The sequence below is a fragment of the Methylobacterium thuringiense genome, from assembly GCF_022179645.1.
Lineage (GTDB): Bacteria > Pseudomonadota > Alphaproteobacteria > Rhizobiales > Beijerinckiaceae > Methylobacterium > Methylobacterium thuringiense.
This window is the reverse complement of sequence record NZ_BPRA01000011.1, coordinates 1-57,671: the sequence shown is the minus strand read 5'-3', so window position 1 is coordinate 57,671 and position 57,671 is coordinate 1. Positions and strand designations below refer to the sequence as shown.

47 protein-coding genes (1 of these 47 running past the window's edge) are annotated in these 57,671 nt (G+C 69.6%); 27 read left to right on the top strand and 20 right to left on the bottom strand.

The annotated features are described in order from the left end of the window. The 3 genes from MFF07_RS13155 to MFF07_RS13145 all read left to right on the top strand — a co-directional run. Window positions 1-168: the final stretch of a DUF1007 family protein gene (locus MFF07_RS13155; RefSeq protein WP_147821740.1), read on the top strand. The gene continues 492 nt to the left of window position 1, outside the view; only the last 168 of its 660 coding nucleotides appear in the window; the start codon falls outside the window, past its left edge; its stop codon occupies window positions 166-168. Then, window positions 159-1,175: a nickel/cobalt transporter gene (locus tag MFF07_RS13150; protein WP_238232165.1), complete on the top strand. Its 1,017-nt coding sequence runs from the start codon at window positions 159-161 to the stop codon at window positions 1,173-1,175. Before MFF07_RS13155 ends, MFF07_RS13150 begins: the two co-directional genes overlap by 10 nt. 69 nt (window positions 1,176-1,244) lie before the next feature. After that, a complete protein-coding gene (locus tag MFF07_RS13145; RefSeq protein ID WP_238232163.1) occupies window positions 1,245-1,967 on the top strand; it encodes a hypothetical protein in 723 nt (240 codons plus the stop codon). On the opposite strand, the gene MFF07_RS13140 is transcribed toward MFF07_RS13145, so the two are convergent. The 3 genes from MFF07_RS13140 to MFF07_RS13130 form a co-directional block, all read right to left on the bottom strand. Then, window positions 1,958-2,551 (bottom strand): histidine phosphatase family protein, encoded by a 594-nt coding sequence (locus MFF07_RS13140; RefSeq protein ID WP_147821795.1) that lies wholly within the window; start codon window positions 2,549-2,551, stop codon window positions 1,958-1,960. The genes MFF07_RS13145 and MFF07_RS13140 overlap by 10 nt on opposite strands. 73 nt (window positions 2,552-2,624) lie before the next feature. After that, window positions 2,625-4,796: a penicillin-binding protein 1C gene (gene pbpC, locus MFF07_RS13135; protein ID WP_238232161.1), complete on the bottom strand. Its 2,172-nt coding sequence runs from the start codon at window positions 4,794-4,796 to the stop codon at window positions 2,625-2,627. Between the two features lie 159 nt (window positions 4,797-4,955). Further along, a complete protein-coding gene (locus tag MFF07_RS13130) occupies window positions 4,956-10,265 on the bottom strand; it encodes an alpha-2-macroglobulin family protein (RefSeq protein WP_147819260.1) in 5,310 nt (1,769 codons plus the stop codon). 208 nt (window positions 10,266-10,473) lie between these two features. On the opposite strand from MFF07_RS13130, the gene MFF07_RS13125 reads away from it, so the two are divergent. Next, a complete protein-coding gene (locus MFF07_RS13125; protein ID WP_147819250.1) occupies window positions 10,474-11,970 on the top strand; it encodes a serine protease in 1,497 nt (498 codons plus the stop codon). Between the two features lie 38 nt (window positions 11,971-12,008). Then, the gene (locus MFF07_RS13120; protein ID WP_238232159.1) at window positions 12,009-12,935 is read left to right on the top strand and encodes an oxidoreductase; all 927 of its coding nucleotides are present in this window, start codon (window positions 12,009-12,011) and stop codon (window positions 12,933-12,935) included. Window positions 12,936-13,193: 258 nt separating this feature from the next. On the opposite strand, the gene MFF07_RS13115 is transcribed toward MFF07_RS13120, so the two are convergent. The 3 genes from MFF07_RS13115 to MFF07_RS13105 all read right to left on the bottom strand — a co-directional run bounded on the left by MFF07_RS13115 (window position 13,194) and on the right by MFF07_RS13105 (window position 15,280). After that, entirely contained in the window at window positions 13,194-13,595 is a 402-nt protein-coding gene (locus MFF07_RS13115; protein WP_147819262.1) for a hypothetical protein, read from the bottom strand. A 146-nt stretch (window positions 13,596-13,741) separates the two neighbouring features. After that, window positions 13,742-14,401, bottom strand: coding sequence for a 3-oxoacid CoA-transferase subunit B (locus MFF07_RS13110; protein WP_147819254.1), 660 nt, complete (start codon window positions 14,399-14,401; stop codon window positions 13,742-13,744). 141 nt (window positions 14,402-14,542) lie between these two features. Further along, window positions 14,543-15,280, bottom strand: a complete 738-nt coding sequence (locus MFF07_RS13105; RefSeq protein WP_147819256.1) for a CoA transferase subunit A — start codon at window positions 15,278-15,280, stop codon at window positions 14,543-14,545. A gap of 294 nt (window positions 15,281-15,574) precedes the next feature. Between MFF07_RS13105 and MFF07_RS13100 the strand changes: the two genes are divergently transcribed. Next, window positions 15,575-17,458, top strand: a complete 1,884-nt coding sequence (locus MFF07_RS13100; RefSeq protein WP_238232157.1) for an AsmA family protein — start codon at window positions 15,575-15,577, stop codon at window positions 17,456-17,458. Window positions 17,459-17,610: 152 nt separating this feature from the next. Further along, entirely contained in the window at window positions 17,611-19,746 is a 2,136-nt protein-coding gene (locus MFF07_RS13095; RefSeq protein WP_238232155.1) for a protein-disulfide reductase DsbD family protein, read from the top strand. A 174-nt stretch (window positions 19,747-19,920) separates the two neighbouring features. Here the strand turns inward: MFF07_RS13095 and MFF07_RS13090 are convergent, their stop codons facing one another. The 3 genes from MFF07_RS13090 to MFF07_RS13080 all read right to left on the bottom strand — a co-directional run bounded on the left by MFF07_RS13090 (window position 19,921) and on the right by MFF07_RS13080 (window position 23,168). Continuing rightward, window positions 19,921-20,820: an MBL fold metallo-hydrolase gene (locus MFF07_RS13090; RefSeq protein WP_147818720.1), complete on the bottom strand. Its 900-nt coding sequence runs from the start codon at window positions 20,818-20,820 to the stop codon at window positions 19,921-19,923. 190 nt (window positions 20,821-21,010) lie between these two features. Next, a complete protein-coding gene (locus MFF07_RS13085; RefSeq protein ID WP_238232153.1) occupies window positions 21,011-22,219 on the bottom strand; it encodes a L,D-transpeptidase family protein in 1,209 nt (402 codons plus the stop codon). 181 nt (window positions 22,220-22,400) lie between these two features. After that, window positions 22,401-23,168 (bottom strand): trypsin-like peptidase domain-containing protein, encoded by a 768-nt coding sequence (locus MFF07_RS13080; RefSeq protein WP_238232189.1) that lies wholly within the window; start codon window positions 23,166-23,168, stop codon window positions 22,401-22,403. Window positions 23,169-23,745: 577 nt separating this feature from the next. Between MFF07_RS13080 and MFF07_RS13075 the strand changes: the two genes are divergently transcribed. From MFF07_RS13075 to MFF07_RS13010, 14 genes are all read left to right on the top strand, one after another. Next, window positions 23,746-25,623 (top strand): methanol/ethanol family PQQ-dependent dehydrogenase, encoded by a 1,878-nt coding sequence (locus MFF07_RS13075; protein WP_147818724.1) that lies wholly within the window; start codon window positions 23,746-23,748, stop codon window positions 25,621-25,623. A gap of 151 nt (window positions 25,624-25,774) precedes the next feature. Further along, complete coding sequence (gene moxJ, locus MFF07_RS13070; RefSeq protein WP_147818726.1) at window positions 25,775-26,698, top strand: methanol oxidation system protein MoxJ; 924 nt, start codon at window positions 25,775-25,777, stop codon at window positions 26,696-26,698. Window positions 26,699-26,798: 100 nt separating this feature from the next. Continuing rightward, window positions 26,799-27,389, top strand: coding sequence for a cytochrome c(L), periplasmic (gene moxG, locus MFF07_RS13065; RefSeq protein ID WP_147818728.1), 591 nt, complete (start codon window positions 26,799-26,801; stop codon window positions 27,387-27,389). Window positions 27,390-27,476: 87 nt separating this feature from the next. Beyond that, on the top strand, window positions 27,477-27,770 hold the full coding sequence (locus tag MFF07_RS13060) for a methanol dehydrogenase [cytochrome c] subunit (RefSeq protein ID WP_147818730.1): 294 nt from the start codon (window positions 27,477-27,479) through the stop codon (window positions 27,768-27,770). 247 nt (window positions 27,771-28,017) lie between these two features. Next, window positions 28,018-29,049 (top strand): AAA family ATPase, encoded by a 1,032-nt coding sequence (locus tag MFF07_RS13055; RefSeq protein ID WP_147818732.1) that lies wholly within the window; start codon window positions 28,018-28,020, stop codon window positions 29,047-29,049. Further along, window positions 29,046-29,891 (top strand): DUF58 domain-containing protein, encoded by an 846-nt coding sequence (locus MFF07_RS13050; protein WP_238232151.1) that lies wholly within the window; start codon window positions 29,046-29,048, stop codon window positions 29,889-29,891. The genes MFF07_RS13055 and MFF07_RS13050 overlap by 4 nt, the downstream gene beginning before the upstream one ends. Window positions 29,892-29,898: 7 nt before the next feature. Beyond that, entirely contained in the window at window positions 29,899-30,828 is a 930-nt protein-coding gene (locus tag MFF07_RS13045; RefSeq protein WP_238232187.1) for a nonribosomal peptide synthetase MxaA, read from the top strand. Between the two features lie 3 nt (window positions 30,829-30,831). Next, on the top strand, window positions 30,832-31,893 hold the full coding sequence (locus MFF07_RS13040) for a vWA domain-containing protein (RefSeq protein WP_147818738.1): 1,062 nt from the start codon (window positions 30,832-30,834) through the stop codon (window positions 31,891-31,893). Continuing rightward, entirely contained in the window at window positions 31,890-32,516 is a 627-nt protein-coding gene (locus MFF07_RS13035; RefSeq protein WP_147818740.1) for an MxaK protein, read from the top strand. Before MFF07_RS13040 ends, MFF07_RS13035 begins: the two co-directional genes overlap by 4 nt. After that, window positions 32,513-33,514, top strand: coding sequence for a vWA domain-containing protein (locus tag MFF07_RS13030; protein ID WP_147818741.1), 1,002 nt, complete (start codon window positions 32,513-32,515; stop codon window positions 33,512-33,514). The genes MFF07_RS13035 and MFF07_RS13030 overlap by 4 nt, the downstream gene beginning before the upstream one ends. A gap of 3 nt (window positions 33,515-33,517) precedes the next feature. Beyond that, window positions 33,518-34,051: an SRPBCC family protein gene (locus MFF07_RS13025; RefSeq protein ID WP_147818743.1), complete on the top strand. Its 534-nt coding sequence runs from the start codon at window positions 33,518-33,520 to the stop codon at window positions 34,049-34,051. A 287-nt stretch (window positions 34,052-34,338) separates the two neighbouring features. Next, complete coding sequence (locus tag MFF07_RS13020; RefSeq protein WP_238232149.1) at window positions 34,339-35,295, top strand: YVTN family beta-propeller repeat protein; 957 nt, start codon at window positions 34,339-34,341, stop codon at window positions 35,293-35,295. Continuing rightward, window positions 35,292-35,813, top strand: coding sequence for a hypothetical protein (locus tag MFF07_RS13015; RefSeq protein WP_147820444.1), 522 nt, complete (start codon window positions 35,292-35,294; stop codon window positions 35,811-35,813). The genes MFF07_RS13020 and MFF07_RS13015 overlap by 4 nt, the downstream gene beginning before the upstream one ends. After that, a complete protein-coding gene (locus tag MFF07_RS13010; protein WP_147820456.1) occupies window positions 35,813-36,523 on the top strand; it encodes a response regulator transcription factor in 711 nt (236 codons plus the stop codon). The genes MFF07_RS13015 and MFF07_RS13010 overlap by 1 nt, the downstream gene beginning before the upstream one ends. A gap of 340 nt (window positions 36,524-36,863) precedes the next feature. On the opposite strand, the gene hisN is transcribed toward MFF07_RS13010, so the two are convergent. The 4 genes from hisN to zwf form a co-directional block, all read right to left on the bottom strand. Then, a complete protein-coding gene (gene hisN / locus MFF07_RS13005) occupies window positions 36,864-37,655 on the bottom strand; it encodes a histidinol-phosphatase (protein ID WP_147820446.1) in 792 nt (263 codons plus the stop codon). A 101-nt stretch (window positions 37,656-37,756) separates the two neighbouring features. Next, the gene (locus tag MFF07_RS13000) at window positions 37,757-38,182 is read right to left on the bottom strand and encodes a SufE family protein (protein WP_147820448.1); all 426 of its coding nucleotides are present in this window, start codon (window positions 38,180-38,182) and stop codon (window positions 37,757-37,759) included. A gap of 88 nt (window positions 38,183-38,270) precedes the next feature. After that, window positions 38,271-39,320, bottom strand: coding sequence for a sensor histidine kinase (locus MFF07_RS12995; protein WP_147820450.1), 1,050 nt, complete (start codon window positions 39,318-39,320; stop codon window positions 38,271-38,273). A gap of 203 nt (window positions 39,321-39,523) precedes the next feature. After that, on the bottom strand, window positions 39,524-41,002 hold the full coding sequence (gene zwf / locus MFF07_RS12990; RefSeq protein WP_147820452.1) for a glucose-6-phosphate dehydrogenase: 1,479 nt from the start codon (window positions 41,000-41,002) through the stop codon (window positions 39,524-39,526). Between the two features lie 398 nt (window positions 41,003-41,400). On the opposite strand from zwf, the gene MFF07_RS12985 reads away from it, so the two are divergent. After that, complete coding sequence (locus tag MFF07_RS12985; protein WP_238232147.1) at window positions 41,401-42,993, top strand: L,D-transpeptidase family protein; 1,593 nt, start codon at window positions 41,401-41,403, stop codon at window positions 42,991-42,993. A 275-nt stretch (window positions 42,994-43,268) separates the two neighbouring features. Beyond that, window positions 43,269-44,192, top strand: coding sequence for a peptidylprolyl isomerase (locus MFF07_RS12980; protein WP_147818440.1), 924 nt, complete (start codon window positions 43,269-43,271; stop codon window positions 44,190-44,192). Between the two features lie 31 nt (window positions 44,193-44,223). Here MFF07_RS12980 and MFF07_RS12975 read toward each other — a convergent pair whose 3' ends face one another. From MFF07_RS12975 to MFF07_RS12960, 4 genes are all read right to left on the bottom strand, one after another. After that, window positions 44,224-44,910, bottom strand: a complete 687-nt coding sequence (locus MFF07_RS12975; RefSeq protein WP_238232146.1) for a DsbA family protein — start codon at window positions 44,908-44,910, stop codon at window positions 44,224-44,226. 43 nt (window positions 44,911-44,953) lie between these two features. Further along, window positions 44,954-46,264, bottom strand: coding sequence for an AmpG family muropeptide MFS transporter (locus MFF07_RS12970; protein ID WP_147818442.1), 1,311 nt, complete (start codon window positions 46,262-46,264; stop codon window positions 44,954-44,956). A gap of 171 nt (window positions 46,265-46,435) precedes the next feature. After that, the gene (locus MFF07_RS12965) at window positions 46,436-47,014 is read right to left on the bottom strand and encodes a PadR family transcriptional regulator (protein WP_147818443.1); all 579 of its coding nucleotides are present in this window, start codon (window positions 47,012-47,014) and stop codon (window positions 46,436-46,438) included. A gap of 145 nt (window positions 47,015-47,159) precedes the next feature. Beyond that, window positions 47,160-50,579 (bottom strand): acyl-[ACP]--phospholipid O-acyltransferase, encoded by a 3,420-nt coding sequence (locus MFF07_RS12960; RefSeq protein WP_147818444.1) that lies wholly within the window; start codon window positions 50,577-50,579, stop codon window positions 47,160-47,162. A gap of 336 nt (window positions 50,580-50,915) precedes the next feature. Here MFF07_RS12960 and MFF07_RS12955 point away from each other — a divergent pair, with 336 nt between their 5' ends. Next, complete coding sequence (locus MFF07_RS12955; protein WP_238232143.1) at window positions 50,916-51,536, top strand: TetR/AcrR family transcriptional regulator; 621 nt, start codon at window positions 50,916-50,918, stop codon at window positions 51,534-51,536. Between the two features lie 175 nt (window positions 51,537-51,711). Here the strand turns inward: MFF07_RS12955 and MFF07_RS12950 are convergent, their stop codons facing one another. After that, the gene (locus MFF07_RS12950; RefSeq protein ID WP_147818446.1) at window positions 51,712-52,734 is read right to left on the bottom strand and encodes a gamma carbonic anhydrase family protein; all 1,023 of its coding nucleotides are present in this window, start codon (window positions 52,732-52,734) and stop codon (window positions 51,712-51,714) included. A 108-nt stretch (window positions 52,735-52,842) separates the two neighbouring features. On the opposite strand from MFF07_RS12950, the gene MFF07_RS12945 reads away from it, so the two are divergent. Together MFF07_RS12945 and MFF07_RS12940 are read left to right on the top strand one after the other, a co-directional pair. Next, a complete protein-coding gene (locus tag MFF07_RS12945) occupies window positions 52,843-53,316 on the top strand; it encodes a molybdenum cofactor biosynthesis protein MoaE (protein ID WP_147818447.1) in 474 nt (157 codons plus the stop codon). Window positions 53,317-53,385: 69 nt separating this feature from the next. After that, window positions 53,386-54,549: an AI-2E family transporter gene (locus MFF07_RS12940; protein ID WP_238232141.1), complete on the top strand. Its 1,164-nt coding sequence runs from the start codon at window positions 53,386-53,388 to the stop codon at window positions 54,547-54,549. A gap of 268 nt (window positions 54,550-54,817) precedes the next feature. On the opposite strand, the gene MFF07_RS12935 is transcribed toward MFF07_RS12940, so the two are convergent. Beyond that, the gene (locus MFF07_RS12935) at window positions 54,818-56,038 is read right to left on the bottom strand and encodes an LL-diaminopimelate aminotransferase (RefSeq protein ID WP_147818456.1); all 1,221 of its coding nucleotides are present in this window, start codon (window positions 56,036-56,038) and stop codon (window positions 54,818-54,820) included. A gap of 161 nt (window positions 56,039-56,199) precedes the next feature. Next, complete coding sequence (locus MFF07_RS12930; RefSeq protein WP_147818449.1) at window positions 56,200-56,559, bottom strand: hypothetical protein; 360 nt, start codon at window positions 56,557-56,559, stop codon at window positions 56,200-56,202. A 134-nt stretch (window positions 56,560-56,693) separates the two neighbouring features. On the opposite strand from MFF07_RS12930, the gene MFF07_RS12925 reads away from it, so the two are divergent. Continuing rightward, the coding region (locus MFF07_RS12925) for a PHA/PHB synthase family protein (RefSeq protein WP_373322337.1) at window positions 56,694-57,671 on the top strand (978 nt) is incomplete at its 3' end.

Genomic DNA, 57,671 nt, shown 5'->3' with positions numbered 1-57,671 from the left:
AAGGACGCGCCGGCCGGCTGTGCCGTGACCATCAGCCGGCCCAAGACCACCGAGGCCAAGACGGCGGAGGCCGGCAAGTCGATGACCGAGGCGATGTTCGAGGCGCTCACCGCCGCCGCCAATTTCGGCGTCCAATACGCCAACCGGGCGCTGGTCGCATGTCCGTAGGCGTCGCGCTGGGAGAGTCGCCGGCACCGCGGAACCGGCTCGCGCGGCGGCTCGCATTCGCGGCCTGCGCCATCGCGCTGGCTGCCGCCGTGCTGGCGCTGCTGGCGTGGCTCGTCATGCCCGGCATCGCAGCCCCGCCCGCGCGCTCGCCCTTCGGCCTCGGGTTTCGCGAGGCGGCGCCCTCCGCGACCGGGTTCGGCGGCTGGCTGCTCGCTGTCCAGTCGAACTTCTCGCGCAACCTGCAGGCGGCGGTCGCGGCGCTGAAGCAGGGCGGCGCCTGGGGGCCGCTGGTGCTGTTCGGCTTCAGCTACGGCGTGTTCCACGCGGCCGGGCCGGGCCACGGCAAGGCGGTGATCGCCGGCTACATCGTCGCCGGCGAGCGCACGCTTCGGCGCGGATTCGGGCTCAGCTTCGCCGCGGCGATGCTGCAGGCGCTGGTCGCCATCGCGATCGTCGGCGTCGGCGTGCTGCTGCTAAACGCCACCGCCGCCGGCGTGACGCGGGCCGGGACGCTGATCGAAACCGTCAGCTTCGCCCTCGTCGCCCTCGTCGGCGCCGCCGTGACCTGGCGCAAGGCCGGCCGGCTCGCGGCGCTCGCCGCCGCCGAACAGCCCGAGGCCTGCGGGCCGGGCTGCGGCCACGCCCACATCTCGGACGCCGAGACCGTGGCCCGCCTGGAGACATGGCGCGAGCGGGCGGGCGTCGTGCTCGCCGCGGGCACGCGGCCCTGCGCCGGGGCCGTCCTGATCCTGGTCTTCTCCGCCTCGCAGGGGCTGCTGGCCGCGGGCATCGCCGCGACGTTCGCCATGGCGCTCGGCACGGCACTCACCACCGGCGCGCTGGCGAGCCTCGCGGTGTTCGCCAAGGCGCTCGCCCTGCGGCTGGCGGGCGGACGCGGCCGAGCCGGGGCGCTCGCCGTCGGCGGGCTCGAACTCGCGGCCGCGGCCTTCGTGCTGGTGCTGGGGCTTGCGATGCTGGCGGGCCTCGCGGCCGGCGTCAGCGGCTGACGACACCGCAGCACTCGCCAAAGCCCGTCTCTGCTGTCAGTCTCCCCTCGGATCCCGAGAGGAACGCCCGTGACCGCAGGCCCCTTCGACCATATCCTGAACTGGCGGCTGCTCGCCGGCTCGCACGCCTTCCCCGGCCCGGATGGCGGCACCTGCATCAACGAAGCGGCGATCGTCGCGGCCGGGCTGCCCTACAAGGCGATCACCGCCACCGAGGACTGCCCGCCCTGCTTTTCCCGGCCGCTGGCCGCCTATGCGCTGGGCCTCAACGACGCGATGCCGGAGGGGGAGCGGACCCGGCTGATGGCCTTCGTCCTGCGCCTTTCCGGCTCGGCGGATTCTCCCGAGATCGAGGGCGAGCGCACGGCGTTCCTCGCCTTGGAGAGCGTCCGCCGCATCCTGCCGCCGCTCCTGGACCGGGCCGGGCTGCCGGCGCTGGCCGCGCGCTGCGAGGCCGCCCCCGGCGCGGCCGAGGCTCTGGCCGCGGCAAAGCTCGCCGAGAGCCAGGGCGCCGTGCTGGCGCAGGCCGCCGCCATGCGCCGCGCCTGGGTGCAGGGCGCGCGGCTCGCCGCGGTCTCGCGCACGGCCACGGCCGCGGTGAAGGCGTTCGGAGACGCGCGCTGCGCAGCCGAGGTCGCGGAGGGCGCGGCGCCCTTCGCAAACGGGATCTGGCCGACGGCCGTGGCAATCCTCGACGCGGCGTTGGCGATCGGCCGGCAGGCGCCGGAGATCGACCTCGTCCGCGCCAGGGACCGTCTCGATGCCGCCCGCTCGGCCCGGGTTCAGGCGTAGGCGCGCAGCCGCGGCTCCACCGTCAAATCGAGGTCCATCGCCTCGCAGTTGGCGAGCCATTGCCCGGTGAGGTGGTAGAAGAAGGTCGAGTGCCCGACGACGGCGATGGTCGTTTCCGGCCGCGCCCGCAGCCAGTCGCGAAACCCAGCGACGCGCGCATCGAACAGGTCGCGCGGCTCGACCGGATAGCCCTCTGCCTGAACCGGGTCCTCCGCATGCCACCAGATCTCGGGCAGGTGGCCGACGTCGAAGTCCGGAAACTCCTCCGCCAGCACCGAGGCCGCCCGGCCGACGTCGCAAGAGCTTTCCTGGCACTCCCGGTGCAGCACCTCGACCAGCAGAGCCGGCTTCGACGGATGTCCCGAAAAGATGCCGGCCGTGGTCTGCAGCGCCCGCGTCAGCGGCGACGTCACCACCAGCTCGAACGGGATGCTTTGCAGGTCCTTTCGCGCGGCCGCGGCCTGTTGGTGGCCCAGATCCGACAGCCGCGCATCGATGTGGCCAGGGTCGCGGCCGGTCGCCCGGTGATGCGCGTTGAAGGTCGATTCGCCGTGGCGGATGCAGACGATGCGGGTCGGGCTCATGCCCCGCATGTACGGCCCGCGACGCCGGCCGGCCAGTCGCGCCGCTGCAGCCCAGTGTCGCGCACAACCGAAATCACTCGATCCGCACGACGACGCTGTCGCTGGCACCCGAGGCGTCCATCACCGAGATCCGCGCGAAGCCCGCGCCCTCCGGGCTCCAGGCCGCTTGCCGGCGCATGCCCTCGGACACGGGCAGGCCGTCGACCATCCAGGTCAACGGCGGCTGGCCGCCGAGCGCCTTGAGGGCAAGTTGGGCGCGTGCGCCTTCGCTCAGGCCGAGATCGACCCGCGATCCGTCCGGCGGATAGGCGATCTTGAGGGGCACGCCGAGGGTCACCTCCAGCGTCTTCGGCGCGTCCCGGCGAATGTGGCGCAGGGGCGGCGGCAGGCCGGCCGTGGCGACGACGAGGGCGTCGTGCGGGCGCGGCAGGGTTTCCGGCTCACCGCCGAACCGCGAAAACGCGTCGAACAGGACCGGCGCGGCCGAGGCGCGCCCGACGAGGCCGGGCACCGAGGCCCCGTCCGGCCGGCCGATCCAGACGGCAATGGTCACGCGCCGGTCGAACCCCACCGCCCAGGCATCGCGATAGCCGTAGGAGGTGCCGGTCTTGAAGGCGATCCGGCCGGAGAGTGCGTTCTCCGGTGGGGGGGCGCCCCTCAGGATGTCGGCCACGTACCAGGCCGAGACGGGGTCGGCGATGGTGCGCTCCGCTTCGTGCTCATCCGCGGTCACTCTCCTCCCCCTTGTGGGGAGGAGTTGGAGGTGGGGGTGGTTCCGCTGGCCGCCTTCGCAGTCAGGCTGAACCACCCCCACCCCTGGCCCCTCCCCACAAGGGGGAGGGGAACCCGGCACCCGGCGCACCAGATCCGGCACCGCCCCGCCCCGCGCCAGCCCCGCATAGAGCCGCGCGAGGTCGGTCAGGGTGATGCCGAGCCCCCCGAGCGCCACGGGCAGGCCGGGGGCGGTGTCGCGCGGGAGCAGGATCTGCGCGCCGGCACCGCGCAGGCGGGCGATGAAGCGGGCGGCGCCGACCGCGTCGAGGAGGTCGACGGCCGGGACGTTCAGCGACTGCTGCAGGGCGTAGCGGGCCGTCACCGTGCCGTGGAAGCCGAGGTCGAAGTTTTCCGGAGCGTACGAGGCGGCGAAGCGCACCGGGCGGTCGTCGAGCAGGGTCTCGGGGTGGGCGATGCCGTTCTCGAAGGCCAATGCGTAGACGAAGGGCTTGAGCGCCGAGCCAGGCGAGCGCACGGCCTGCGTCGCGTCGACCGCGCCGGCGCGGGCCGCATCGAGATAGCCGGCGCTGCCGACATGGGCGAGCACCGCGCCGGTGCGGTTGTCGACGACGAGGATCGCGGCCGACAGCGCCGGGCCGATGGCAGTGGCGCGCTCGGCGGCCAGGGTCTCGAGGCTCGCCTGCAGGCGCTTGTCGAGGGTGAGGCGCTGCACCCGCGCCTCCGGATCGGCGGCCACCGCCTGCTCGGCCGCATGCGCCGCCAGCATCGGAAAGGGTTTTCGCGATGACGGCACCGGTTCGGCCTTGGCGGTCTCGGCCTCCGCGCGGCCGATCACGCCGCGCTCGGCCGCGATGTCGAGCACCCGGTCGCGGGCGCGGCGAGCCTGCGCCGGAAACCGGTCCGGCCGTCGCGCCTCCGGCGCCTGCGGCAACGCGACCAGCAGCGCGCTCTCGGCGAAGGACAATCTGGCCGGCTCGCGGCCGAGATAAGCGAGGCTCGCCGCCCGCACGCCTTCCACCGGGCCGCCATAGGGGGCGAGCTGCAGGTAGAGATCGAGCACGCCGGTCTTGCCGAGGCGGCGTTCCAGTTCGATCGCGCGCACCATCTGCCGGAGTTTTTGCACGAGCGAGCGCTCGGAGCGCGGCTCGACGAGGCGGGCGACCTGCATCGACAGCGTCGAGCCGCCCGAGACGATCCTTCGGTGGGCCAGCCATTGCCATGCGGCGCGGAGCGTCGCGGCCGGGTCGATGCCGGGATGCTCCTCGAAGCGGCGATCCTCGTAGGCCTTGAGCATGGCGAGGTAGCGCGGATCGACATCCCCCGCCGTCGCCGGCAAGCGCCAGCGGCCATCGGCGGTGGCGAAGGGGCGTAGCAGCTGGCCGTCGCGGTCGAGGATGACTGTGGAGCGGCGGGCGGCCTGGGTGAGGTCGAGGAGTGGGAGATTTTCTGTGAAACGCCAGAGGGCTAGGGCGGGAAGGACGATCGCGAGGCAAAACAGCGCGGTAGCCACCGCGAAAACCCTCCCCCCTCTGCGGGGGAGGGTGGCCCTCGCGTCAGCGAGGGTCGGGAGAGGGGAGCGCCATCTCCGGAAACGTCGCTCCCCTCTCCCGCCCGCTCCGCGGGCACCCTCTCCCGCAGAGGGGAGAGGGTTTTGCGGCAGCTCGCTCACCTACTTCGCCACCACCTCGACCGATCCGAACGCCGTGCGTCCGAACCGCTCGGGGCGGTACATGTCCTCGATGGTCGCGCCCAAATGCACGTAGGTGCCGGGCGAGACCACGCGGACCGTGTAGGCCGCCGAGAAGAAGGCCGACTGGTCGGGGCCGCGCTCGTAGGCGGCCACGAAGCGGTCGTCGCGGAACTCGGTGTGGTTCGGCTGCACGTCGCTCTTGGCGAAGGCGAGGCCGGTGAGCGCGTCCGCGTCGAGGAGCTTCGGGTTGTCGATCTCGAGGCCCGCCGGCAGCCGGTCGACGAGGAGCAGGCGGCCGGAACTCGCCTTGGCCTCCGTCACCTTGAGCACCACCACGAGGCGGTCGTTCTGGCGCAGCGGCTTCGTGGCATCCACCGCGCTGCCGTCGAGCCGGTAATAGCCGCGCTCCACCGTGTAGCCGCGCGATTCCGCCGGCTCCGGCGCGATCGGGTTGCCCGAGACGCCGACGACGAGCTGCACCGGTTCGCGGCCTTCGTTGGAGATCCGCACCGGTTTCGCGTCGAGGGCGGGCGCCTTGAAGAGCCGGGCGAGCGGCCCCTTGGCCACCGCGCCGTCGACGCTGAGGGCGAGGGCATCCGATTCCTTCGACAGGCTCTCGGCGGCCAGCACCATCCAGGCGTTCTCCTGGGTACTGGTAGAGCGACCGCTGGCGCGCTCCTCGCCGAGGATCGTCGCGACCGGCTGGATCATGCCGCCGGTCATGCCGGTCTCGGCGGCGAGCGCGATCAGCCCGGCGCCATCGCGCAGGCGCGAGCCGTAATCGGCGCGGTAGACGCCCCTGTCGCGCTCGGTCTGCAGGGATTTCACCGCCGAATCGAAGGTCTTCTGCGCCCGGCCGCGATCCCCGAGGAGGGCGAGGGCGGCGGCGAGCTGCCCCTTGCCCAGCGGCGTCGAGAAGTCGGCGAGCTTGGTGTCGGCGAGGTAGCGCAGGTCGCCCATCACCGGGCGTCCGTTACGGGCGAGCACGTAGGCCGCATAGGCGAGGTCCATCCCGCCATTCTCGACCTTGGTGGCGTTGGCAACAGTGTTGCGCAGCCGGTCGAGGGCGTTTGTGAAGGCTACCTGCGGCACGGCGAACCCGTGCTCGCGGGCGCGCGTCAGGAAGTCGGTGACGTAGGCGTCGAGCCAGGTGTCGGTGGCGTTCTCCGTCGACCACAGGCCGAAGGCGCCGCTCGAATCCTGGCGCGATAGCACGCGGTCGATCGCCTCGCGCACCCGCTCGTCGAGCCGGCCGTCGAGCCCGAGCTTTTCGGCGGCGGCGAGCGCGTTGACGTAGAGCAGCGGCAGGGCGCGGCTCACGGTCTGCTCGGAGCAGCCATAGGGGTAGCGGTCGAGCGCCTGCAGCAGGGCCGGCACCTCGATGCCGGCCAGCCGGTTGGCCGAGACCGAGACCGAGCCGGTGCCGGGCAGGATGTCGGCCAGCAGCTCCTTCGTGACGTCGAGGCTCGCGCCGGGCTCCAGCGGCCGCACCGTCCGCCGCACCAGCGCTCCGGTGCCGGGGCCGATCGCCAACGAAAAACTCTGGCCGGCGACGCCGGTGATGCCGGGGCCCGATAGGTTCACGTCGAGCTTCGCCGTGCCGGGGCCGGCGGCGGTGATCGGGATGACCAACTGGCCCTTGGCGCCGGCCGCGAGCGTCATCGTCGAATGCACCGCCTCGCCGCCGACCACCACGGGGCCGCTGAGGTCGAGATCGACGGTGTAGTCGCCAGCAGCGCCCTCGACGTTGTCGATGGCCACGAAGAAGCGCGAGCGGTCGCCGACATTGAGGAAGCGCGGCAGCGTGCCGGTGAGCACCACCGGATCGCGGACGATCATGTCGGCCGAGGCCTGCCCCACGCGGGACTTGGTCCAGGCGGTAACCATGAGCCGGGCCGTACCGTTGAAGGCCGGCAGCGACAGCGGAATCTGCGCGGTCCCGTCCGGTCCCACCGTGACGACGCCCGAATAGAGCGCCAGCGGCGCCTGGGTCGGCGGGGTGTCGGCGAGTTCGCCACCGCCCCCGTCGCCGCCGGAGCGGATCGCGCCGAGCGTGCCCTGCATGCCGTCGATCAGGTAGCCGTAGAGGTCGCGCAGCTCCGGCCCGAGCGCCTTCTGGCCGAAGAAGTACTGAATCGGGTTCGGCGCCTCGTAACGGGTGAGGTTGAGGATGCCGACATCGACCGCGGCGAGCGTGACCCGCGCCTCCTCGCCGGCCTGCAGCCCGGCGACCTTGACCGGGACGGTCAGGGTCTCGCGCGGGCGGGTCTTGTCCGGCGCGCCGATCGAGACGGCGAGACCGCGCTTGTCCTTGTCGATGGAGAACCAGGCGAGGCCGAGCGCCCGGCCCGGCATGCGCTTGGCGGCCTGGTCGAGGGGCCGGTAGGCGGTGGCGACGAGATAGGCACCCGCGCCCCATTCGGGTTTGACGGGGATCTCGACGGTCGAGCCGCCCTCGGCGACCTTGACGTCGATGACCTCGTGCAGCCGGTCTCCAACGATGGCGAGCGTCGCGGTGCCGGCGAACTTGGTCTGAAGACGGGCGCGCAGGCGCTCGCCGGCCGCATAGGCCGGCTTGTCGAGGGTGAGGTCGAGGAGGTCGGGCACGTCGGCGCTCTCACCGCCGCCCCAGCCGACGGTGAAGGACACGCTCGCCGCCGCCAGGGGCTGCCCGGCGAGAGACGCCTCTAGCCGATAGTTCCCAAAGCTAACCGGAGCGGTGATGCGGGCCGGTGCGTCGGCGGTGAGGTCGATGCGGCCGTCGGCGACCTTGCGGGTCGACTTCACCGGTTCGAACTGCCAGCGGCCGTCCTCGCGGTACCACTGGTAGTTCTTTTCGACCTTGACGAGGTTCCAGCTCACGCCTGCTTGCGCGAGGCGGCGACCGTCGGGCGCGGCCATCACCACGTCGAAGCTCGCGGGCGCGCCCTCGGCGAGGTCTCCGGAAAAACCCTTTCGGATGCCGAGCACGGGCGCGCCCGGCAGGATCGGCAGGGTGACGCTGCGGCTCAGCGCACGGCCGCCCGGCTCGCCGACGTTGAGCGTGATCTTCGCCTCCAGCGGCCGCGGGCTCGCGACCTCCTGCACCGGCACCGTCACCACCGTGCGGCCCTGCGCATCGGTCGTTGCCTTGTCGCCGATCTCGGCCGTCGTCGCCTCCACCGCCTCGTCGTCGAGGCCGATGGCGTAGCCGTCGAGGCCTTTGATCCCGCTGCCGGTCGCCGCCTGCACCGCGACCGAGCCCGATACCTCCAGCCCCGAGCCGGGAGCGCCGTAGAGGTAGCGCGCGGCCACGTCGATCCTGGCCGCCTCGCCCTTCTTCAAGGCCGGCGTCTCGGGGGTGAGGCTCACCTCCAGCCGCTCGGGCACGTAATCCTCGACGAGCCAGCTCGCCTCGCCGACGGCAGGGGCCTTCGGGTCGGTGAAGGCGGTGACACGCCACGTCCCGCGCATGGCGCCCGCCATCAGCGGCAGCGAGAGCGAACGTCCGCCGAGCCCCTCGTCGGCGACCGAGACCCGGCGGTACTCGACGCCGTCGGGCCGCTTCACCACGAGCGTCAGCGGCAAGCCGGCGATGGCCACGCCCTGCGGATCGCGCAGAAGCGCGGTGAGCTGCACGGTCTCGCCGGAGCGGTAGACCCCGCGCTCGGAAAACACGAAGGCCTCGGCCCCGGTCGTGACGGCGCGGCCCTTCACGCCGCGGTCCGACAGGTCGAAGGCGGCCTGGTTGAGGTCGAGGAAGCCGTAATCGTCGCCGAGCTGCGCCACGACAATCCCCGGTGCCAGCCCGCCCTCGCCACGGGCGAGGCCGGCCGGGATGCTCGCGAGGCCCTTGGCGTCGGTCTTCGCCGTGGCCAGGACATCGTTGTTCTTGGCGATCAGCCGGATGTCGGCGCTGGCGATCGCGTTGGCGGATGCAAGCGAGCGAGCCAGCACGTGCACGCCGTCCCGGCCCTTGAAGGCGGTGAGGCCAAGGTCCGACACCACGAACCACTGCGTCGCCTGTTGCTCGTAGCCGCCCTCGTCGTCGGAGGCCGAGGTGGTGCCGCTCGCCTTGGCGAGCATGATGTAGAGGCCGGGCTCCAGCTTGCCGACCGCCTCCAGCACCGGAAACGCCGTGATCGCCTCGCGGTTGACCTCGGCCTTGGCCGTGTCGAGCGTGCCCTTCCAGACCCGCACGCCCTTCTCGTCGGCGATCGTCTTGGCCGTCGAGCCGCTGAGCTGGCCGAGAAACTCTTCCGAGCGGAGCGCCGGCAGCAGCCCGCGGTCGCCGATGCGCAGCACCTCGACGTCGACCTTGGCCGCATTGACGGAGACGAGCGGCACGCCGGATTGTCCCGTCCGCGGCAGCACGTAGTTGCGCCCGGTGAAGCGCACCTGCGGCGAGCGATCCCGCACATAGATCTCGTAATCGGCTGATTTCAGAAGGGTTTCGCCGACGGAGGACGGCAGTCCCTGCCGCACGACGAAGGCGTAGCGCTCGCCGTGCCTGAGCCCGTCGATGCAGACCTGCTGGCCCTCCGCAGTCACCGCGGCGTTGGCCGCGCCCGAGACGGCGACGAACGGCGTGAAGTCGGTCTTGCGGGCGAGCTGCTCCGAGAAGGTGAAGCAGGCGCGCGGCGCTGCGGCGTCCGAATCGACCTTGTAGTCGGTGATGCGAAACCCGTGTTCCTCCCGCAGTTTTTCGTAGGCGGCCCGCGTCTCGGCCACGTCGCGGATGCCGAGGCTGGCGCGATAGGCGTCGAGGGACGGGCGCCACTCGGTCTGGGCGGCATAGAAATCCCCGAGATCCGACAGGGCCTTGGCTTCGTCGGCCGGGTTCTTCGCGCGGAGATAGGCCTGGTAGGCTGCGGCCGGGGCACGCTCCTTCAGCTTGGAGCGCGAGGCGTAGTCGCCCTTCTCCTCGTCGACGCCCGCGGCGTTGGCGGTGCGGGCGTAGCCGAGCCAGTTGCGCGGGTCCGACGGGTCGGCGGAGACGGCGGCCGCGTAGGCCTTCAGTTCCGCATCGGCGTCCGCGTTCTCGGAATCGTCGGCGGCCGCCGCCTCCGCTTCCTTGCGCCATTGCGCGGCGGTCTTGCCGTTGGCCGGAGCCTCGCTCCTGAGCGCGCTTTCGAGGCGGACGCCCTGGCTCGCAAGCGCCTCCTTCACGTAGCTTTTCGGGACGGGAGCGGTCGCCGTTCGCGCGATGGGAGCCGGCGGGCGCGGTGCCTGGGCCGAGGCCGGGACAGCCAGGAGCGCGAGGACGGCGCATGTGCCGAGACGGCGCCCCAACAGGCTGTTTCGCGATATGGCCACGTCTGCACCCCGTCAGAGCCGCCGGACCGGCGGGGCGGCACGCTAGCACGGCCGTTGCCGGCCGCAACGTCCGTTAGCCGAGTATCCTTTCGGCGAGGAGTACTCGACAGATCGTGATTTCTCTTGCCTCTTTGCGGCGAAATCTGTCTCCGGTCACCGCGTCGGCGTACTGGCCGGTGTCGCGATGTTGGGAGATTCGAGGATGACGATCCAGCGCGCTGTCCTGGCGGCCTCCGTCTGCGGCCTCGTTATGCTCTCGGCCGCCCATGCGCAGGTCCCCGCACCGTCACCGGCGCCAGCACGCACGCCCGTGTCGCCGACGGCCAAACCCAAGCCGGCCGTCCCGGCCCAGCCAGCGGCCGACCCGGCCTACGAGGCGGCCCGCGCCGCGTTCGAGGCGCTTCCGGAGGCCCAGCGCAAAGCGATCCAGGATTCGCTCGTCTGGACCGGCGACTACAATGCCGTGACCGCCGGCACCTTCGGCCGCCGCACCTACGAGGGCATCGTCGGCTGGCAGCGGCGGCAGGGCGTCGAGCCCAGCGGCATCCTGGCATCCAGGGACCGCCCGGCCCTCGACGCGGCCGGCGAGGCGGTCCGAAAGTCACTCCGCTTCACGGTCCAGGCCGATCCGGCGAGCGGCGCGGTCATCGGCGTGCCGGAGAAGCTGCTCGCGAGGAAGAGCCCGCTGCCGCGCGGCACCCGCTGGCAGAGCAGCGACGGCCGGGTGACCCTCGACACGACGTCCTCCCCGCCAGGCGGCAGCGATCTCGACGCCCTGTTCGAGCGCGCGACCGCCGTCACGCCCGAGCGCAAGGTGACCTACAAGGTCAAGAAGCCCGACTTTCTCGTGGTGACCGGCGAAACGCCGACAGGCCGCTTCTACATCCGCCATGCGGCGGGGGCGGACGGCATCCGCGGCTTCACCATGAGCTACGACAAGGCGTTGACCGTGGAGGTCGACCGCCTCGTCATCGCCGTGGCCAACAGCTTTCGGCCGTTCCCGGAGGCTGCCGCGCCGTCCGAGCCGAAGCCCGGCGCGATGACCGCCATGACCCTTTCGGCCGGCAGCGCGAAGCCCGCGGCCATCCCGGCTACGCCGCTCTCGCCTCCGCCGCTCTCCGGCTCCACCGCGCGTCCCGCCGCGACGGGCCTCGCCGTCAGCGGCGGCCGGGTGCTGACTGCGGCGGCGGCCCTGGAAGCTTGCCCGAACCCGCAGATCGGCGGCGCTCCGGCACGAATGGCGCTCCGCGATTCCACCGGCGCCCTCGCGCTGCTGGAAACCGGGCAGCGCGCGCAGAATGCACAGCTGCCCGCGCTCCGCGCCGAACCTCCGGCCTCCGGCGACGCCCTGGTGGTACTTGGGGCCGAGGCGAAGGGCGCGGCGGTCGCTCCCGGCATTGCCGGCACAGGCAGCGTCTTCGCCCCGCTCCAACCCGGAGCCGGGGGAGCCCCGGTGCTCGACCGCTCCGGCCACCTCGTCGGCCTCATCGCGCGCTTCCCTACGGCCCCGCGCCTCATCGCCGGGGTGATGCCGCCGACGAGCTACGCGCTCGTCCCCGCCGGCATGATCGCCGCCTTCCTGGCGCAGGCGGGCGTCGCGCCCGCAAAGCCCGCTCCGGCGAACCCGCAGGCTGCGAGCCTCGGCGCGGCGGCGGCTCCGGTGCTGGGGTCGGTCGTCGCGATCACGTGCGGACGGTAGGCGCAGCGGATCGCCGAGAGAGCCACAACACGAGACACATGCCCAAACCCCGATGGACTACGGCCGACATGCCGGCGCAGGATGGCCGGCTTGCGATCGTGACCGGCGCGACGAGCGGCATCGGCTACGCGGCGGCCCTGGCGCTCGCCGGGGCCGGGGCGCGGGTCGTGCTGGCCGCGCGGGATGCGGATCGGGCCGAGCGGGCGATGGTCGCGATCCGGCGAGAGCATCCGGGTGCCGCGCTGGAATTCCGGCCCCTCGATACCGCACGTCTGTCCTCCGTACGGGCCTTCGCCGGGGCGTGGCGGGCGGACGGGCGACCGATCGACGTCCTGCTGTTGAATGCCGGCATCGCCTGGGTCCCGCAGAGGCAGGAAACCGAGGACGGGTTCGAGCGGCAGCTCGCCACGAACTATCTCGGACATTTCGCCCTGACCGGGATGCTGCTCCCGAATGTCCGGCCCGGGCCGGCCTCGCGGATCGTCCCGGTGGCGAGCATCGCCCACCAACGCGGCACGCTCCGCTTCGACGACCTGCAATTCCGGGCCTACGATGCGCGCTCCGCCTACCGGCAATCGAAACTCGCCATGCTGATGTTCGGGCTCGAGCTCGACCGGCGGCTGCGGGCGTCCGCGTCGGCGATCCGCGCGATCCCTGTCCATCCCGGCATCACCCGTACCGCCATCATCCGCCGTGGCGGCGGGGCCGGCCCGGTGCAGCGGCTGACGGGACAGCTGGTGTTCGGCCTGCTCGGCCAATCGGCGGCGCGAGGCGCCCTGCCGCTCCTCTACGCTGCCACGTCTACGGAGGCGGCCGGCGGGACCTATTACGGGCCGGACGGGATCGGCGAGGCACGCGGCTGGCCGAGCGTGTCCGAGATTTTTTCGCATGCTCGCGACGAGACCGATGCGCAGCGCTTGTGGGCCGGATCGGAGAGGCTGACGGGCGCGCCCTGGTTGTCCTGAGGCGATGTCGAGATGCGTGCAGGGCTGTCCGGAGACATCGGGGCTACGGGCTGGGTGGCGCGTCTTCTCCGGCAGCAGGTCCGTGTATTCCGAACCACGCACAGGGCAGGCGATGCCCGGCGGACGCGTCTCTCTCGGGGAAAGCCGCAATGCCCGGCTCTGTAGCGATGGCGAGCGAGCCGGGTCGCTTGTGCAGGCGCAGACGACCCGCTCTCGGCGACACCGACGTCGGGAGCACGGCCGTCGCAATCGACGGCGTCAGGCCGGCATGCTCGACGTCTCGAACAGAAAATCATCGACCGAGGGGATCGAGACGGCGAGGCTCGCGCCGTAGGAGGCCTTCGACAGCCGCCACGGGCGCTCGGCCCGGGCGCGGATCGCCTCGGAGGGGCGCAGACGGCGCAGGGTGCCGTCCTCGGCGACCTCCTCGATGGTCAGGAAGCCGTAGACCTGCAGGCGGGAGGCGATGAGCTTGGTGTCGCGGTCGTCCGCGGCGAGCACCATGGTTCCCGTGGCGTAGACCGCGTCCATCAGGCTGCGCTGGTGGGCACGTTCCCGGCCGCGGGCACCGAGCGCCACGCTCTCGGCCGAGCGTGCCGCCATCAGGCCGGCCGGCCGGCGAAAGGGAATGACGTTGTCCGTCGCCGCCGCACTACGCATACGCAACACCCTCGTCTCGAACACGGACCGGTGGTGGGCGCGCTCAGAGGGCGCCCTTCCGGTGTTCGCGACAATGGTCCGAGTCGGCTTAATGCCCGCTTAGCCATGCCGGGACGCAGGTGTCCCGGTTCGTTCCGGCCCGGGATTTAGCGCAACGCCACAGCGAAGGCGCCTTCGGTCTTCGCCTTGATCTCGCCCTCGGTGACGCCGTCGGCGAGTTCGACCAGCGTCATGCCGCCCTCGCCGTGCTTGTCGATGGTGAAGACGCCGAGATCGGTGATCACCATGTCGACGACCTGGGTGCCGGTGAGCGGCAGATCGCAAGATTTCAGAAGCTTGGCCGATTCCGAGCCGTCCTTGTTCTTGGCGACGTGCTCCATCACCACCACGACCTTCTTGACGCCGGCGACGAGGTCCATGGCGCCGCCCATGCCCTTCACCATCTTGCCGGGGATCATCCAGTTGGCGAGGTCGCCGTTCTGCGCGACCTGCATCGCGCCGAGGATCGACAGGTTGATGTGGCCACCGCGGATCATCCCGAAGGAATCCGACGAGGAGAAGTAGCTCGTGGTCGGCAGTGCCGTGATGGTCTGCTTGCCGGCGTTGATCAGGTCGGGGTCTTCCTCGCCCTCGTAGGGGAATGGACCCATGCCGAGCATCCCGTTCTCCGACTGGAGCTGCACCGTCATGCCGTCGGGGATGTAGTTCGACACCAGCGTCGGAATGCCGATGCCGAGATTCACGTAGAAGCCGTCCTGCAGCTCCTTGGCGGCGCGCTCCGCCATCTGGTCACGGGTCCAGGCCATCGTCGTGAATCTCCTCGGGACGAATTTCCCTCCCCCTTGTGGGGAGGGGTCGGGGTCGGGGTGGTTCAGAAGGCACCGTCACGCTCGATCCGGCGCCACCCCCACCTCCAACTCCTCCCCACAAGGGGGGAGGAAAGAATCTCAGACCGCGCCGCCGCCGGCCGCGGCAGGCGCCGCATCCTTGCGCTTGCGGGTGGTGCGCTGCTCGATCTGCTTCTCGCGCACCGGCACGTGGATGATGCGCTTGATGAAGATGCCCGGCGTGTGGATGAAATCCGCGTCGAGCTCGCCCGGCTGCACGAGGTGCTCGACCTGCGCCACCGTCACCTTCGCGGCGGTCGCCATCATCGGATTGAAGTTCCGCGCCGTCTTCCGGTAGATCAGGTTGCCCTCGGTATCGCCCTGGTAGGCGTGGACGATGGCGAGGTCGGCGAAGAGCCCGCGTTCCATCACGTAATGGTGGCCGTCGAACTCCTTGGTCTCCTTGCCCTCGGCGACCTGCGTGCCGTAGCCGGTCTTGGTATAGAAGGCCGGAATGCCGGCGCCTCCCGCGCGGATGCGCTCGGCCAAGGTGCCCTGCGGGTTGAATTCGATCTCGAGTTCGCCACCGAGATACTGGCGTGCGAACTCCTTGTTCTCGCCGACATACGACGAGATCATCTTCCGGATCTGGCGCGTCTCGAGCAGCTTGCCGAGGCCGACGCCGTCGACGCCGGCATTGTTCGAGATGACGGTGAGGTCCTTGACGCCCGAGGCCTGGATCGCGGCGATCAGCTCGTCCGGGATGCCGCAGAGGCCGAAGCCGCCGGCCATGATCGTCATGCCGTCGTGCAGGAGCCCGTCCAGGGCCGCCTTCGGATCCGGATGCACCTTCTTCATCAAGCCCGTCCTCGAAAAGCCGCCCGCCCGCCTGTCCGATGAGGTGCGTGCGGGCCTGATGTGCACCGCAGCGCGGGTCGTCGTCAAACCTGCGACGCAATTTCAGTCAACGAGGCGCCGTCCCAAGCCGCCGCGGTCTGCGGGAGACCTGTTCCCCGGGCATTCGGCGGAGAGACAAGCCGCCCTGGACCGGCTAGGTGTAGCGTCCGTAGGGCCGTCTCGAAGCCGGCCTGAAGGGCGTCCCGCCGGTCTCGACACGTCCGGTTTCGCAATCGCGCGCCCTCACGGAGTGCCATGACGCCGCGCCGTACCCTGACGACCTTCGGCCCGGCCGTGGCGCTCTTTGCCATGATCTCCGGGCTCGTCTGCGGGTGCGTGCCCTGGTCCGTGGACGTTCCGAGCGCCGCCGCCTTCGTCGGCCGGGGCCTCGCCGAGAGCTACGGCATCGTGCTGACGCCACGGGGCAGGACCGAGATCTCGCTGCTGCCCCTGCCCCGGATCGGCTTCTCCGACATCCGGCTGAGCGCCGGCACGGCGGACGGCCCGGTGCTCTCCGAAGGTGGCAGCCTCACGGTGCAGCTCAGCCTCGCCTCTCTGTTGCTCGGCCGTGCCGAGGTGGTCTCGCTCAGCCTCGACGGCGCACATGTGGCGCTGCCCGCGAGCGACGACGACACCCGCTGGGCCGGCCCCCTGAAACGGATCTCCGAGACGCTGTCCGGCGGCGACGTCTCGCACCCGCGCAGGCTCACGCTCAGCCATGCCACGGTGACCGGCCGCGACCCCCGCGACGGCCGGCCCGAGACGGCGCGCGACGTCGACCTCGCCCTGTCCTGGCCCCTGTGGAGCGACAAGGCGGCCATCGCTGGCGGCCTGACCTGGAACGGGGCCTCGGCGCGCTTCACGCTGACCTCCCTCTGCCCCGCCGATCTTCTGGCCGGCCGCGAGACGCCGTTCACCGCGGCCCTGACCTGGCCGGCCGGCTCGCTGGATGCGGACGGCGTGGGCAGCCTGGCCAACGGCCTGACGCTCGCTGGACAGGGCAGCCTCAAAACCCGCTCGCTGCCCGAGACCCTCGCCTGGACCGGCGACGATATCGGCCTGTCGCCCCTGATGGAGTCCTTCTCCGTCGAAGGCAGCTTCGAGGCCTCGCGCGACGGCTTGCGCCTGCCCTCCATGCGCGTCAGCGCCGGCAGCACCGTCCTCGAAGGGGCAGGCTCGGCCGAGATGACAGGGCGCCGGCCCTCGATCCGCGCGACGCTCGATGCCCAGGAAATCAACCTCGCCCCGGTTCTGGCGGGGCTGCTGCGCGTCGCCGGCCTCGACGGCGACGACGGCTGGGGCCGGCATCCGCTGGCGCTCGGGCCGCTGACCGGGGGCGATCTCGACCTGCGCCTCTCGGGCGGCAGCGCTCGGCTCGGGCCCATCGTCCTTGAAGACCTCGCCTCCAGCGTGATCGTGCGCGCCGGCGGCATCGACGTCACCCTCGGGCGGGCGAGCCTGCGCGGCGGCACGCTGAAAGGCCGCGCCGCACTCAGGTCCCCCGCCGGATCGGCCGCCGACGAGACCGAGGTGAAGGCGCAGGGCGTCTTCGACGGGCTCGACCTCGGCACCCTGCTGGTGGATCTCGGCGAATCGAGCTGGATGCTCGGCACCACGCAGGGGAGCTTCAGCATCGAGGGCCGCGGACGCGATGCCGCCGGCCTCGTCCAGACCTTCGCCGGCCGCGCCGTCCTCGCAGTCGATGGCGGCGCCATCGCCGGGCTCGACCTCGCCGACGTGATCCATCGCGGCGGCGCGGTGGCGCAGGGCGCGCTCGCCCGCCGCAACGGCCGCACCGCCTTCGAGCGCGCCGGCATCACCCTCGCGTTCAGCGACGGCATCGGCGAGATCGAGGAGGGCGGCCTCACCGCCCGGAGCCTGACGGCGCGCCTGCGCGGCCGGATCTCGCTGCCGGAGCGGAGTTTCCTCGCCCGTGCCGCGCTGCTTCCGCGCAAGGGCGCGACGGATTCGGGCTCGCTCGCCGTTCCGACCGCCTTCGAGATCGCCGGCCCCTGGAACGCCGTCGCCGTCCGGGCAGGCTCGCGCAGCGACGCCGCCGATCCCGCCGACGCCGTGGCGCGTGCGCCGTCGGCCATCGTCCCCGGCCTGCCGACGCAGGTGCGTGCCTACGCGCCGTAAAGCCCTGGCCGGTCGAGCCCCCGTAACTCTCCGGCTCCTTCGCGCGTAGGACAGGCCGGGATGGTTCGCAGGGTGCGGCGTCATCTGCCCCGGTCCGGCGGCGACCTGCGGAAGGTCTGCGCCGGACGTTCGTTATCGAGTAGGCTGCAGCGATGATCCGGTCATTCACCGCGCTTGCCCTCCTGCTCACCGGCCTCACCGGTGCGCAGGCGCTCGTCCCCAAGCAGCCGAAGGACCTCGTCCAGGCGCGCCTTGTCGCCGAACCCTCGGCGGTCGCCCCCGGCACGACGGTGACGGTCGGCATCCGCATGGCGATGAAGCCGGGCTGGCACGTCTACTGGCGCAATCCCGGCGATTCGGGCCTGCCGCCGGAGATGGCCTGGGATCTTCCCCAAGGGGTGAACGTCGGTGCCGTGGAATGGCCCGCGCCGGAGCGCCTGCCGGTCCAGACCCTGATGAACTACGGCTACGAGGGCGAGGTGACGCTGCTCGTCCCCGTCAGCGTGCCGGCAGACTATTCCGGCGGATCGGTACGCCTCGCCGGCAAACTGTCGTACCTCGTCTGCGAAGAGATCTGCATCCCGGGCTCGGCCGATCTCGAACTTGCGCTGCCGGTCGCCACGGCCGGCGCGACGCCGGCCCCAGACCCGGCCTCGACCGACCTGTTCGCCAAGGCCCGCGCGGCCCTGCCCGAGGCTTCGCCCTGGCCGTCGCGCCTCACGCGCGAGGGCGACACGGTCGTGCTGAGCCTCGATCACGCCGGGCTCGAGCCGGACGCGATCCGCGAAGCCGCCTTCTTTCCTTACGGCGAGACGGTGCTCGACAACGCCGCCTCGCAGACTCTCACGGTCGACACCTCCGGCCTGCACCTCGCCCTGAAGCCGGGTGATGCCGCCAAGCCGCCGGCAGAGCTGCCCGGCGTGCTGACCTTCATCGACAGGGGCACGCGCCGGGCCTTCGCCATCGGCGAACCGCCGCCGCCCGCCGCCGCGATGGCCGCTCCATCGGAGTCCCTGTCAGCCGCCGTGCCGATGCCCGCACCGGCGGGCGACGAAACCCTGACGTTGTGGAGTGCAGCCGGCTTGGCGCTTCTCGGCGGCCTGATCCTGAACCTGATGCCCTGCGTCTTCCCCGTCCTCTCGATCAAGGTGTTGAGCCTCGTGAAGCAGGCGGGCGAATCCGCCATGCGCGTGCGGATCCACGGTCTCGCCTACACGGCCGGCGTGCTCGGGAGCTTCCTTGCGCTCGCCGGCCTGCTGATGGCGCTGAAGGCCGGTGGGGCCACCATCGGCTGGGGCTTCCAGTTGCAATCGCCGATCGTGGTGGCCGTCCTCGCCTACGGGCTGCTCGCGATGGGGCTGAGCCTCTCGGGCGTGGTGCATGTCGGCGGCGGCATCGCGGGACTCGGCGACGGGCTGACGCGGCGTTCGGGCTATCGGGGCTCGTTCTTCACCGGCGTTCTCGCCACCCTCGTCGCCACCCCCTGCACGGCGCCGTTCATGGGTGGGGCGGTGGGCTTCGCGCTGACGCAGCCGCCGGCGGCGGGCCTCGTCGTCTTCGCGAGCCTCGGCCTCGGATTGGCGCTACCTTTCCTGGCGCTAACGCTCTGGCCTGAAGCCTTGCGCCTGATGCCGCGCCCCGGCGCCTGGATGGACACCCTCAAGGGCGTGCTCGCCTTCCCGGTCTACGCCACGGTCGCATGGCTGGTCTGGGTGCTGGCGCAACAGGTCGGGCCCAACGGCCTTCTCGCCGGACTCGTCGGTCTCGTCCTCGTCGGCTTCGCCGCATGGGCCTGGGAGCGGGCGCGTTTCGCAGGCGGCTGGGCCGGCGGGCTTGCCCGCGGCACCGCGTTGGCGGCCCTTCTTGCGACGGCCGGCCTCGTTGCGGTGCTCGACGGCGACCGGGCTTCGCCCGTCGGAACGGTGACGGCGGACGGCATCGAGCCGTTCACGCAGGCCCGCCTCGACGCCCTTCGCGCGGATGGGCGCACCGTGTTCGTCGACATGACGGCGGCCTGGTGCATCACCTGCCAGATCAACGAGCGCACGGCGTTGTCCCGCGACCGGGTCCGGCAGGCCTTCCGCGCCAACGACGTCGTGCTGCTGCGGGGCGACTGGACGAACCAGAACCCCGAGATCACCGCGCTTCTCGAGCGCTACGGCCGGAGCGGCGTGCCGCTCTACCTGCTCTATCGCGGCAAGGCGGAAGCGAGCGTGCTTCCGCAGATCCTCACCGAGGGGATCCTGCTGGCGGAGATCGAGAAACGACCTGGGCTGGCGCAGCGTTAGAGCGCTTTCCGATCGAGTGGATCTCGGTTGGTCGAAAAAATGTGTGGCAAAAACAGAACCTTAGAGCCGCCGAGCCGATGCGATCGGATACGGCTCCCAGGCGACGTCGGACGATCCAAGTCAGACTGGCGTGCAGTCGCAAAGGCGACGGCTCGATCGCCGCGCCTCTCGGTGTCAGGCAGTCAATGCCAGAGCCAGTTGCGGGCGCGACGGCACGGCCGCGGCGCCGACATCCACCGCCTGGCGCTCGCGGGCGATGAAGGAACTCGGCATCACCGCCTGCATGTCCGCCTCGACCTTGCGCAGCTGGGCATCGGTATGGGCCGGGTGCAGGTGGATGATCGCCAACGCCTTGGCGCGGGCGGCCTGCGCCAGCTCGATGCCCTTCTGCCAGGTCGAATGGCCCCAGCCCGCACAGCGGCAATACTCACCCTCGGTGAACATGCCGTCGTAGACGATCAGGTCGGCACCCTCGACGAAGGCCAGGAGCGCGGGATCCGGCCAGGGATCGGTGTGCTCGATGTCGCTGATGACGCACAGGCGCTTGCCGCCGTGGTCGAACCGGTAACCCACCGAGCCCTGGGGATGGTTCAGCAGGATGGTGTCGACGCGCGTACCGTCGGGGAAGGTCAGCGGCTCGCCCGCCTTGAAGCCGTGATGCCTGATGGTGACGGGCAACACGTCGAGCTCGACCGGAAACAGCGGCGGCGAGAACAACCGACCGAGTGCTTCCGCAGCACAGGCGCCGTCGAGGTTGCCGCAATAGGTATGGATCGTGCGCGTCTCGTCGAACACGGCGGGCTTGAAGAACGGCAGGCCGGCGGTGTGATCGAGATGCAGGTGGCTGAACAGCAGGTCGATCTCCTGCGGCAACCCGTCGGCATTGTTGCGCCCGAAGGCTCCCAGTCCCGAGCCCGCATCGAGGACGAAGAGACGGCCGCCGCAGCGGATTTCCAGGCAGGGCGTATTGCCGCCGAACTCGACGTATTCGGGGCCGCTCACCGGCGTGGAGCCGCGCACACCCCAGAAACGCAGGGTGAGCGCATCGTCCGTTGCGGGACTCGTCGTGTTCATGCGCCTGTACCAGTCGCTCCGGCCGTTTCCGGCGAGCACTTTCCGTCGCGTCGACATGGGTTCAATTGCGGCCAAGATAGCCGGTACCTCTGTAAAATCCTTACAAGGAAGAGATAGGCGGCGGCTATTCCGGTCCGTGTGCGGGCACGCACACGACACCGTGAAGGAGGGCCCGTGAAGCCCGGCCGTGTCACTTTTGCGCAACGATGTCGACGAGGGGCCGCGTGCCGGTAAAGGCCGGGGCGGCAAGCAGGCCCTCGGCCGGGCCGCGCAGGAGCAACGGGGGCTTCGCGGCATAGTCCGGTGCGATCTCGAACGCGAAGCGCGGCACCGGCGTCTCATAGGGTGGGACGAAGTTCCAGGTCCGCACGTTCGCAAACGGGGTGCCCGTGGCGATCGCGGCCGCCCAGACGGCTTCGGGCAGCGGTGAGATCGGCGGAGCCTTCCGCCGGGCCGGGATCAGCACGACCTCCTGGCCGGCATAGGCCAGAGCCTCGGGCCGGCTGACCTCGCCGACCGGGACTCCCCGGCTGATCAGTGCCGCCCAGAACGGATGCTGCCCGCCGTCGGAATAGGTCGTGCGCACGGCGGCGGCCCCGTCCTCGACGAGGCTCGCGACATGGGCCGCCTCCTCTTTCACACGTGCGCCGGCCAGCGCCTCCTGCTCCTTGTCCTTCAGAGGCGCGAAGGCGTATCGGCCGGCCGTCACGGTCGCCACGGGTTCCTGGCCCGTCGCCTCGAAGCGGTCCGAGCCTTCCTTGAGCTGGCGCCAGAAGGCGATGTTCGCATCGCTGCGGTAGCGGGCCATGTTGGCGGCGCTCATCCGGAACGGAAACGACTGGAACTGGAACGCCGTCTGACCTCCGGAGAAGGCTTCGCGCGCGACGGCGAAAAGTTCGCCCGCGACCGTATCCGTCATGGCGAAGCAGCCCATCGACGAGCAGATGCCGTGCACCATCACCGCCGAGCCCGTGTAGCCGTGTGCCTTGTCGTAGGCGTTCGGGTAACCGACGTCGAAGGACAGGTAGTAATGCGAGTTCGGGTTCATCTGGCTCTTGGCCACGGTGTAGAACCCCTCCGGCGTCTGCCGGTCGCCGGTCTTGGTCTTCGGTCCGAGCTGTCCCGACCAGCGGCAGATCGGATAGGTCTTGATGAAGACGAAGCGGCCGTTGCCCGCCCGCTTCCAGACCTCGATCTCGGATTCCTTCTTATAGGCGCGGAGCAGGATCGGCGCTTCGGCGCTGCTTCCCCTGGCCTTGATCAACGCGAGCGTCGAGGGCGGAATCGGAGCGGAGGCCTTGTCCTGCTGCGCCGTGGCCGGGCCGCCGAGGCAGACCGCAAGGACGACGAAGCAAAAGACCGACCGTGCGACTGAAGAAATCCGGCTCTGGGGACGCATGCACCGCCCGGCGACAAACGCGAATCGCCCGGGGCGTCGCAAGGATTGGGGCTTCGCGAGGACATGGCGGAGCCGTCGAGGAATGGCTCCGCTTTGAGGCGGATTTGAGGGCGCTGGCGACGCGACCCCGCCGCGCTCGAAACCCGTGACGACATTCACCGCCGCGACGGCATCGGCACCGTCAGCGGGTTACGCGGGTCGTTCCGGCGATCGCCACGATCTCCTCGCGGATCGCCTTGAGCAGATCGCCCTCGAACAGCAGAGCAGAGCCGTAGTGGAACTCGATGTCGAAGGGCCGGCGCGCGTTCATCGAGAGCGAGGCGCTCTGCATGGCCAGCAGCCGGCCGGTCTCGTCGAACAGGCCCGACCCGGATCCGCCGAAGCCGTCGTTACAATCGTGGCGGACGCGGCGGATCTCGTCCTCGCTCGGCGGATCGATCTGCCGCACGAAGCAGATCTCCAGGCTGCTGGGGCCACGATAGTTCTCGTGGCCGCCGGGGGAGACCATGACCACGGGACGCTCCGCGGTTCCCGTCGGCAGGTCGGAAGCATCGGGAACCGGTTGCGGCAGGAGCCCTGCCACCGGGATCGCCAGCCGCAGGATCGCCCAATCGTCGGTGATGTGGAGCGAGCGGGCGTCCGGCGGCGTCCCGAGTCGCAGACTGCCCGATTCGAAAACATGGTTACGGCCGCCGATCTGGAAGAAGCAGTCCGAGACTTCGCGGGTCGTCTCCATGCGCCGGTTGCGGAAATTGTGGGCATTCAGGACGACGAGCGACGGATCGCCGATCAGCCAGGCCGCTGCGGCCTTTTGCGGCACCCCGTCCGGACGCCGGCAATACAGCACGCCGGCGCCGAGATAACGCTGATTGTCGGCCCCGGTCATGTCGCGCCGGCCGTCATGGGGATAGAGCGCGGCGACCGCAATCCCGCCGCCGAGAATCCCCATTGCAAGCAGCCCGGAGAGAATGGGCGTTGCCGCCGAAAGCCACGCGCGGCCCACGATCGTGTTGCAGCGCGAAACAGCGGATGCGCGGTTAATCCAAGTATTTCCGAGCATACGCAGCCGAACGAACGCGCCGCGGCGTAAAATCTCGCGACTGCGAAGACGTCGCATTCCGCCTAGACCTTGCCCGCGCCCTGGCCGTGGCAACATCAGCCCACTCCACCCCGACGGCCGGAACCTCCCCCCGGACCGTCCGGCAAAGTGGTGCGACGGACAGGTCGGACCGTCAAGCACGAGACGGGCGCAGAGGAAGCATTACGCATTGCCCTGCGCGTCAATGCCAGTTGCTCCCGCCTACAAATGTCGAAGTGTCTAAAGACTTTTGTCCACGGTGCTGCCTAGAAATGACAGGACGAGAGGCAGTAATAAATCTCTTATAAGACCGGTTATTCTTAGCTGGATCTTATAGACCAAGCCGTAAAGGCGAAGGTCAATTGAGATGTGCTTCCGCTCCGTGAGGGAAATAGCCACGCATGGCCGCGAGGTCGAAAGACGCGGCGGACAGGCTAGGAGACGCAGGATGAGCAGACTCTTAAGTTCGGTTTCTCTGTTGGCGGTGGTGGCGTTCGCGCCGATCGCCGCGTCGAGCATCGCGGCTGCGGCCGACGACAAGCTCGTCACACTCTCGAAGAGCGATGACAACTGGGTCATGCCCGGCAAGAACTACGACTCAAACAACTACAGCGAGTTGAAGCAGGTCAACAAAAGCAACGTGAAGCAGCTGCGCCCGGCGTGGACGTTCTCCACCGGCCTGCTGAACGGTCACGAGGGTGCACCGCTCGTCGTCGACGGCAAGATGTACATCCACACCTCGTTCCCGAACTACACCTTCGCCCTCGGTCTCGACGATCCGGGCAAGATCCTCTGGCAGGACAAGCCGAAGCAGAACCCGGCCGCTCGCGCCGTGGCCTGCTGCGACCTCGTCAACCGCGGCCTCGCCTACTGGCCCGGCGACGGCAAGACCCCGGGCCTGATCCTCAAGACCCAGCTCGACGGCCACGTCGCAGCGCTCAACGCCGAAACCGGCGAGACGGTCTGGAAGATCGAGAACTCGGACATCAAGGTCGGCTCGACCCTGACGATCGCTCCCTACGTCGTGAAGGACAAGGTGATCATCGGTTCCTCGGGCGCCGAGCTCGGCGTGCGCGGCTATCTCACCGCCTACGACGTGAAGACCGGTGCCCAGGTCTGGCGCGCCTACGCGACCGGTCCCGACAAGGACCTGCTGCTGGCTTCCGACTTCAACATCAAGAACCCCCATTACGGCCAGAAGGACCTCGGCACGGCGACGTGGGAGGGCGATGCCTGGAAGATCGGCGGCGGCACCAACTGGGGCTGGTACGCCTACGATCCGGGCACCAACATGATCTACTTCGGCACCGGCAACCCGGCGCCGTGGAACGAGACCATGCGTCCCGGCGACAACAAGTGGACCATGACCATCTTCGGCCGCGACGCCGATACGGGTGAGGCTCACTTCGGCTACCAGAAGACGCCGCACGACGAGTGGGACTACGCCGGCGTCAACGTGATGATGCTGTCCGAGCAGAAGGACAAGGATGGGAAGATGCGCAAGCTTCTCACCCACCCGGACCGCAACGGCATCGTCTACACGCTCGACCGGACCGACGGCTCGCTGGTCTCGGCCAACAAGATCGACGACACCGTCAACGTGTTCAAGTCCGTCGACCTGAAGACGGGCACCCCGGTGCGCGATCCCGAGTACGGCACCCGCATGGACCACCTCGCCAAGGACATCTGTCCCTCGGCGATGGGCTATCACAACCAGGGTCACGACTCCTACGACCCGAAGCGTGAAGCCTTCTTCATGGGCATCAACCACATCTGCATGGACTGGGAGCCCTTCATGCTTCCGTACCGCGCAGGTCAGTTCTTCGTCGGTGCGACGCTGAACATGTACCCGGGCCCGAAGGGTGACCGCCAGAACTACGAAGGACTTGGCCAGATCAAGAGCTACAACGCGATCACCGGCAAGTTCAATTGGGAGAAGATGGAGCGGTTCGCCGTTTGGGGCGGTACGACGGCGACTGCCGGCGACCTCGTCCTCTACGGAACGCTGGACGGCTACATCAAGGCCCGTGACTCCGACAACGGCGACCTTCTCTGGAAGTTCAAGCTGCCGTCCGGCGCCATCGGCTACCCGATGACCTACACCCACAAGGGCGATCAGTACGTCGCCATCATGTACGGCGTCGGCGGCTGGCCGGGTGTCGGCCTAGTGTTCGACCTTCAGGATCCGACCGCCGGTCTCGGCGCGGTCGGCGCCTTCAAGAAGCTCGCCAACTACACCCAGATGGGCGGCGGCGTGGTGGTGTTCTCCCTCAACGGCAAGGGTCCCTACGACGACCCGAACGTCGGTGAGTTCGTCTCCAAGTAAGTCGACCTGAACGATGGGGCTTCGCGGGTTCGTCTTGAACCTGCGGAGCCTCCCACGCGGAACGGCATGAACGACGGTCTTCGGGGAACGCCACCCCGGCCGCGCGCCCAAACCGCAAAGACGATCAACGAGGAAACGGGTTTCCAAGACCATGCGGTTCGTCACTGGACGACATCTCGCTGCGGTTTCCGCCGCGGCCCTTCTCGCCCTCGCAGCCGGAACCGCCGCGCGCGCGGCCGGCGAGTCCGAGGCGCAGGTTCCTCCCTCCGAGACCACGACGGCTCCGGCCAGGGCTGCGGACGCCGCACCGGCCGACCCCTCGGTTCTGCGCATCTGCGCCTCCGAAAAGCAGCCGCCGCTCTCGATGAAGGACGGTTCGGGCCTGGAGAACAAGATCGCGGCCGCCGTGGCCGAGGCCATGGGCCGCAAGCCCCAGTTCGTGTGGAATTCCAAGGCCGCGATCTACCTCGTGCGCGACGGCCTGGAGAAGAAGCTCTGCGATGTCGTCGTCGGTCTCGACAGCGACGATCCGCGCGTGCTGACCACCAAGCCCTACTATCGCAGCGGCTACGTCTTCATCACCCGCGCCGACAAGGACCTCGACATCAAGTCCTGGGCCGATCCGCGCCTGAAGAGCGTCGACCACATGGTCGTCGGCTTCGGCACCCCGAGCGAGGCGATGCTCAAGGATATCGGGCGCTACGAAGAGGACATGGCCTACCTCTACTCGCTCGTGAACTTCCGGGCCGCCCGAAACCAGTACACCCAGATCGATTCCGGCCGGATGGTCACGGAAGTCGCCACCAACAAGGCCGACGTCGCCGTCGCCTTCGCGCCCGATGTCGGCCGCTACGTCAAGGAATCCTCGACGCCGCTGCGCATGACGCTGGTGCCCGACGACACCGTCCGCAGCGACGGCCAGAAGATGCCGCAGAGCTTCGACCAGTCGATGGGCGTGCGGAAGGGGGACGAAGCCCTGCGCGACGCCCTCGACGCCGGCATCGCAAAGGCGAAGCCGAAGATCGAGGCGATCCTCAAGGACGAGGGCGTGCCGACCACGCCGGCCTCGAACTGAGCGAACCCACCCTCGCTCGATCAGACACAACGCATTCCACTCCGGATCGGGGCGCGAACGACCCCGCCGGAGGATCGGACCGGAGCACCGAAAGACACCGATGACGCTGAAACACACGGGTTTTGCTGCACTTCTCGGGCTACTCGCCGCCTCGGTGAGCCTGCCCGCCTTCGCCCAGCCGCAATCCGCCCCGAGTTCCGGGGTCGTCCTTCAGAACACCGTGACGGGCGAGACCCTCGATACCTCGCAGGGTAAGGAAGGCGGCCGCGATACAGCTGGGGTCAAGAAGTTCCTCGAGACCGGAGAGAACATCTATCTCGAGGACAAGTCTTGCCTGCGCAATGGCCAGAGCCTGTTCGCGACGTCTTGCTCCGGTTGCCACGGCCATCTGGCGGAGGGCAAGCTCGGGCCCGGTCTCAATGACAATTACTGGACCTATCCGTCCAACACCGAAGATAAGGGACTGTTCTCGACGATATTCGGCGGCGCCAACGGCATGATGGGCCCGCACAACGAGAACCTGAACCCCGACGAGATCCTGCAGGTCGTGACCTGGGTGCGGCACCTCTACACGGGGCCGGCCAAGGACGCGGTCTGGCTCAGCGCCGAGCAGAAGAAAGCTTACAAGCCCTACAAAGAGGGCGAGACCTTCTCGAAGGACGAGAAAGGCCAGTGCAAGCCGCTGGAATGATCGTTCTCGAAGAGCACGTCGCGTAGGTCAGGCGCGACGAATAAGCGGCGCCCGAGCCGCAACCAGGGAAGAGACGGAGGAATGATCATGCGGACATTCGTTTACGCTGCGGCGATCGTGGTCGGTTCGGCGCTGGCGCTGCCGGCGGTGGCCTATGACGGCCAGAAGTGCAAGGCGGCCGGCAATTGCTGGGAGCCGAAGCCCGGCTTCCCCGACAAGGTCGCGGGTTCGAAGTACGACCCGAAGCACGACCCGAAGGAGGTCGCTAAGCAGGCCGACTCCATCAAGCAGATGGAAGACCGCAACAAGCAGCGCGTCGAGAACGCCAAGAAGACCGGCAAGTTCGAATACGACATCGCCAAGTTCTCCTCGGCGAACTGAAAGCGCGGAGAGCCGTCGGGTCTTCAGTTCCCGCGGCGACCGACCGTGACACCTTCCCTCCCCCTTGTGGGGAGGGATCGAGGGTGGGGGTGGTTCCGCTTGCCTCGGTCGGAGGCAGGCGGAGCCGCCCCCACCTCCAACTCCTCCCAACAAGGGGGAGGAGAGCATTGTCCGCCTTGCAACCGTAAAGCTCCGGCGACACGCGGACGCCTCGGACGGAGGCCAAGAAAATCCAGGGTTCAGGACAATGAACACCATTCGCCACGGCGACGCGATGCTCACCGATTGGCGCGACACCGCCGCCCGCTTCCAGTGCGAGGTCGGCAAGGCCGTCGTCGGGCAGGAACGCGCCGTCCGCCTCGTGACGATCGCGATCTTCGCCCGCGGTCACGTGCTGCTGGAAGGCGATGTCGGCGTTGGCAAGACGACCCTGCTGCGGGCCGTCGCCCGGGCGCTCGGCGGCGCCTACGAGCGGGTCGAAGGCACCGTCGACATGATGCCCTCCGACCTGATCTATCACACCTACCTCGCCGACGACGGCCGCCCGCGGGTCGAGCCCGGCCCGGTCCTGCGCAAGGCCGAGGACCTGTCGGTCTTCTTCTTCAACGAGATCAACCGCGCCCGGCCACAAGTGCATTCGCTGCTGCTGCGCCTGATGGCCGAGCGCAGCCTCACCGCCTTCAATCGCGAGTATCACTTCCCCGATCTCCAGGTCTTCGCCGACCGCAACCGCGTCGAGCGCGAAGAAACCTTCGAACTTCCGGCAGCCGCCCGCGACCGCTTCTTGATGGAGATCGGGATGGAGGCCCCGCGTGATGCTCAGGCTCGCCGCGACCTCGTCTTCGATCCTCGCTTCCACGACACCGATGCCCTGGTCGAAGCCATCGAGGCCAGCGTCATCGACCATGCTGCCGTCTCGGGTATCGCGAACGCGATCCAGCACTCGATCAAGGCATCGCCGGAGATCGAAGCCTACGTCGTCGCCCTATGGGAGGCCTTGGTACGGCCCGCCGAGGCCGGCATCCGCCTGCCCGGCGTCGACATGACGGCACTGATCAAGGGCGGCGCTTCGCCCCGCGGTCTCGCCTTCCTGGTCCGTGCCGCCCGCGTTCGCGCCTGGCTCGAAGGCCGCGAGTTCCTCGTGCCGGAGGACATCCGCGACGTGTTCCCCGAGGTGATGGCCCACCGCGTCTTCCTCGAGCCGGTCTACGAGATGCGCCGCGAGACCATCGTGCCGGGCCTGATCCGCGCGGTGTTCGAGACGGTGCCGGCACCGTGAGCACGGGCGAGGTCGTCTATCTTCCCCATTGGCGGCCGGGCGGCAGCGTCGTCGGCGCCCACCGCGGCCGCGATGCCGGCGGGCTCGGCACGTTTCGCGATCAGGTGCCGTTCCTGCGGTTGCCGGATGCGCGCCGCATCGACATCCGCGCGACTTTGCGCGATCCGTTCGAGGGCACCTATGTCCGCCGCTTCGAGACGCGCACCGCGATCGAAGTCTGGGCACTCGTCGACCTGTCCGCCTCCATGCGCTTCCGCGGTGAGGCCGACCGCATGGCGCTCGTTGCCGATCTCTGCACCGGCCTCGCCACCTCCGCGACGCGTATCGGCGATGCCTTCGGTCTGATCGGCTGCGACGACGCGATCCGTGAGGACGTGTTTTTGCCGGCTACCCGCCGGCAGGGGATCGCGATGGAGCATGCCGCCCGGATCGGCGACATGCACTGCCGGGGTGCGAGCGCGCGTGGACTGGCGGAGGTTCCGCGCCGGCTCGCCGGACGGCCGAAGCTCGTCTTAGTGATTTCCGATTTTCGCTGGCCCGAGGCGCTCATCGAACAGGTGTTTTCGGGACTTGCCCTGCACGACGTCGTGCCGGTGCTCCTCGCCGATGCGTCCGAAGACGAGGCGCTACCGTCGTTCGGGCTGATGGAGTTCGACGATCTCGAAGGCGGCGGCAGGCGGACCGTGTTCATGCGCCCGAGCCTGCGCCGGCGCTGGCATGCGCGGGAGCGGGAGCGCCTCGACACCCTGCGCCGGATCGCTTCGACCTATGGCCGCTCGCCCTTCCGGCTCGAAGCCCGCTTCGACGCCGAGATGCTGAGCCGCCACCTCATGACGACCTGAGGCGATGATGCTGCGCCTCGCGTTCCTTCTCCTCGTTCTGATCGCCCTTCCGGACACCCTGCAGGCGCAGGTGCGCTCGGTGGAAGTGCGGACGCCGCGCCCCTTCGGCTACTTCGTCGGCGACCTCGTGAGGGTTCAGGTCGACATCGTCGTCGACGACGGCTTCGCCGTGCAGGCCGCCTCGTTGCCGCAGCCCGGCCCGGTGACCTACTGGCTCGACCTCCGGGATATCGCGATCGAGAGCACCGCTCAGGGCGATGCACGGCGCATCCGCCTCAACCTCACCTACCAGTCGTTCTACGCGGCGCTCGACGCCCGCGCCCTGGAAATCCCGGGCTTCGCGCTCACCGTCGCGAGCGAGCGTAAGGACGGCGTGACGACGGCGAAAGCGCAGGTGCCGGCCTGGTCGATCAACGTGTCGCCCCTGCGCGAGGTGCAGCCGCCCCCACGCGAGGACCCGACCGAGTACATGCGGCCGGACGGGCGTGCCGCGCCGATGGACATGGCGCCCCTGCTGCGCTGGGCCGGGGCCTTCGCGGCCCTTGCGCTGCTGACACTCGCTCTGCTTGCACGCGACCGCGCCTGGATTCCGTTCGGCAAACGCCGGGGCCGCGCCTTCGCAGGGGTCCAGCGCAGCCTGCGCATCCTCGCGCGACGGCCCGACCAAGATGCCGCCTATCGCGAGTCGCTGATCGCGCTCCATCGCGGGCTCGATGAAACGGACGGGCGGCGCGTGCTTGCCGACGACCTGCCGGCCTTCCTCGACCGGCATCCCGCCTATCGGCCGCAGCAGAGCGGTCTCGCCGGCTTCTTCACGGCTTCGCGGCTCGCCTTTTTCGGCCGCGAAACGTCCGCAGCGCGCAGCCAATGGTCGCTGCGCGACGCGGAAACGGTGGCCAGGGATCTCGCCGCAGCCGAGCGGACGGCGGGAGGCTGAGCGATGACCTTGCTCTCCCGCTTCGGCACGACCCTGCCCCTCGTCCTGTGGCTGCTGCCGCTGGCGCTTCTGCCGCTCGTCGCGTCGAGCCAGCGCCGGACGGCCGTCTCCGCCATCGCCGCCGTGCCGTTCGACGGTGTGTCGCGAGCGATCGGCTGGGCGCTGAAGCTTGCGGGTCTTTTCGCGATCGGGGGCCTGATCCTGGCGCTCGCCGGCCCCTACCGCTCCGGCGAGACGGTGACCCGCACCGGCATCGGCGCACAGGTCTCGATGCTGATCGACCGCTCGGGCTCCATGAACGAGACATTCGCTGGCAAGCAGCCCTCGGGAGCCGAGGAGTCGAAGGCCGCGGCCTCCCGTCGTCTGCTCGGCGACTTCGTCGGCAGCCGCGCGCACGACCAGTTCGCGGTCACGGCCTTCTCGACCGCACCGATGCTCGTCGTGCCGATGACCGACCGCCACGACGCCGTCCGCGCCGCCATCGGCGCCATCGACCGGCCCGGCCTCGATTACACCAACGTCGCCCGCGGTTTGGCCATGGCGCTCTCGCAATTCGGGGCGGAGGCGGCCTCGATCTCCCGTGCGGTGCTGCTGGTCTCCGACGGCGCGGCCGTGATCGATCCGAAGATCCAGGGCGCCCTGCGCGCCGAGTTCGCGAAGATCCGGCCGAACCTCTACTGGCTCTTCTTGCGCACCAAGGGTTCGCCCTCGATCCGCGACAAGCCTGCCGGCGAGGACACCCCTCAGGCCGCCCCCGAGCGCCATCTCGACCTGTTCTTCAAGAGCCTCGGCACGCCCTACCGCGCCTTCGAGGCCGAGGGGCCGGAGGCCGTGGCCGAGGCGATCCGCCAGATCGAGAGCCTCGAGCGGGATCCGATTCCCTATACGGAGCAACGCCCTCGCCGGGACCTGACGCCCTTCGCCTACGCGTTGGCGGCTTTCGGGCTGCTGGTGTTGCTCGCGGGCAAGCTCCTGGAAGCCGATCCGGGACGGGCCGAGCGCCGCCGGATGACACGTTCGCCGACACCCCGGGACATCACCGAAGAGCGAAGGCTCGCCGCATGAGCTCAGGTCCCTTCGCCCTCTCGGGTCCCAGCCCGCGCGGATCGCTGCAAGGGCGTCTCTCCGGCGCCTGGGGCCGCGCCCGCCCCGCCCTCCTCCTCGCCCTGCCGATCGTGCTCGCCGCCGCAGCTCTCGCTTGCGCGGCAATGGCTTGGCGCACGGCGCAGGCGAACCGGACCATTGCCGACCTCGCGCAGAACAAGGATGTCGCGGTCGGCGCCGAGGCGCCCTCCCAGGTCCTGCTCGCCCGTATTCAGGTCCTGTCCCGCCGCGACCGGCTGGAGGAGGCGGAGGGGCTGGTCCAGACGCTGGAACGGCGCGAGGAAGCAGATGTCTCCGCCCGGGCGCGCTACGCGATGGCGAATTCCCGCCTGCGGCAGGCCTTCGAGCATCTGACGCGGAACGACATCGATCCGGCCGGGCCTTTGGTGATCCTGGCGCGGCAGGATTACCGGCGGGCGCTGCAGGCGCGGCCCGAGTTCTGGGACGCGAAGTTCAATCTCGACGTCGCCTCGCGCCTCATCCGGGATTTTCCGGATTTCGACCGCAAGCACGGCGACGACCTGAAGGCGGAGCCCAAGAAGATCTGGACGGACATTCCCGGCCAGCCGCGGGGCGCACCGTGAGAAGCGCCCTCGTCCACAACCTGTGCGATCGTCGCCTGCAGGCGCTTGCCGTGGTGACGGGTCTAGTCCTGGCGACCTTCGCGGTGCGGACCGTGCCGCTCACCCGGGACGGCATAGAGATGCTGGCCGTGGTAGACATCACGGGCAGCATGAACGTGCGCGACTACCAGCGCGCCGACGGAACCGCGGCGAGCCGTCTCGACACCGCCAAGGCGGCCCTGCGCGAACTCGTGAGCCAGCTGCCGTGCGGCTCGCGGCTCGCGCTGGCGATCTTCACCGAGCGCCGCCCCTTCCTGCTATTCACGCCGATCGAGGTCTGCCGCGACTTCTCGCCCCTCGACGGGGCGCTGGGGTCGCTCGACTGGCGCATGGCCTGGGAGGGCGACAGCCGCATCTCGGCCGGACTGTTCCGCTCCATCGAGATGGCGGCGAGCCTCGGCACCGACCTCGTCTTCATCACCGACGGGCAAGAGGCCCCGCCGCTCCCGAGCATCGGCGGCCCGAGCTACGAGGGCAAGGCCGGGGCCGTGCGCGGGCTGATCGTCGGGGCGGGCGGCACCGCGCTCGCGCAGATCCCGAAATTCGACGATCGCGGGCGCGAGACCGGCTTCTACGGCGAGACCGACGTGCAGCAGGAGAATCGCTTCGGGCCTCCGCCCACCGACGCCGAGAACCGCCCCGGCTACGACGCCCGCAACGCCCCCTTCGGCGGTACGGCCGCGAAGGGCACCGAGCACCTGTCCTCCGTGCGCGAGCCGTACCTGAAGACGCTCGCGGGCGAGACCGGCCTCGCCTACGCCCATCTCGACGGCCCCGGCGGCCTGCTGCGGCCGCTGCTCGACGCCGGCACGCCCCGCCCGCTTCCCGGCAGCCTCGATCTCCGCCCTCTCCTCGGCAGCGCCGCCCTGGCGCTGCTGCTCGCCGTCTTCGCCGTCCGGCCGCTGCGTGCGCTGGTGCGGCGGGGCGGCTCCCGTCCCCTCCGCTGGAAGAAAGCCTGAACCATGCGTCTTGCGACACCCGCGATCGTCCTCGCCCTGGCCGCGACCGCCGCCCTCGCCCACGGCCCAACGCCGCAGAAGATCGACCAATCCATCACCATCAAGGCCAAGCCGGACGCGGTCTGGAAGGTCGTCGGCGATTTCTCCGGCATCAAGGCCTGGCACCCCGCCGTCGAGAAGAGCGAGGGCGACAAGGGGAGCAAGGACGGCGGCACCCGCACGATCACCCTCAAGAACGGCGGCGTCCTCAAGGAGAGCCTCGACGAATACAAGGCCGAGGGCTTCACCTATTCCTATCGCTCGGGCGATGCCGACCTGAAGGCGCTGCCGGTCTCGTCCTACTCCGCGACACTCACCGTGAGCCCCGACGGCGAGGGCTCGAAGGTGGCATGGATGGGCCGCTTCTACCGGGGCGACACTGGCAACGAGCCGCCCGAGAACCTCTCCGACGAGGCCGGCAAGACGGCGATGAACGCCTTTTTCGGTGATGGCCTCAAGGGGTTGAAGGCCAAGGTCGAGGGCGCCGCGACCCAATGAGTCTCGTGGGAGCAAAGGACGGGCGAAGCACCTCCCTCGTTCCCCTCCCCCTTGTGGGGAGGGACCAGGGGTGGGGGTGGTTCCGCTTGTCTGCATCGGAGCCCGGCGGACCCACCCCCACCTCCCACTCCTTCCCAGGATCGAGAGGAGAGGCGGAAGAATGCCCACCCGTCATTGCGAGCGGAACGAAGCAATCCAGGGCCAACGCGCCGACGTGGCGAGTGTGGCCCTGGATCGCTTCGCCTGCGGCTCGCGATGACGGTGCGGGACGAGGACCGGCCGCAGCGATGCGATCCGCCCGGTTCGGCACGGCGCTATTGCTCAGCCTGCTCGCCGCCCTGCCCTCTCCCGCCTCCGCCGCCTCGGTCTTCGTCGCCAGCCAGGAGGCCGGGCAGCTCGCCCGGATCGACACCGGCACGGACAGCGTCACGGCGACCCTGGACGTCCGGGCCGGGCCGGCGGGGGTGGCGGCGGATGCGCAGGGCCGGCTCTACCTCTCGCATCCCGACCATGGCGCGATCACGATCGTCGAGGGCGGCACCAGCCGGGTGCTGAAGCGCCTGCCCTATGCGGGGCAGGCCTTCGGCATCGCGGTCGAGCCGCAGGGCCGCTACCTCTATCTCGGGGATTGGAAGGCGGCCCGGGTCGTGCGCCTCTCAACCGAGACCGGAGCCGTGGAGGGCGGCGTCGCCGTGGGCAAGGATCCGGCGAACCTCGTGCTCGACCGGGCCGGCCGGCTCTGGGTCGCCGACCGCGAGAGCCATCAGGTCAGCGTGATCGACACCGCCCGCATGGAGCGGATCGCCACGATTCCCGTCGGCGAAGCGCCGTTCGCCCTGGGCTTGAGCCCCGCGCAGGACAGGCTGTACGTCGCGAACGTACGCAGCAACGATCTCAGCGTGATCGATACGGCGGCGCTGAAGCGCATCGCCACCGTGCCCGTCGGCAAGATGCCCTACGGCGTCGCGACGAGCGTCGACGGCCTACGGGTGCTCGTCACCAACCAGCATGCCGGCACGGTCTCGGTCGTCGACGCGGCGAGCCTCGCGGTCACCGGCACCGTCAAGGTCGGGCGCTATCCGGAGGGCATCGTGGTCAGCGGCACGCGCGCCTATGTCGCCAACTGGTTCTCGGAGGACGTCTCGGTGATCGATCTGTCGACCCTCAGCGAAACCGGCCGGATCAAGGTCGGCGAGGGGCCGCGCAATCTCGGCCTGTCGCAGGGCGGGGAGGCCGTCCGATGAGGGCCCCGGCGCTTCTTCCGGTCGTCGTCCTCCTCGCCCTCGGCGGCTGCGGTGGCGGGGACGAGGCCGAGACCAAGAGCGAGGATCAGGCCATCGTCGCGACGCAGTCGGATGCCGACATCCCGGCCTGGCTCTCGCCGACGGATCCGATGGAGACCGGCCGCTGGCTCGCGAGCCGCGAGGCCGGGAAGCCGGTGCCGAACGACGACGCGGCGAGCGCGCAGATGCGGCGCAGCCTCGGCCGAGCGCAGTCCTTCTTCATCGAGGACCCGCGCATGATCGCCAACCGCACGGTGCAGCTCGGCCAGATGCTCGGCGAGGCCGGCAAGAAGGAGGGCTACGAGGCGCTGATCGAGGGCCTGACCCGCGTCGCGCAGGGTGCCCGGGGCCGGCAACTCTATGGAGAGATGTGCCAGCACTATTACAACACCCGCCAGCAGGGCGACGACCGCGACGCGACGCTCGTCAAGCTCGCGGAACGCTATGGCGCGCAGCGCGAGGAGAAGGCCAAGCCGTGATGGCCGTCGAGCGCAGCACCCGGTCCAGGGGCGATCCCCGCGGCGAGGCGGCGACGCCGACGAGCGTCCTCCTCGTCGACGATCACCCGGTCGTGTTGAGCGGGTTCCGCCACGTGGTGGAGGATCTGTCGGAGAGCCTCGGGATCGAGCGGATCCACGAGGCCGGCGACATCGTCTCGGGATACCGGATCTTCCACAAGCTCCGCCCCGGCATGGTGGTCGCCGACCTCAGCTTTCAGGACCGGGATCTCTCGGGCCTGTCGCTGATCCGGCGGATGCGCGCGCTGCAGCCGGACGTGCGCGTCCTCGCCTTCAGCATGCACGACGATCCGGTGGTGGTGTCGCGCGCCCTCGAAAGCGGGGCGCTCGGCTACGTCCTCAAGGATGCGCCGACGGCGACGATCGTCGAGGCCTTCACCACGGTGCGGGCCGGGCGCGGCTTCCTCGAACACCGGCTTGCCACCAAAGTCGCCATGCTCAACATGCGCGGGCATGGCCCGCCGCTCGGCACGCTCAACGCCCGGGAGCTGCAGATCCTCTCGCTGCTGAGCAAGGGCAAGTCCTACCGCGTCATCGCGGACAACCTCTCGGTGAGCTACCGCACGGTCATCGGCGCCTGCTCCAGCATGCGCCAGAAGCTCGGCGTGCAGACGCTGGCGGAGCTGATCCACGTCGCGGTGAGCCGGAACAAGCTCGACATGGGAGTGTGATCGCTCCGGGAGGTGATACCGTTTCTGGTTGAACTCCTTCGGCGTACCCCGCCCCCTTCCCTGGACGGGTGGAGCGTCAGCGGAACCCGATCCGGGGTCCAGCATGAGGACGTCGCGAAGCGTCGAAACGTCTGCGCCGTTCGAATCGAGCCGCTGGCGCGGCCCTTATATTTGCGCTGGGTCCCGGATCACCTTCCACTGCGTTCCAGGTGTCCGGGAAAGGGCCGTGGCATCGACCGGAAACGGTCTGATAGCTCGCGCCTTGGACCGCGACGCTTCCGGTAGCCACCACAATCCTCCAGCTTCATCGCAAACGCAGCGCCACGATGGCGGGATCGGATTACGGATTGAGGATCGCCAGCGCCTGCTCGTGCAGGCGGCGGTCGCCCGCAGCGACGACGCGGCCGCCGCCCGTCGCCGGGCCGCCGTCCCAGGAGGTGATCACCCCGCCGGCGCCCGCGACGATCGGGATCAGGGCGACGATGTCGTAGGGCTGCAGGCCGGCTTCCACCACAAGGTCGATCTGGCCGGCGGCGAGCATGCAATAGGCGTAGCAATCGGTGCCGTAGCGCGACATCTTCACGGCCGACTCGATCCGGCCGAAGCGCTCGCGCTCCTCGCCCTCGGCGAACAGGCGCGGATCGGTGGTCGCCAGGATCGCGTCGGCGAGTTTGTCGGTGCGGCGGGTGCGGAGAGTCCGCTCCCCCTTCGCGGTGCGGATGGTGGCGCCGCCGCCGTCGCCCAGGAAGCGCTCGCCGAGATAGGGCTGGTGCATCAGCCCGCGCACGGCGGTGCCGTTCCGGGTCAGGCCGATCAGCGTGCCCCAGGTCGGCAGACCGGAAATGAAGGCGCGGGTGCCGTCGATCGGGTCGAGCACCCAGACGCATTCGGCGTCGGTCTGCTCCGCGCCGAATTCCTCGCCGAGGATGCCGTGCGTCGGAAAGGTCGCCCGGATCATCCGGCGCATGGTGGCTTCGGCCGCGCGGTCGGCCTCCGTCACCGGATCGAAGCCGCGGCCGGAGCCGCTGGCCTTGTCGTCCATGCCGAAATGCGCGCGGAAGAACGGCAGGATCGCCGCGCCCGACTGCGTGGCGAGGTCCTCCATGAAGCGGGCGAGATCGACGACGCTCATTGGTGGCCCATCGCTGGATTTCGCGAGAGGCCCGAAGCCTGCTCAAGGAGCACGATCGAAGGCTGCTCGCGAGGCCCAGGTCAACCGGCAACACCGATATTTCAAGCCGCCGCGAAGCGCTTCGCGTCGTGCTGGATGCGCGCCACCATGGCCCGCACGCCGTTGGAGCGCTTCGACGTCACGTGCGAACCGAAATCGAGCCGGCGGAAGATATCGAGGCCGTCGGTGGTCGCGGCGTCCTGAGGCGTCTTGCCATCGTAGAGCGAGACCATCAGGGCGACGAAGCCGCGCACGATGCTGGAATCGCTGTCGCCGCGCAGCGACAGGCGCGGCTCCGGGGCGGCCGGGTCGAGTCCGACGTCGAGCCAGACCTGGCTCTCGCAGCCATGCACGCGGTTGTCCTCTGTCTGCCGGGCTTCGGGCAGAGCCTCCATCTCGCGGCCGAGCTCGATGATGTAGCCGTAGCGCTGCTCCCAATCCTCGATCAGCTCGAAGTTGTCGATGATGTCGTCGATGGGAGGCAGCATGGAAGCGGTCGAACTCGTCGGGTGTTGTGTCCTGGGACCGATATAGGCCGGGCGGCGTCGCGAGGCGATCCATCCGGCCTGCGCCGGATCAGCCGGGACCGTGCACCCGCGCCTCGGGCAGCTGCAGGTCGAGGGGATGCGCGCGGGTGGCGTCGCCGCTCACCGCGATCTCGGCCTGGGCCGCATAGGCCGCGATCAACCGGGGTCCGAGCTTCGGCACGCCCGGCTTGCCCGCGGCGGCCGCCTCCCCCGATCCCGAGACGATCGACAACCGCACCGGTTCGCCGACGCCCGCGACGATATCGATACCGATGCCGCAGCTCACCGATTCCGCGGTGGCGTCGAGGCATTCGGCCACCACCTCCGCGACGATCATGCCCAGTGCGTTGGCGGTGCGCGGCTCGACCAGACTGGTGCCCGATCCGCCGACGGTGACGCCGATGCGGCCCGCCCGGCGCAGCTGGCCGAGACCGGAGGCGAGGCGGTGCAGGTAGTCGCGCAGGTCGATCGAAGCGATGTGCGGGGCCTCGTGCAGGTGCTGCTGCACCAGGGCGATGGCGCGCACGCGCTGTCCCAGCGCATCGAAGCTACCCCGGCACGGCTCGGGCGCGGCCCGGCCGTAGAGGCCGATCAGGCTGACCATCACCTGCAGGTTGTTGCGGACCCGGTGATAGATCTCGGCGAGCAGCGTCTCCTTCTCGACCAGCGCCGCCTCGGCATGATCCTCGGCGTTCTTGCGGTCCGTGATGTCGAAGCAGGAGCCGAGATAGCCGGTGAAGGTGCCGTCCTCGACGAGCGGCCGGGCGGTGTCGAGCAGCCAGCGATAGGAGCCGTCGTTCCGGCGCAGGCGGAATTCGATGCTGAAGGGCTCACGCGCCTCGAAGGCCTCGGCGGCGATCTGGGCGTGACGCTCGAAATCGTCCGGGTGAAGGCCGCTGCGCCAGCCGTCGCCGAGCTCTTCCTCACGCGGCCGCCCGGTGAACTGAAGCCAGCACTCGTTGTGATGCAACGCCCGGCCACGCGGGTCCGAGCGCCACATCATCAGGGGCACGTAATCCGCGAACCGGCGAAAATCGTCGCAGACGGCCCGCGGGGCCGCCTCCGGTGTCGTGTCTGTCGGTGGGGTGTCCGAAACCATTCCGCCGTTCGATCTGCGATGAGTGCACGGCCCGTCTCGATCCATGGGCTCGCGGCGGTCAACGTGCCTCCTGTGGGCGCGTTCCGGTCGATTTTGAGATGCTATGTACGGTTGTATACGTGCAGCGCGGCTGTCCGTCGAAACGGCGCCGGTCCGCGACGGCCTGCGGGGCGAAACATGCAGGACGAACGATTGCCGCCGGGTCAGCGGATCTCTTCGTGCCAGGTGCGCCCGTCGCGCTCGATCAGGGCGATCGCAGCGGTCGGCCCCCAGCTTCCCGCGGCGTAGGGGCGCGGCGGCTCGGGACGGTCGGCCCAGGCCTGGAGCAGCCTGTCGGCCCATTCCCAGGCGGCCTCGACCTCGTCGCGGCGCATGAACAGGGTGGCGTTGCCGCGCACCACGTCCATCAGCAGGCGCTCGTAGGAATCGGGATAGCGCTGCTTGAAGGTCTCCTCGAAGGAGATGTCGAGGTTGGTCGGCCTCAGGCGCATGCCGCCGGGGCCGGGATCCTTGGTCATCACCTCGAGCTTCATGCCCTCCTCCGGCTGCAGCCGGATCACGAGCCGGTTCGGCTCGCGCCCGAAGGCCTCGTCGGGGAAGATCGAGAACGGCGAAGCGCGGAACTGCACCACGATCTCGGAATGCTTGCTCGGCAGGCGCTTGCCGGTACGCAGGTAGAACGGCACCCCGGCCCAGCGGGCGGAGCGCACCTCGAGCTTCAGGGCGACGAAGGTCTCGGTGCGGCTGGTGGAATCGCCGCCGAGGTCGGTCTGGTAGCTCGGGACGCTCTTGCCCGCGACCGCGCCCGCCGCGTACTGGCCGCGCACCGTGACCGCCTGCACGTCCGCCGGGGTGATGGGCTTGAGGGCGCGCAGCACCTTCAGCTTCTCGTCGCGCACCGAGTTGGCGTCGAGCGAGAGCGGGCTCTCCATGGCGGTCAGGCAGAGCAGCTGCAGGATGTGGTTCTGCACCATGTCGCGCAGCGCGCCGGAGGTGTCGTAATAGCCGCCGCGGCCCTCGACGCCGACCGTCTCGCCCACCGTGATCTGGACGTGGTCGATGACGTCGGCGTTCCAGAGCCGCTCGAAGATGGTGTTGGCGAAGCGCAGAGCCAGCAGGTTCTGCACCGTCTCCTTGCCGAGATAATGGTCGATCCGGAAGATCTGGCTCTCGGGGAAGACCGCCCCGACGCTGTCGTTGATGGCCTGGGCGGATTTCAGGTCCTTGCCGATCGGCTTCTCCAGCACCACGCGGGTCTTCTCGCCGACGAGGCCGCAGCGCTCGATGTTCCGGCAGATCGCACCGTAGAGGTCGGGCGAGGTAGCGAGGTAGAACGGCCGGATCTGGTCGGGCCGCTCGTCGAGCAGCGCCTTCAGTTCGTCCCAGCCGTCGTCGCCGAGGGCGTCGACCGCGACGTACTGCACGTGGTCGACGAAGCTCGTGAGCGAGGCCTCGTCGAGATGATGCGAGGGCACGAACTCGCGCAGGGCCTCCCGTGCCCGATCGCGAAAGGCCTCGGTCGACAGCTCCGTGCGCGAGGCTCCGATGATGCGGCTCGAGCCGGGGATCTGGCCGTCGCGGAACCGATAGTACAGGGCGGGCAGCAGCTTGCGCCGGGTCAGGTCGCCGGTTGCGCCGAACACCACGTAGTCGAAGGAGGCGACGGGGATGATGGTGGCCAAAGGCTAAGCTCCCGTGGACTTGCGGCGTCGCGGCGATCCGGTCGGGCCGGGCCGCGGCGCGCGACCCTATCCTCCGGGCCATGGCCTTCGCAACGCCCGTGCCTCTCGGGAGCCTGCTGCGCGCGAGCGGCGCATGGCGGGCAGCGAGGCCCCGGCGGCAGCGGGCCGGGAAGGACACCCGAGGGCGTAAAACCCTGACCCGCCGGACGTTCGGTCCCGCACGCGGCACCGGAGCGACGCGGGCCTTGTAGACCCACCGATGCCGGGACGCACCCCGGATCGCTACGCACGGAGCCATCGACCGGCGGCGTGCCGATCCGCACCCGGCCGGGCGGCGGATGAGGAGAATGGTAACCATCCACGCGCATCGTCCTCCCACGACCCAATCGAGGCCGGCGATGTTGTTGCGTCACCACACCCCCAGCCGTGCCACGGCGCTCGCGCCGATCACGGTGCTCCTGCTGATGGGCGTCGCCATCGCCGAGCCCGCGCAGGACGCGCGGCCAGCGGCCGCGCCGCTGCCACTCTCGGTCCAGCCCACGTCGCAGGAGCCGGCACCCGCCGCCTCACCGCCGGCCGTCCAGACCGCGCAGCCCCAAACGCCCAAAAAATCGCGAGAACTGCCGGCGACCGTCTTCGCCAAAGTCTCGGAGGACCCGACGCCGACGCTGGCGCCAGCAACCTTTCTCGCCACCATGCGCATGGCCGAACACTACAAGGTGCTCGCCGAGGCCGGCGGCTGGAGCCCGGTCCCGGCCGGCACCAGCCTGAAGCCGGGCGACCGCAACCCGGCCATAGCGGCCTTGCGCGGCCACCTCGTCATGACCGGCGACCTCGCGGCGAACGCCACGCATTCCGACCTCTACGACGAGACGCTGGTGACGGCGGTGAAAGCCTTCCAGGCCCGCCACGGCCTGCCGGAATCGGGCCTCGTCCAGCGTCTCACCGTCGCCGCGCTGAACGTCCCGGCCAGCGTGCGCCAGCGCCAGCTCGCGGCCTCGGCCGAGCGGCTGATCGGCTCGAAGTTTCCCTTCGGCGAGCGCTACGTCGTCGTGAACATCCCCTCGGCGACCGTCGAGGCGGTGGAGAACGGCGGCGTCGCCCGCCGCTACGTCGCCGTCGTCGGCAAGCCCGACAAGGCGACGCCCTCGGTCGAGACCCGCGTCACCGACGTCAACCTCAACCCGACCTGGACCCTGCCCGTCTCGGTGATCAAGAACGAGATCATCCCGACGATGCGCAAGAACCCGGGCTATCTCGCCAAGAACCACATCCGCATGCTCGGCCCCGGCGGCGTCGAGGTCGATTCCACGACCTTCGACTGGAGCGGCGAGAAGGCGGTCAACTACATGCTGCGGCAGGATTCCGGCTTCGACAACTCGCTCGGCCAAGTCCGAATCGACATGCCGAACAAGTTTGCCGTCTACATGCACGACACGCCCTCGAAGTCGCTGTTTGCCGGCAACGTCCGCTTCCATTCCCACGGCTGCGTCCGCGTCGGGCAGGTCAAGGAATTCGCGGCCTGGCTGCTGCAGGGCACCGAGGGACCGAACGGCGCCGGCTCGACCTGGGGTCCGATCGAGATCGAGAGCGGCATCGCCACCGGCGAGAAGCGCGACATCAAGCTGGTGAAGCCGGTGCCGGTCACCTTCGTCTACCTCACCGGCTACGCCACGCCGGACGGCCGCGCGCATTTTCGCGACGACATCTACGGGTTGGACATGCCCGGCACGCCGGCCCCGTCGGCGGCCACCGACGTCGTCACCACCGGCTCGATCACCCCGCGCCCTGTCATCAAGCCGGCCCGCGCCGGACAGGCCGTGCCGACCACCGCCGACCTCGTGCCGGCGGCGCGCCCTACCGTCCGCGCCAAGCCGGCCGCGCCGGCCCCTGCATCGAAGCCGGAGGCGGCCCGCCGGCCGCCGGTCGCGCGGCCGGCCATTCGCGAGCCCGAATTCATGCCGCCGGGGCTCGTCGGCCCGCGGGGCTGATCGCGGCATCGGATCGGTTCTCGACGGCCGTCATGCCTGGACCTGAACCGTTGCAGCCGGCTGCCTTCACCGGAGGCGACGCCGCCGGATCACATCTTCGGCACTTCCTAAGAGCGGCATCGGCCACGATCGGAACGGCGACGCTTGCGTTTGGCGCGGCGAGATTCCACGTGTCGGCCGTTGCCCGCGGCCGTAGGCCGCTTCTTCACGTCGTTTGCGAGAGCCAGCCGTCAGAGCCGGCCCGACGCGGCGTCGCCCAAGGACAGACCGCTTTCATGACGATGCTGTTTCGCCTCCTGCGCCCGAGCGCGCTCGCCCTGTCGCTCGCGCTGCCCGGCGCCGCGCTCGCCCAGGAGACCAGCGCCACGCCGTCGGCTCCGGCAGCGGCAGCGGCAGCACCGGCGGCGAAAACCTCGCCCGACACGGTGATCGCCAAGGTCAACGGCGCCCCGATCACCCAGGGCGACCTCAACATCGCGGGCGAGGACCCGGCGCTGTCGCTTCCCGGCGTCGACGAAGCCGGCAAGAAGGGCCTGCTCGTCGACTACATGATCGACCTGCGCGTCGGCGCCCAGGCGGCCGACGCCGCGAAGGTCGGCGAGTCGCCGGAGTTCAAGCGCAAGCTCGCCTATTTCCGCGACAAGCTGCTACTCGACGACTTCCTGGAGCAGGAGGCCAAGAAGGCGGTGACGCCGGACGCCGCGAAGGCCCTCTACGACCAGACCGTCAAGGCGCTGAAGCCCGAGGAGGAGGTCCACGCCCGGCACATCCTCGTCGACAACGAGGCCGACGCCAAGAAGATCGCCGCGCGTGTGAAGGGCGGCGAGGACTTCGCCAAGGTTGCCGGCGAGACCTCGAAGGATCCGGGCTCGAAGGCCGAGGGCGGCGATCTCGGCTGGTTCACCAAGGAGCGCATGGTGGCCCCCTTCGCCGAGGCCGCCTTCAAGATGAGCCCCGGCCAGGTCTCCGATCCGGTCAAGACCCAGTTCGGCTGGCACGTGATCAAGCTCGAGGAGAAGCGCACCAAGCCGGTGCCGAGCTTCGACGAGATGAAGGAGCAGGTCGACCAGTACATCACCCGCAAGGCCCAGCAGGACGTGATCCTGAAGCTGCGCGAGGCGGCGAAGGTCGAGCGTACGGATGCCGCGCCGACCGCGCCGGCTCCGGTGCTGCCGCCGACGGATGGTTCGAAGAAGTAGTCCAACCGGACGCCTGGACGCGCCAGATCGCCTATCCGCAGGCGATCTGGTCGCAGCGCCGCATCGCCGCGATCATGCGCGCGAGCGCCTTCGGGCCGGGATGGCCGAGCATGCCGGTATTGCCCAGCACGTAGGACGGCGTGGCGGTGAGACCCAGGTTGGCCGCGACGTGCATCTGCGCGCTCAGGGCCTGCCGGATCTCCTCGCTGTCGCCGATGCTCTCCAACTCGGCACGGGGTACGCCGGCCCTGGCGGCGACCTCGAGGGCCTTGAGGCCGTCGATCTTGCCGGGCGTGCCGAGGAGTTGCCCGTAGACCTTGAAGGCCGCGGCCGAGCCGAGCTTGCGCTGGACGGCGAGCGCCACCTTGGCGGCCTGGGCCGACATCGGCGAGAGGATCGGGTTGTTGACGAGGCCGATGCGCAGCGACGGGTCGCTGGCGGCGAGTGCGGCGATGTCGGCGGCGGCCTGCCGGCAATAGGGGCAGTTGTAGTCGAAGAACTCGTAGAGCACGACCTCGGCATCGCGCGGGCCGATATAGGTCACGCCCTTCAGCTCGGCGATCTGGCCGGTGATCTCCCCCGGCAGGCGCATGTTAGCGATCGGCCGGCCGTCGTCGTTGTCGACCTTGTAGGTCTGACCGTAGCTCTGGGCGAGGGCCGGCCCGGCGAGGCCGAGGGCGGCGGTGGCGGCGAGGAAGCGGCGGCGGTCGAGAGTCATGGGCACTCGCGTAAGCCGGGAGGATGGCTGAAGTTCGGCTGGATCAGCCAGCTGGCCGAGGCTCGCGGCTCTGCCGCCACCAGATCCAGGCACAGAGCAGCGCGACGGGGATGCCGATCACCGAGGTGCCGACGAAGAACCAGGCGAAGCCGAGCGCCTTGACCGCGACGCCCGAGGTCATCGCCAGCAGGTTGCCCGGCAGCGCCACCAGGGAGGTCATCAACGCGAACTGGCTCGCCGCGTGCGCGTCCGAGGTCAGCGTCGACATGTAGGTGATCAGCACGATCGAGGCGAAGGCATAGGCGAAGGATTCGATCCCGACCGCGACCACGAAGGTCCAGTAGGCGCCGTCGTTGTGGTCGCCGTAGAGTGCCAGATAGGCCAGCGCGAGATGCGCCGCGGAGCCGAACACGGTGCCGAACAGCAGCGTCGGCATGATGCCGACGCGCGGGATCAGCCAGCCGCCCAAAAAGGTCGCGCCGAGGCCGAGCCAGAACCCGTAGACCTTCACCACCGTGGCGATGTCGACGTCCGAGTAGTGCAGCGTCACGAAGAGCGGATTCGCCATCGCGGTGGAGACGTAGCCGGGCATGCGGAAGCCGGCGATCATGATCAGGATCGGGATGCCAAGCGGCCCGAGGCGGTCGAGCAGGTCCTTGATCGGCGCCCAGATCGTCGCGGCGAAACTCATCGGCGCATGCGCGGCGCGCGTGTCGGATTCGGGCTCGGGAGCGATCCAGGCGGCGATCATGCTCGGCAGCATCAGCGCCGCCATGACGAGGTAGGCCGCCTTCCAGCCGTGCTCGCCCGCGACGAGCAGCGCGCCCGCGCCCGCGATCAGCGAGCCGACGCGCCAGCCCATCTCCGACCAGGACGACATCAGCGGAAGCTCCGCCTTCGCCACCACGGCGATGCGCCAGCCGTCGACGGTGATGTCCTGCGTCGACCCGGCGACGCCGAGGGCGAGCGAGAACGCGATGGTCCAGCCGAGCCAGTGCTCGGGATCACCGAAGGCGATTCCCGCGAGCGATGCCGCGACACCGACCTGCGCCAGCAGGATCCAGCCCCGCCGCCGCCCGAGCCAGGCGCCGAGTAGCGGCGCGTCGTAGCGCTCCAGGAACGGCGCCCAGAGGAACTTGAGCTTGTAGGGAAAGGTCAGCCCGAACAGCCAGCCGATCGTCTCGATCGGCACCCCGGCCCGCGTCAGCCAGACCGATTGCGTCGCGTAGATCAGCGGAAAGGCCATCCCCGAGCCGATGCCGAGAAACAGCCCGGCGGCGATCCGGCGGTCCCGGAACAGCGGCGTCAGGAACGACGCACGGCGCGGCGCGGCTTCGATCGCGGGAGCCTGCATGCGGTTAGGGCCTCGCATCCGTGCGCGGGACCCTGGGATGCCGAGGCCGCGTCGGCCGCCTGCATGAGGATTTCGGCGGTGCGGTCAAGCCCCGACCAGACGGCAACCGCGCCAGAAAGCACGGTTGCCAAGCGTCGTTCGGATGTCTTCAGCCGGCAACTTAGTGCCCCCTCACACCTGCTCCAGCGTCGTAGCGGCCATGTCGATCGCCGCAGCCACCGCGTTGATCTGCTCTTCGTCGAGCGGTCCGCGCGACAGGCGCAGGCGCAGCGCCAGCTTCAGGTTCTCCATCGCCCGCACGATCTGCGGAGCGGGGCCGCCGCCGTGCCGGCGACCGGATTCGTCCATGCGTTCCATGAGCGCGTCGAGGGTCGGGCGGTGCGCGTCGAGATAGGCGCGGCCCTCGGCGGTGATGGTGTGCAGCTTCTTGGCGCCGTCGCCGTCGCTGACGGTCACGTGGCCGAGGTCCTGCAGCATGGTCAGCGTCGGGTAGATCGTGCCCGGGCTCGGGCTGTAGGCGCCGCCCACGCGCTCCTCGATCGCCTTGATGATCTCGTAGCCGTAGCAGGGCTTCTCCGCGATCAGGTTGAGCACGACGAGGCGGAGGTCGCCGTGGCCGAAGAAGCGGCCGGGACCGCCGTGCCGCCCGGGGCCGCGGTGACGGGTCGGACCGCCGAAGGGACGGTCGTCGTCGTGCTGGTGGCGGGCGAAGTACCAATCCTGGCGGGGGTCTTGGAAACGGGGATGCATGATGCCTTCCGATCATGTTTCGATATGTCGATATATTAGATATATCGAAATACGATCGAATTTCAAGCGTCCTCATATCGGCACGAAAAAACCCGGCTCGCGCGCTGCGAGCCGGGTTTCGGGGATCGACGGATCGCTCCGGCGCTCAGGCCGCCTGCGAGGTCTCGGAGCGCTCCTTCGCGAGCTTGGTCACGCCGACCTGGTCGACCTTGCCGCTGCCGAGCATCGGCAGTTTTTCGAGGACCACGACCTCCGCCGGCACCGCGAGTTCGGGCGCACCCTTCGACTTGGCGAAGGCCTGATAGGCCGGCCGCGTCGCGCCCTTGGCCTCGGTGAACAGGATCAGCCGCTCGCCCTTACGGGCATCGGGCACGGCGGCCACCGCGCTCGGGGCGTCCGGCCAGAGTTCGGCCGCGAGGGTCTCGACGGTGGCGAGCGAGATCATCTCGCCGGCGATCTTGGCGAAGCGCTTGGCGCGGCCCTTGATCGTGACGAACCCCTCGGCATCGATCGCGACGATGTCGCCGGTGTCGTGCCAGCCGCCCGGCGGCGGTTCGAGCACGCCGGGCTTCTCGGCGCGGTAATAGCCGAGCATGATGTTCGGCCCCTTCACCGAGAGCCGGCCGCCCTCCTCGATGCCGGGCACGCTCTCCAGCCGCGTCTCGATGCCAGGCAGGATGCGGCCAACCGTGCCGAAGCGGTTGAACATCGGCGTGTTGAGCGCGACCACCGGCCCGCACTCGCTGACGCCGTAGCCCTCCAGGATGCGCAGGCCGAACTTCTCGCTCCAGGTCTTGCGGGTCGAATCCTTCACCTTCTCGGCACCGGCCACGACGTAGCGCAGCGAGCGCAGGTCGTAGGGGTGGGCGGCCTTGGCGTAGCCGGTGAGGAAGGTGTCGGTGCCGAAGAGATACGTGGCGTTCGAGCCGTAGATCAGCTCCGGCACGATCCGGTAATGCAGCGGCGACGGGTAGAGATAGACCGGCACGCCGGAGACCAGCGGCAGCACCAGCCCCGCCGTCAGCCCGAAGGCGTGGAACACCGGCAGGACGTTGAAGACCTTGTCGGTGCGGCCGAAATCGATGCGCGCGGCAGCCTGGGCGGTGTTCGCCAGCATGTTGCGGTGGGCGAGCACCACGCCCTTCGGCGTGCCTTCGCTGCCGGAGGTGAATAGCACCGCGACCGGGTCGGAGCCCTTGCGCTTCACCAGCGGCTTGCGGGGCGCGATCAGGCCCCTGAGCTTGTCGCCGGTGGTGACCGTGGCGCGCACGTCCTCGAGATAGACGAGCTTCACCTTGCCCGCGAGCCCCTCGATCAGGCTCCCGAGCCGCCCCTTCTCGATGAAGGCGCGGGAGGTGACGATGGTGTCGACCTGCGCCGCCTTGCAGGCCGAGAGCACGTTGGCGGAGCCGGCGGAGAAGTTGATCATCGCCGGCACGCGGCCGGCGCTGGCGAGCGCGAAGAAGGTGACGGCCGCGCCGTTGGCGTTCGGTAGCATCAGCCCGATGGTCTTGCCCTCGGCAGCGAGCGGCATCAGCTTGCGGCCGAGGATGTTGGCGCCCATTACGAGGCGCGCATAGCTCATCGTGCCGGTGACCGGGTCTTCGAGCGCGACGCGGCGCCAACCGTGGCGGTCGCCCGCCTCGATCAAGGCCGACATCACCGAGCGGTCGATGTTCGTGGTCTCGAACATCAGGTCCGACATGATGTCGTAGAGGGCAGCGCCTGCGGCGCGGCGGCGGTTCTTGCCTTTCAGCTCCGGATCGACCGCGAGCTTCACCGGTTCCATGATCGTCACGGTGACCTTCGGCCACCAGCGGCGGCGCACCTGCAGGCGCGAGAGCCGCGAGAAGATGGTCTGTTCCGGGCCGTCGATCTTCACCGGCACCACCATGGCACCGGACTTGTCGGCGATCAGGCCGGCGCCGTCATAGACCTTCATCAGGCTGCCGGTGACGGTGAGGCGTCCTTCGGGGAAGATGATCAGCGTCTCGCCGTTCTTCACCGCGTTGATCAGGGTGCGGGTGGCGAGCGGCCGGGTCGGGTCGAGGGGCATCGCCTTGGTGACCCTCAGGAACGGCTTCACCCACCAGCGCTGGGCGATACCGTGGTCGATGGCGAAGACCGGCTCCTGGTCGAGCAGCGAGAGGGCCAGCGGCGCGTCGAGGAACGAGACGTGGTTCAGCGCGATAATGGCGTTCGGCCCGGCCTTCTCGACGTTCTCCAGGCCCTTCACCTCGAGGCGGTAGAAAGCCCGGAAAAAGATCGACAGGAAGTCGCGGAACGGGCTCGTCGGCATGATCTTGAACACGATCACGCCGACGACGAGGTTCAGCACCGCGATGAGGGCGAAGAGCTGCCCCATCGTGAGGCCGGCCGCCTGGAGCGCGGCCAGCGCCAGGGTGCCGCCGACCATGAAGGCGGCGGTGATCACGTTGACGGCGCCGATGACCCGGGCGCGCTTCTCCTTCGGCGTCCAGGCCTGCACGGCGGCGAAGGACGGCACGATGTAGAGGCCGCCGGCGATGGCGAGGCCGGCGAAGTCGACAAGCAGACGGATACCGGTCGGGTCGGAGAGGAAGGCGAGCGCGCCGATCGGTTCGCCCACGGCCGGCACCGCCTGGGAGACGGTCCAGGCGAGGTCGAGGCCGAACAGGCCCATCAGGATCGCGCCGACCGGCGTCGGCAGCAGGACGATGCGGCCGCTCGCCAGCCACGAGGCCAGGGCCGAACCGATCGCAATGCCGATGGAGAAGACCGCGAGCAGCGTGGTGGCGACGATCTCGGTGCCGTTGAGCGTCTGGCGCACCAGCACCGGCAGCAGCGAGAGCACCACCACGCCGACGAGCCAGAACCAGCTCACGATGATCGAGCCGCGCCAGAGCCGCGTGTCGGACCAGAGGTCGCGCAGTAGCCCGACCGTGGAACGGGCGATGTTGGCGTCGACCTTGAGGGTCGGGTCGCCCTCGCCGGTGCGCGGGATCTGGCGGGCGGCGAGCCAGCACAGGATCGCAAACGTCATCAGCCCGGCGCCGAGCCCCAGGGCGTGGCCGCCCATCGCCATGGCGAGGCCGGCGGTGATGGTGCCGAGCAGGATCGCCAAAAAGGTCGCGGCCTCGACCAGCGCGTTGCCGGCGGTGAGTTCTTCGCGCTTCAGGTGATCGGGCAGGATGCCGTATTTGATCGGGCCGAACAGCGCCGCGATGATGCCGAAGGTGCCGAGCGAGGCGAACAGCAGCGGCACCGATTGCAGCCAGAAGCCGAGCACCGAGAGCAACGCGGCGAAGATCTCGGCGAACTTCAGGCGCTTGGCCAGGACCGCCTTGTCGTAGCGGTCGGCGAGCTGGCCGCCGAGGCCCGACAGCACGAAGAACGGGCCGATGAACACGGCGCTCGCCAGCGTGACCAGAATCCCGCCATGGCCCGGATCGGTGCCGGTCTCGCCGACCTTGAACAGGATCAGCAACGCGAGCGCGTTCTTGAGGAAGTTGTCGTTGAAGGCCGAGAAGAACTGGCACCAGAACAGCGGTGCGAACCGCCGCGTCGTCATCAGGGAAGCGAACATGGACCTCTCTCCCGGCTGGCCCATGACTGCCCGGCGATAGCTTGGGCGTCAAATCCAGCCTGTCCGACGCGCCCTGCGATCGGGCCGTCAGATAGTTTGCACGTTGTTCAAAATACGCGGTTCGGCGCGGCCGGCAACTTGATCTTGCACGTCGTGCAATCTATCCCGCCCGATGCGTGCGTCGCCGCACGCCGGACAGCCATTCCGCAGGATGCGCCGGCAGGTCCTAAGGTTCTGTTGTTGCGCGGTTCTTCTACGCTGCGAGCGCATTTTCGAGCGGAGTGGCCGCCAATTCGCGTGAAGACGATGCGGCCACGCCAACATCGAGGAGACGGCATGGGACAGGGCAAACGGGCCGCGGGACCGCGGGGCGAGCACGACCGCGAAGGCTTTATCGAGATGGTCGCCCAGGCGGCCGAGAGCCTCGTGCGCAACGAGGGCTTTCGCGGGCTCGGGATGCGCCGGCTCGCGGCGGCGATCGGCTACGCGCCGAACTCGATCTACAACGCGGTCGGCGACCTCGATCAGGTGATCCTGCGGGTCAACGCCCGCACCTTCCGCCGCCTCTGCGCGACGCTCGAAGGTGCGATCGATCCGGCACAGCCACCGCGAGACAATGCGCTGGCGCTGGCGGACGCATACCTCGTCTTCGTCACCGCGGACCCGCGGGTCTGGAGCCTCGTGTTCGAGCATGTCGCCGCCCCCGACGTACCGTTTCCCGATTGGTACGCCGAGGCCCTGTCGCAGGCGACCGGCCTCGTCGACACGGTGCTGCAGCAGCTCCTGCCCGACGCGACCGAACGCCGGCAGGCCGTCGCGACCCTCTGGGCCGGCCTGCACGGCATCGCCTCGCTCTCGACCTCGAACAAGCTCGCGGTGCTGGTGCCGGACTCGCCGCGGGTGCTGGCGCGGATGCTGGTGGGGCGGTTTTTGGGGGATGTTACGGGACCGATGTGAGGGAGGAAGCCAGCCTCCGGCAACCACTCCCCTCTTCATCCCGAGATGCTGCGCAGCAGGCTCGAAGGACCCCTGAACGCCGATCCAATGGCGAAGCGATGCACGGATAGGGGCAGGGGTGCTTTGAGGCCTCCGCTACGCTGCGGCTCCTCAGCATGAGGGCCGGTAAGTGGGGTTACACCACCTCGCCCGCCTGCAGCTGCCGATACTCGCGCCCGTGCGCGCAATACCCCTCGACGATCTTCGCCATCATCGTGCGCTTGCCCGCGTCGAGTGGGGCGAGGATGCGGGCGGGGCGGCCGCCCCAGAGGTGGCCGCTGTCGAGGAGTTGGCCCGGATCGGTGGTGGCGCCGCCCGCGAGCAGGACGTCGTCGGCGACGACCGTGCCCGGCGCGATCACGCAGCCGATGCCGACGAGGCTGCGGGCACCGATGCGGCAATCGGCCATGCGCACGTTGTGGGCGATGGTGGTGTCGCGCCCGATCACCACGCCCTCGCCGCGGGTGCGGATCACCGTGTTGTCCTGGATGTTGGTGTCGGCCCCGACCACGATTGGCCCGACCTCGGCTTCGAGGGCGCAGGAAAACAGCACGCTCGATCCGGCTCCGAGCAGGATCCGGCCCGAGAGCCGCGCGGTGCGGGCGACGAACACCGTCTCCTCCGTCTCCGGCGCATCGCCCACGGTCGGCGCGGGCGACGTGGCCGCCGCTTCGCGCAGGCGCTCGGCGCGCTCGGCGATCTCCTCGCGTGTGATCGGGCGCTGGCGCTTGGCCGGGCTGCCGGCATAGACGTGGCCGGCCTCGAGCGTCGAGCGCGGAAACACCGTGGCCCCCGCCTCGATCAGCACGCCGTCTCCGACCACCGACCCGTCGAGCACGATCACGTCGTCCTCGATCACCACGTCCGAGCCCACCGTGCAGGCATGGACCACGGCGTTGCGGCCCACCGTTACCCGGTCGCCGACGACCGTCGCCAGGGTGTCGGTGGCGATGTGGACCGTGGAGCGGGTGCCGAGCCAGAAGCGGTCGCCGACGGTGACGGTCTGGCCGTCGGCGCGGATCACGCTGTCGTCGCCGAGCCAGGCCTGCGCGCCGATCGCCGCCGTGCCGATCACCGTACTGCCCGTGCCGCACCAGACCGGCCGGGCGGAAAAGGTCGGCAGCACGCCGTCGTAGGGGAGGATCAGGTCGGGCGTCACGAGAAGCGTCCTTGAGTCTGGGTCCGGGCGCATGGCACTGCAGACCGAGCGCAGACATATAGGCGCATGCACGGGAGCGGTATCCCGCAGCCGCGTTTCGAGGACAGCATGAGCCGCGTCAGCATCCGGCCGGATCCCTTCGACGTCGCCACCGAACTCGCGGCGATCGAGTCCTCGACGAACGGCCGCGCCGGGGCCGTGGTGAGCTTCACGGGCCTCTGTCGCGACGAGAACGGCCGGCTCCGGGCGCTCGAACTCGAGCACTATCCCGGCATGGCCGAGGCCGAGATCGAGCGCGTGGTCGAAGAGGCCGAGGGGCGCTGGCCGATCCAGGCCGTCCGCGTGATCCACCGCCACGGCCTGATCCGGCCGGGCGAAGGCATCGTGCTCGTCGTCACCGCCTCGGCGCATCGCACGGCGGCCTTCGCGGCGGCGAGCTTCCTGATGGACTACCTCAAGGCGCGCGCGCCCTTCTGGAAGCGCGAGCACCTCGCCGACGGCACCACCGGCGGCTGGGTCGAGGCGACAGAGCACGATGCCAAGGCTGCGGAGGGATGGTCGCAGCCGGCGTCGGAGGGATGATGGACGCGCGCCCGATTTGCGTCCATGCCGCCCGCGCCGGCGTGACCGGCGGAAGGCGTATGCAGGCCCATGGGGATCCAGGAATCCGGCGTGAAGACGGCTGACGGCCCTGTCGGCCCCTGGCGCGGCGCACGCCCGCTGGTCGGCTCGGGCATCGCGGTCGTGGCCTTCGTGGCGCTGCTCGCGCTGTGCTGGCTCGCCTCGGCGACGCTGCTGCTGATCTTCGCCGGCGTCCTTCTCGGCGTTTTCCTCGACGGGCTCACCCGCGGCCTCAAATACGTCCTGCCGATCCCGCGCGCCCTGCGCCTGCTGATCGCGAGCCTCGCCGTTGCCGGTTTCCTCGTCGGCATGAGCGCAGTCGGCGGCGCCACCATCGCGCAGCAGGGGCGCGAGCTCGGCCAGACCATCCAGAACCAGTCGGGCACCATCCGCGACTGGCTCAAGGATCACGGCGTCAGCCTCGACAAGCTCGAAGCCCTGCAGGGGACCGGTGAGGCCGGGCAGCCGAAGCCGAAAGGCGACGACGAGCCGAAGGGCGGCCTCAGCGGCTTCGCCTCAGGCGCGCTGAAGAGCCCCGGCTCGCTGCTGTCGGATGCCGGCAGCGTGCTCGGCCCGGCGGCGACCGTCCTGCTCGAACTGTTCAACGCGCTGGGCAACGGCCTGGTGATCGTCTTCCTCGGTGTCTCGGTGGCGGCCGATCCCGGCAGCTACCGCAACGGCGTGGTGCGCTTCCTGCCGCCGCACCGGCGCGAGCGCGGCGGCCAGGTGCTCGACGGCATGGGCGAGACGCTGCGGCACTGGCTGTTCGGCCAGCTCATCACCATGGCGGTAATCTTCCTCTGCACCTGGGGCGGTCTCGCCTTCCTCGGCATCGGCGGCTCGCTGATCCTCGGCTTGCAGGCGGGGCTGCTCGCCTTCATCCCCACCGTCGGCCCGCTCCTGGCCGGCGTGGTCATCCTGCTCGCCAGCCTCGCCTCGGGCGTCAATGCGCTGCTCGGGGCGCTTGGCGTCTATCTCGCGGTGCAGACCCTGGAGAGCTACGGCCTCACGCCGTTCATCCAGAAGCGCGCCCTCGACATCCCCCCCGCCACGATCTTTGCGGGGCAGCTCCTGCTCGGCGTGCTGTTCGGCCTGTGGGGTATCGCCCTGGCCCTGCCGCTGATGGCGGTGATCAAGGTGCTGCTGGCGCAGCTCTACATCGAAGAGACGCTGGGGGAGGAGGCGGGGGCGTGAGCCTCCGCCGAGACCCGCTCTCAGCAAGACCTACTCTCAAGATTGTCTGTTCGGGTTGCTTGCATCCCCTCGCCCCGCTTGCGGGGAGAGGGCCGTGCCCCTTGCCGGGGCACGGCGAGGCGGCAGCCGAAGGTGAGGGGGCGGTGCCGGATAAACCTCTTCCGGAGTCGCCCCCTCACCTTCGCTTCGGCTTCGCCTCCGCTTGCCACGGACCCGACAAGGGGTCCGTGGCCCTCTCCCCGCGTGCGGGGAGAGGGCGGGCGCTAGCTCACACCGCCTTCTGCAGCGGCACCACGTTGTGCAGCGTCTTGTCCGCGGTATCGAAGAAGCGTCGGACGTTGCGGGCGGCCTGGCGGATGCGTTGCTCGTTCTCGACCAGCGCGATGCGGACGTAGTCGTCGCCGTGCTCGCCGAAGCCGATGCCGGGAGCGACCGCGACGTCCGACTTCTCCAGCAGGAGCTTCGAGAATTCGAGGCTGCCCAGCGGCTTGTACTTCTCCGGGATCGGCACCCAGGCAAACATCGAGGCCTGGGGCGGCGGGATCACCCAGCCGGCCTTGCCGAAGGACTCGACCAGCGCGTCGCGGCGCTTCTTGTAGATCGCACGCATCTCCTTGATGCAGTCGTCCGGGCCGTTCAGTGCGGCGGTGGCCGCGACCTGGATCGGCGTGAAGGCGCCGTAATCGAGGTAGGACTTCACCCGCGTCAGCGCCGCGAGCAGGCGCTCGTTGCCCACCGCGAAGCCCATGCGCCAGCCGGCCATCGAATAGGTCTTCGAGAGCGAGGTGAACTCCACCGTCACGTCGATGGCGCCGGGCACCTGCAGCACCGAGGGCGGGGGTGCCTTGTCGTCGAAATAGACCTCGGCATAGGCGAGGTCGGAGAGCAGGATGATTTCGTGCTTCTTCGCGAAGGCGACGAGCTCCGTGTAGAAATCGAGGGTCGCGACATAGGCCGTCGGGTTCGACGGGTAGCAGACCACGAGCGCCACGGGCTTCGGGATCGAATGCAGCATCGCGCGTTCCAGGATCGGGAACATCGCGGGCGTCGGCTCGGCGGGAACGGAGCGGACGACGCCGCCGGCCATCAGGAAGCCGAAGGCGTGGATCGGGTAGCTCGGGTTCGGCACGATCACCACGTCGCCCGGCGCGGTGATCGCCTGCGCCATGTTGGCGAAGCCCTCCTTGGAGCCGAGCGTCGCCACGACCTGCGTATCGGGGTTCAGGCTCACGCCGAAGCGGCGCTGGTAGTAGCCGGCCTGGGCCCGCCGAAGCCCGGCAATGCCCTTGGAGGCCGAGTAGCGGTCGGTGCGCGGGCGACCGGCCGTCTCGCAGAGCTTGGCGATGACGTGCTTGGGGGCGTCGAGGTCGGGGTTGCCCATGCCGAGATCGATGATGTCGGCGCCGTTGGCGCGGGCCTGCGCCTTGATCCGGTTGACCTGCTCGAAGACGTAAGGGGGCAGGCGCTTGATGCGGTGAAAATCGGTCATGGCGTTCTTGGCGTCCGGGGCGCGCGGGCCTCCCAGCGGGAGCCCGCCTTTCGCGAGCGGCGGTGAATCGCGTCTCATACCATCGACGTTCGCCCACGCCGACTCCGAAAGCCTGCAACCACCGCTTTTCGAATGTCGCGTGTGGCGCGGGTGCCGCGGCGCTACTCGGGTGGAAGCTCGGCCGGCTTGAGTCCCTTGGCGATGCCCTTGGCCGCGCCCTCCGCCGTCCTGCCGCGCGCCTCGTTGCGGGTGCGTGCGCCCTCGAGATCCGCTTCGAGGCTCTTCTGGGCCTCGGAGGAGCGGGCGCGGATCGCGCGTTTCGGCTCGTCCTGGCCGACCGGCATGTAGGTCCGGTCGGTGCGGCGGGAGGTCTCGACGAAGTCCGGCGCGTCGACCTTCTTCGGCCCGTATCCGGCGCCGACGAAGGCCTCCTTCATCGGATTCACGTCGCCGGAGCAGCCCGCCGCGCCCAGGATAGGCAGGCTCAGGGCGAGAAGTCCGAAGAGTCTGGGCGAAAGCATGGGCTGCGCGATCTGGACATTGTCCGGCGGACTGGCGACATGTTCGGGTGAAGCGCTAATTTGTCCGAAACGAGGCCCACCGCCGCTTGGTCGTCCAAGAGGCGGGAGAGAGCCGATCAGGGAGGATCAAACGCGTGTCGGACGTTCCGAAGCCGGTCCAACCGGATCTGGAAGCGATCTCCCGCAACGCCGCGGCCCTGGCCGAGGGGTTCGGGCGCATGTCGGCGAGCTATCTCGCGCCGCTGGAGGGCAAGGCGAACGGGCGCGGCAACGCCAACCCCTCCGACGAGATGGGCGACATCACCCGCACGCTGGGCAAGGTCGCCGAGACCTGGATGAGCGATCCGCAGCGGGCGATGGCGGCGCAGGCCCAGCTCTCCGAGGCCTTCATGGCCCTGTGGGGTTCGACCTGGAGCCGGATGCAGGGCGAGGCCCCGGCGCCCGCCATCGCCACCGATCCGAAGGACAAGCGCTTCGCCGACCCGGAATGGACGACGAACCCGGTCTTCGACTTCATCAAGCAGAGCTATCTCATCACGGCGCGCTGGGCCGAAGGCCTCGTCGAGAACGCCGAGGGTATCGACGCGCGCACCCGCCACAAGGCCGAATTCTACCTGCGCCAGATCCTGGCGGCCTACTCGCCCTCGAACTTCGTGATGACCAACCCCGAGCTCCTGCGGCACACGCTGGCGGAGAACGGCGAGAACCTCGTGCGCGGCCTCAAGATGCTGGCCGAGGACATCGAGGCCGGCGGCGGCGAGTTGCGCGTGCGCCAGACCGACGTGACCGCGTTCACCTTCGGTGTGGATGTCGCAGTGACGCCGGGCGAGGTCGTCTACCGCAACGACCTGATGGAGCTGCTCCAGTACGCGCCGAAGACCGAGACGGTGCTCAAGCGCCCGTTCCTGATCGTGCCGCCCTGGATCAACAAGTTCTACATCCTCGACCTCAATCCGACGAAGAGCCTGATCGGCTGGATGGTCTCCCAGGGGCTGACGGTCTTCGTGATCTCCTGGGTCAATCCCGACGAGCGCCACCGCGACAAGGACTTCGAGTCCTACATGCGCGAGGGCATCGAGACGGCGATCGACCAGATCGGCATCGCCACCGGC

Coding starts and splice junctions, on each gene's coding strand:
- MFF07_RS13040 (WP_147818738.1), top strand. CDS start 30,832: ATGACCTTGCTCTCCCGCTTCGGCACGACCCTGCCCCTCGTCCTGTGG.
- MFF07_RS13140 (WP_147821795.1), bottom strand. CDS start 2,551: ATGAGCCCGACCCGCATCGTCTGCATCCGCCACGGCGAATCGACCTTC.
- MFF07_RS12935 (WP_147818456.1), bottom strand. CDS start 56,038: ATGACCGATTTTCACCGCATCAAGCGCCTGCCCCCTTACGTCTTCGAG.
- MFF07_RS13150 (WP_238232165.1), top strand. CDS start 159: ATGTCCGTAGGCGTCGCGCTGGGAGAGTCGCCGGCACCGCGGAACCGG.
- hisN (WP_147820446.1), bottom strand. CDS start 37,655: ATGAGCGTCGTCGATCTCGCCCGCTTCATGGAGGACCTCGCCACGCAG.
- MFF07_RS12995 (WP_147820450.1), bottom strand. CDS start 39,320: ATGGTTTCGGACACCCCACCGACAGACACGACACCGGAGGCGGCCCCG.
- MFF07_RS13025 (WP_147818743.1), top strand. CDS start 33,518: ATGCGTCTTGCGACACCCGCGATCGTCCTCGCCCTGGCCGCGACCGCC.
- MFF07_RS13080 (WP_238232189.1), bottom strand. CDS start 23,168: ATGGGGATTCTCGGCGGCGGGATTGCGGTCGCCGCGCTCTATCCCCAT.
- MFF07_RS13125 (WP_147819250.1), top strand. CDS start 10,474: ATGACGATCCAGCGCGCTGTCCTGGCGGCCTCCGTCTGCGGCCTCGTT.
- MFF07_RS13085 (WP_238232153.1), bottom strand. CDS start 22,219: ATGCGTCCCCAGAGCCGGATTTCTTCAGTCGCACGGTCGGTCTTTTGC.
- moxJ (WP_147818726.1), top strand. CDS start 25,775: ATGCGGTTCGTCACTGGACGACATCTCGCTGCGGTTTCCGCCGCGGCC.
- MFF07_RS13000 (WP_147820448.1), bottom strand. CDS start 38,182: ATGCTGCCTCCCATCGACGACATCATCGACAACTTCGAGCTGATCGAG.
- MFF07_RS13115 (WP_147819262.1), bottom strand. CDS start 13,595: ATGCGTAGTGCGGCGGCGACGGACAACGTCATTCCCTTTCGCCGGCCG.
- MFF07_RS12965 (WP_147818443.1), bottom strand. CDS start 47,014: ATGCATCCCCGTTTCCAAGACCCCCGCCAGGATTGGTACTTCGCCCGC.
- MFF07_RS13120 (WP_238232159.1), top strand. CDS start 12,009: ATGCCCAAACCCCGATGGACTACGGCCGACATGCCGGCGCAGGATGGC.
- MFF07_RS13110 (WP_147819254.1), bottom strand. CDS start 14,401: ATGGCCTGGACCCGTGACCAGATGGCGGAGCGCGCCGCCAAGGAGCTG.
- MFF07_RS12960 (WP_147818444.1), bottom strand. CDS start 50,579: ATGTTCGCTTCCCTGATGACGACGCGGCGGTTCGCACCGCTGTTCTGG.
- MFF07_RS13045 (WP_238232187.1), top strand. CDS start 29,899: ATGCTGCGCCTCGCGTTCCTTCTCCTCGTTCTGATCGCCCTTCCGGAC.
- MFF07_RS12980 (WP_147818440.1), top strand. CDS start 43,269: ATGACGATGCTGTTTCGCCTCCTGCGCCCGAGCGCGCTCGCCCTGTCG.
- MFF07_RS12930 (WP_147818449.1), bottom strand. CDS start 56,559: ATGCTTTCGCCCAGACTCTTCGGACTTCTCGCCCTGAGCCTGCCTATC.
- MFF07_RS12975 (WP_238232146.1), bottom strand. CDS start 44,910: ATGACTCTCGACCGCCGCCGCTTCCTCGCCGCCACCGCCGCCCTCGGC.
- MFF07_RS13075 (WP_147818724.1), top strand. CDS start 23,746: ATGAGCAGACTCTTAAGTTCGGTTTCTCTGTTGGCGGTGGTGGCGTTC.
- MFF07_RS13105 (WP_147819256.1), bottom strand. CDS start 15,280: ATGAAGAAGGTGCATCCGGATCCGAAGGCGGCCCTGGACGGGCTCCTG.
- MFF07_RS12985 (WP_238232147.1), top strand. CDS start 41,401: ATGTTGTTGCGTCACCACACCCCCAGCCGTGCCACGGCGCTCGCGCCG.
- moxG (WP_147818728.1), top strand. CDS start 26,799: ATGACGCTGAAACACACGGGTTTTGCTGCACTTCTCGGGCTACTCGCC.
- MFF07_RS13100 (WP_238232157.1), top strand. CDS start 15,575: ATGACGCCGCGCCGTACCCTGACGACCTTCGGCCCGGCCGTGGCGCTC.
- MFF07_RS13010 (WP_147820456.1), top strand. CDS start 35,813: ATGGCCGTCGAGCGCAGCACCCGGTCCAGGGGCGATCCCCGCGGCGAG.
- MFF07_RS13055 (WP_147818732.1), top strand. CDS start 28,018: ATGAACACCATTCGCCACGGCGACGCGATGCTCACCGATTGGCGCGAC.
- MFF07_RS13020 (WP_238232149.1), top strand. CDS start 34,339: ATGCGATCCGCCCGGTTCGGCACGGCGCTATTGCTCAGCCTGCTCGCC.
- MFF07_RS12970 (WP_147818442.1), bottom strand. CDS start 46,264: ATGCAGGCTCCCGCGATCGAAGCCGCGCCGCGCCGTGCGTCGTTCCTG.
- MFF07_RS13015 (WP_147820444.1), top strand. CDS start 35,292: ATGAGGGCCCCGGCGCTTCTTCCGGTCGTCGTCCTCCTCGCCCTCGGC.
- MFF07_RS13035 (WP_147818740.1), top strand. CDS start 31,890: ATGAGCTCAGGTCCCTTCGCCCTCTCGGGTCCCAGCCCGCGCGGATCG.
- MFF07_RS12940 (WP_238232141.1), top strand. CDS start 53,386: ATGGGGATCCAGGAATCCGGCGTGAAGACGGCTGACGGCCCTGTCGGC.
- MFF07_RS12945 (WP_147818447.1), top strand. CDS start 52,843: ATGAGCCGCGTCAGCATCCGGCCGGATCCCTTCGACGTCGCCACCGAA.
- MFF07_RS13095 (WP_238232155.1), top strand. CDS start 17,611: ATGATCCGGTCATTCACCGCGCTTGCCCTCCTGCTCACCGGCCTCACC.
- MFF07_RS12955 (WP_238232143.1), top strand. CDS start 50,916: ATGGGACAGGGCAAACGGGCCGCGGGACCGCGGGGCGAGCACGACCGC.
- MFF07_RS13060 (WP_147818730.1), top strand. CDS start 27,477: ATGCGGACATTCGTTTACGCTGCGGCGATCGTGGTCGGTTCGGCGCTG.
- MFF07_RS13090 (WP_147818720.1), bottom strand. CDS start 20,820: ATGAACACGACGAGTCCCGCAACGGACGATGCGCTCACCCTGCGTTTC.